Raw genomic sequence first — 57671 nt, 5'->3', positions numbered from 1 at the left:
CTGCTGCTTGCTCTGCAGTTCGGCGGCAAACTTGAACGAATGTGCCGGTACTACGCGGTCGTCGTGATCGGCGGTGGTGACCAGAGTTGCCGGATAGTTCATGCCGGCTTTCACATTGTGTACCGGAGAATAGCCTTTCAGGTATTCGAACATTTCCTCGCTCTGCTCGGCGGTACCGTAGTCGTAGGCCCAGCCCGCGCCGGCAGTAAAGGTGTGGTAACGCAGCATGTCCATCACGCCCACTGCTGGCAGTGCTACTTTCACCAGGTCCGGGCGCTGGGTCATGACAGCACCCACCAGCAGGCCGCCATTGGAGCCACCGCGAATGGCCAGATAATTGCTCGAGGTATATCCGTTTTCAATCAGGTATTCACCGGCTGCGATAAAGTCGTCGAACACATTCTGCTTCTGCAGTTTGGTGCCCGCATCGTGCCAGCGTTTGCCGTACTCACCGCCACCGCGCAGGTTTGGCACCGCGTAAACGCCGCCCAACTCCAGCCATACCGCATTGGCGATACTGAAGGACGGGGTCAGGCTGACATTGAAACCGCCATAGCCATAGAGAATCGTCGGATTTTTGCCATTCAGCTCCAGACCTTTTTTATAGGTAATCAGCATAGGCACTTTGGTGCCATCTTTGGACGTAAAAAACACCTGCCTGGACTCATATCCAGAAGGGTCAAACTGCGCGCCTGACTCGCGATACACATCAGACGCACCTTTATCCACGTCAAAGGCAAAAATAGTGGACGGGGTTTTGTAGTTGGTGAAGGAGTAATAGAGGGTTTTGTCCTCGCGCTTGCCACTGGGGGACGACACACTGCCCGGGCCGGGCAGGGAAATTTCACGCACGCGCTTGCCGTTGTAATCGTACTGGTACACCCGCGACAGAGCGTCGACCATGTACTCCGCGAAGAAGTAGCCACCACCTGTAGAGGCGGTCAGCACATTGTCGGTTTCCGCAATAAAGTCCTGCCAGTTTTCCGGCGCGGGATCAACGGCATCCACGGTGACGACTTTTTTATTGGGCGCGTTGCGGTTGGTCACCAGAAACAGCTTGCTACCCTGGTTATCGATCACATAGGTGTCGGATTCGAAGTCATCCACCACCTGTACCAAGGGTGCGTTCGCCTGGGTGAGGTCGCGGATAAACAGGTCGTTGCCGGAGGTGGATGTGGCACCGGAAATGACCAGGTAGTGATCGTCCTCGGTTACATAACCAGAAACATAACGGCGCTTCTCTTCCTCAGAACCACCGAAAACCAGAGCGTCTTTAGACTGGGCCTGCCCCAGCTTGTGGTAGTACAGCTTGTGCTGATCAGTTTTTGCCGACAGCTCGCTGCCTTCCGGCTTGTCGTAGCTGGAATAATAAAAGCCTTCATTGCCCTTCCAGGAAATACCGGAGAACTTCACGTCGACCAAGGGCTCTTCGAGCAGCTCTTTGCTTTCTGCGTCAATGATGTAAATCTTGCGCCAGTCACTGCCGCCTTCGGAAACCGAATAGGCGGCGATGGAGCCGTCTTTGGAAAATTTCAAGGTGGCGAGAGACGTGGTGCCATCTTCGCTGAAGGTATTCGGATCGAGGAACACTTCCGCTTCACCGTCCCCTTTCTTGCGCCACACCACGTACTGGTTCTGCAGTCCGTCGTTACGGTAGAAATAGGTGTAATCGCCTTCCTTAAACGGTGAACCTACTTTCTCGTAGTTCCACAGCTTTTCCAGGCGCTGTTTGAGGTTGTCGCGGTATGGGATCTGGTCCAGGTAGCTGAAAGTTACCTTGTTCTGGGCTTTGACCCAGGCTTCGGTTTCCTCACTGCGGTCGTCTTCCAGCCAGCGGTACGGGTCCACCACTTCGGTGCCAAAGTAGCTGTCGACCACGTCGTCTTTTCGGGTTTGCGGGTACACCAGGGCGGCCTTCTCGGCTGCCGGGCTCTGAGCTTCGGCCTGAGCGTCATTCATCGATTGGGTTGCCTTCTGTTCGGCCAGGTCCGGAGATTCGCCCGAGCAGGCGGCCAGCACGCCGGCCACTGCCAGTATGGATAGTTTTTTCATTATTGAGTGTCCCTCCGCGGTTTATCTGAAACCGACTAGGAAACCCAATTCAGCGGACTAGATCAAGAAATTGGCGCCCGCCCAATTTTGACGGAGCAATAACCCGAAAAAGTGGCAACCTGAAGAACAAAAAACCACCAACCCATCAACTTTCATCATCATAAACCGGCAAAGTTCACGCTAAACCAGCATCACCCAGCACACCCCGGCAATAATCAGCGATGCCAGCACACTCAGCACCGCCCCTTCCCGCACCATTTCCTGAATCCGCACCTTGCCCGTGCCGTAGGCAATGGCATTGGGGGCCGTGGCCACTGGCAGCATAAAGGCACAGCTGGCACACATGGCGGCGGGAATCATCAGCACCATGGGGTCGAACCCGGCACTGCTGGCCACAACGGCGAGAATCGGCATCAACAAGGTGGCGGTAGCGGTATTGCTGGTGATTTCCGTCAGGAAGGTAACCGACAGGCACAACAGGATCAGCATCAGCCACAGGGGCATGGTAGTGAGGAAATTGAGTCCCTGCCCCATCATGTCACTGAGACCGGATGCGGCAAATCCTTTGGCGATGGCGATACCACCGGCAAACAGCAGCAGCATCCCCCAGGGAATACTCTCCGCCGTTTTCCAGTCCAGCAGCCGCCCGCCCTTGCCATTCGGCACCAAAAACATCAGCACGACCGCACCCATCGCCACGGTACTGTCTCCCGCACCGGGTACATTCAATAAATCACTCCAGCCGCCGAATGGCTCGTTTCTGGTTACCCAGAACAGGATGGCGATACCGAATACCAGCAGGGTCCGAACTTCTTCCGCTCGCCAGACTCCCACCACAGGAGCCTCCAGTGACCGGGTCAGTTTGATACCCCGCGTCAGCCACAGCGCCATAATGGGCAGGGTAATCAGCGCGACCGGCAAACCAATCTTCATCCAGCTCAGAAAGCTGAATTCGCGACCGGTCACTTCCTCGTAAATCCCCATAAAAATAACATTGGGCGGCGTGCCGAGCGGACTCCCCACACCGCCCAGGCTGGCCGCGTAGGCAATCCCCAGGATCAGTGCGACGGTCAAGCGGTGGTTATCGGCCCGCGCGAGAATCGCCAGGGCAATGGGCAGCATCATCAGAGTAGTGGCGGTATTGGATATCCACATACTCAATATTCCCGCGGCCAACATAAACCCCAGCACCAACCGACGGCCGCTGGAAATGCCCACCAACTTCAGCATATACAGTGCGAGCCGTTCGTGAGCTCCGCTTTTTTCCAGGGCTTTCGACAACATAAACGCGCCCATTAACAGCAGGATCACATGGCTACCGAAAGACGACGCCACCAGTTTGTGATCCGCCACCCCAAACAGCGGCAGCAGTACGAACGGCACAATAGAAGTAGCGGGGATCGGCAGGGCTTCGGTAACCCACCAGATTACCGTCAGCATCGTGATGGCCGCCGTCACCGCCGGCAAGTACGGCATGCCCAACGCTTTCAACAGAAAATAGAATCCGGCCGCGAGTATTGGACCGAGCAGAATAAACAGTTGTCTGGTCATGAGAGTGTTTCGTTCTTGTTCGTTCGCTCAGTTTGATCGCACGAGCTCGCTCGCAACACCAGCCCCCGACTCTGCCAGTCGGGAATTAGCTCACCGCGTTCGTTGCGCGCGTTGATATTCCAGCACACCACGTTCACTGCAACACCGGCTTCGGCACGGGTGAAATTCAGAGTGACAAAATTATTGTTGCTGATGACCGAGCGCCGGTACCGACGGGTGGTGCCCGCTTTGAGGTACTCCACTTGTGCACGAATGCCGGGGGCCGGTCTGTCCGGGAAAGACCCCGGCTCTTCATTCGCTGCAGCCGCGGCACTGGGCAGGCAGGACAGCGGTGACGAAACCACCTCCACCACCTGCTTGCCATTCAACTCAAACCGGGCCAAACGGCTGAAGTGCACGTCTCCTGCCAGGATCAGAATATCCTGCGAGCAATCGTTCAACGCGCGCACCAGCGTCTCGTACTGCCCGGTGTCCGCCAGAGTGTGATCGCCCAACCCCCATTTCACCAGCAGCGAGCGCACTCCCCGAAACTGCCAGCGGGTCAGAATCGGCGCCGGCAGCACCAGCACCCCGGGGGTGCGCCGCGCTTTCAGCCAGTCCTGCAGCCGCTGCATGGTTGCGGGATCGGTAAACTGGCTATCGCGCCCACGGCCTCGCTGCAGCCGTGTATCCAGCACGAAAACACCCAGGTCGTCACCAACTTCAAATTCACTGGAAGTCTTTCCCTCGGGCAGCTGGTAGGCGTCGAACAGTTTGCGTGCGCACTCATTCCAGATACCACGGACTTTTCCCGACCACAATGTGGGCAGAAATCCGGGCGGATTGGGGTAATCGTTCCAGAACTCGTGATCACCGGCGAGAAAATAGTGATGGCCACTGCTCAACAGATTTCGCAGCGCTCCAGCCCAGGTTTCCCGGTATTCCCGGGTAAAAATCCGGTTCAGCAGGCGGCGGATTTTTTTGGGCGAGCGCAACAGTAACGGGGAAAAATTGGCGGTGCTGAAGCCCGGGGTAAAAATCAGCCCGCGATTGGAATAGGCCGTGTCCAGGTACACCTGATCGCCACCGAGAAAAGAAACATCCGGGCGGCAATGACTGGGCAATCTGTGGAAGGCTTCAGTCAGCGCGCCGTGATCCGTGTGGCGATAAAAGCAGGTGCCGTACCAGATGTTAAAGCCCTGATCGAGAGAATCCGGCTTGCCACGGCACCGAGCGTGCGCCAATACCGTAGCAGCACCCGTCGCGCGATCTTCTGATCGCCAGAGCGATAGCCGGTAGTGGCAACCGGGCGCGGTAGGTACAGACACCAGAGTAAAACTGAGTCCTTCGGCCTGGCGATCCAGCTGTAACGGAATATCCCGGCAAACAGGCTCAGAGGCCGGGGGCTCATCACCGGCCTCTGAAACCAGCGGTTCGCATCGCAACCACAAGCCATCGACAGCCTGCTCGCCATGCGCCCCCACCCAGACCCGGGTTCGCGCACCCTGCTCGTAACCGTGCGGAACCAGCATAAAGCTGTCATCGACAGGCCCCCCTTTCCCGGATCGTTTCCCCGCTCGCTCGGTGACTTCAGCAACGGGGGATCCACTTTCTGCTGCTTCCATTCCCTGACAATCCTGCCTTTTTAACTTGTACTTTTTATGGCGTATGGCAATGCATATTTAAAATCTATTCCGGCGCCTGATTCCGCGCAGGCCGAGTATGGTCGCAGAATCTCACCAGAGGTCAATATTACCTGCCCGTGCGATACACTGGACGCCCAAGGAAATCGACAGAGGACACGAGGTTGGAGATATTTCTGGCAGTTATTGTTTTTGCGATTCTGGTGTGGGTGCTTCCCATGGCGTGGCAACGGCTGCGCCGACAATACCTGCGCTCACGGCCCTTGAGCAAAAAACAGGAAGCCATTCTGCGTAGCCGACTGGCGCTGTATCCCGCTCTTCCACCAGAAAGGCAGCAGGAGCTTCAACAGAACACCAGCCTGTTTCTGCGGGACAAGGAGTTTGTCGGCTGCAACGGCCTGGAAGTGACAGAGGAGATGCGCGTGGTGATCGCCGCGCACGCCTGCCTGCTGCTACTGGCGCGCGACAACAATTGCTACCCGGACCTGCGCACCATCCTGATTTACCCGGACGCCTATGTGGCGCAGGAAACCCATCATCACGGGCATGTGCAGTCCAGCCATTTGAGCGCCCGCGCCGGCGAGGCCCATTTCCGCGGACCAGTGGTGCTCTCGTGGGATGATATTCAGCAAGGGTTGACGCACCCCGAGCAGGGACACAATGTGGCGATTCACGAGTTCGCACACAAGCTCGACGAAGAAGATGGTTATGTGGACGGGCGCCCACCTTTTGAGCGCAGTGAAGATGGCAAGGACTGGGCACCGGTCATGCGCGAGGCATTTGAAGCCCTGCGCCAGCGGCTGCATGCACTACACACCCGGGCCGAGTCCGCTGAGAGGGAGGAAAGCCAACCACCGTCGACCCAGAGTATTTCCGTGCTGGACACCTATGGTGCGCAGTCTCCGGCGGAGTTTTTTGCGGTGGCCACGGAGGCCTATTTTGTTATTCCAACGGCGATGGAAGCAGCTCACCCGCGGCTTTATCGGGAGATGCAAAAATTTTACCGAACAGATCCTGCCGCACTGCTGCGTGGAAATCGTCCGGGCGGTTGATGTCGCAGTTGATCGCCGGGTCACTCACCTCGACATCGACCACAGCATCGGCAAATATGCGCAGGACTTTTTCCATACCAGTATTGCGCAAGCGGGACAGAGCGGAGAGGTACTTGCGGCCGATGGCAATGGGATAACCGCGGGTACCGGCACACACCGGAACGTGGATGCGGTCCTCGCGAGACGCATTCAGAATAGCGACCAGCGTTTCCGGCTCGACGAAGGGCATGTCCCCCATACACACCAGTACCGCCTTAGGGTTGGCGCCGGTGCGCTGCAGATTTTCAACCGCAAACGCGAGGCTGGCGCCAATGCTCACCGGCCAGACCGGCGCGTGCAGTACCTGAAGCGGCATTTTTCGCAGGCCATTGGCGATCACCGGGTCGCGAGCGCGCAATACCACCTGAACATCGGCGTCCTCCAGAGAAGAAGAGGCTTCCAGCGCCGTTTCCAGGCTGCGCAACAACATGGGTTCTCCCTGAATGCTGGCAAGGCGCTTGTCGCCACCAAAGCGATGGGAGTATCCGGCGGCCAATACAACGATTGAATATTCCATTTCGTTTTTTCCCATCCTTTTTAATTCTGTTCAATTTTTATAGTTGTTCAGTAATCCTTCTTCCACTGCAATTCCACACTTCCGCCGCCGCTTTCCTCATTGTCGGACGAATTGATATCCAGCCGCAGGTTTTTGCGCAACTCGATCTGCATTTCCGCCTGCCATGGATTCAGCGGGTCGGTACTGCGCTGAAGCTCCAGGTAAATGCGGCTGGTAATGTATTTCCCCAGGCTCAGGGAGTACTGATCGCCCTCATCGGTGGCCTCGGTTTCAACATCGAGAGTATCCAGCCCCACCAGATCCCGGGTGCTGGCGAGCGGGTCAAATCCCGTATTGCCGGTCTGTAGCGTGCGCACCACGCCCACCAGACGCACCGCCTGCAACGGCGAAATATCCGTCAGCGACTTGCCGAACAGGAGCTGCGCGAAGATTTCATCCTGGGCTGCGGCCGGATCGGAACTGAACTCTATTTCCGGGTCATCGGTGGTGCCGGAAATCTCGGCGGTAATCTCCCCTTCCGCGTAGGTATGCACCCCCTTCACGTAGATGGCGGCAACATTATTCTCAAACTGCACCTCTCCTTCCTGAAGGTCAAACTTCTTGCCAAGCAGGTCGAACTTGCCACGCACAATACTCAGCGTGCCAGATGCCTGAGGATCCGCCGCGGTACCGGCGATATCCACCTCGCCCTTGAGCTCGGAGTCGAGCCCCAGGCCGCGCACATAGGATTGCTGATCCAACACCACTTTCAGCGCCAGCTGGATATTTTCCATCAGTGCCGGTCCCTGCTCGCTTTCGCCACCGTAGACCTCCACTTCCACGACGTCGATTTCCGGCACACTGCTGCCGATAAAGTGCTCCACCTGTACCGCCAGTGGTCGCAAATTCAATGTGCCGGCCAACAACGCATCCTCCGTGGTGCCGGTCAGACGCAGCTCGCCGCGGAATGCACCCTTGGCGCCGGGCATATTCAATAGATGGGCGTCTTTGGCGGTGAGCGAGAAATCCAGTGAGGGTGGCTCTGGAGCGTTAAAGCGGACCGCCCCCTGCAAGTCCACACGGCCTCGATCACCATCCCGCGCACTCGCTTCCACAACACGCCAGGCCTCGGGGCTCAGCTCCGCCACAAACACCATACCGCGCAAGCGGGTATTACTCGGGCGGTGTTCGTAATAGCCGTCACGCAGATTGATATTGCCGCGGGCATTGGGCGACGCCGTGGTGCCGTCGGCCGTCAGATTGAAATCCAGACGGCCGCGCATGGTGTGAATTTCCGGATCGAAAAAGGCGCCGAGCGCAGCCAGGTCCGCCTGGCCGTTGGCTTGCAGGTCAACGGGAAGCGGCGGCGATTCACCCGCGGGCTTTTCCCGGAACAGCTGCTCCAGTATCGGCGCTATCGCCAGGGTTGCTTCGGCATCGGCAGCCTCACGGCTGCCATGACGCGCATCCAGATTGATATCCAGGTTGCCCGACTGCGTCTGCCAGGCGAGCGACAGGGACAGTGGCGATTGCACCAGTGCATCGTCCCGCAGCGCCGGCGCGCGCCCACCAACTTTCAGCTCGCCGGCGAGTTCCGGATCTTGCGGGGTGCCCTTCGCCGTCATCCACAGGGACAGTTCACCGCTATCGGCAATGTCCGCACGTATCCACTCTTCGAAGTCCATCAGCACCGCCTGTGCCCGCACTTCCAGGTCCAGGGCCTGCTCGCTCAGGCTGCCATCGGCGGTGAGCTGGTTGCGCCCCGCCCACAACAGTTTCACTTGCGATAGCACCACCTGCGCCTTGCCGTAGCTGACATCGCCCTGGATATGCCAGGGCTCACCGCGGTATTCACCAAGCCCCAGAATATTGGCGGTGGCCTCGGGGGATGCAAATGGGCCGGAAAACTGCCCGTCGATGCTCAGCTCACCACGCAGTGATGGCGGCAATTCCACCCCCGCCAACTCGGCCATACCCAGGGGAATATTGCGCGCAGCCACACTGCCGTTGACGCGCTGCGCCTTTGGCTCCACAACGCCGTTAAGTTCAAGCCACGCGTACCCGCGCTGGCGCGCCTGTTCGGAATCTGCTGCCAATACAGAGGGATCGCTGATGCGCTCGCGGGATTGCTGTAACGGATAGTCCTGCCCCGGATCCGTGCGCAGATCCGGCATCAGCGACTGCCCGCCGTTTTCTGAAACGGGGGCACCGCCACCGCTGTAGAGATCCAGGCGCAGGCGGTCGAAGGTCAGCGCTTCTGCGTTGCCGGCGGCGCCGCCGCGCAGGCGATAACGGTATTCCCGATACTGTCCGTCCGACGACAGGCGCGCAGACATTTTCGGGTTGTCGAATGGCCCGGTGACCGACACTACGGCATCCAGATCCACCTCTGTCCCCGGATCCACCGGCAGGCCAAACTGCTCCGCGGGCTGCAACCCCCGCGCGGCCATATCCAGCTGGAACTGCAGCGCTTTCCTTTCCAGGTTGACCTCACCGCTGCCGCTTACTCGCAGCCCTTCCCCCTCCAGCAGCAGGTCGCTGATGGCAAACTTCTTCAGGTCACCGGTCGCATGCCCCTGCAGAGACGTTTCAAACTCCTGGTACTGCACCGCACTGGCCAGCTCCACCGTCAATTGCGGGTTCTTCCACGGGCCTGCCGCAGTCACCTGCAGGCGCTCGATGGTGCCATCCAATTCCGCAGGAATTTCCACGTCGCGGGTTTCTTTTAACGAGGACAGAATCCGGCGAATCTCGGCGACGGGCAACTGCTCGATGACACCTTTCACGTCCAGGGATTCACCGCCGATATCCACACTGCCACTGGCATCCAGTGCCATGTCCGAAAATGTCAGCTGTGCAGACCGGATTTGAATGACGTCTTCAACAGTTTCCACCTGACCGGTGAAGTGCACCGGTTGTTTCTGGTAGCTGGAGCGCAGTTCGAGGGTGCCATCGGCACTGGGGAGTTTAAGTGGACCTTTCACCGAAAGATCCGCCGACAGCCACCCGCCCTGTAAATAGTCCTGCCACGGCTGGGAAATTGCCACAGGCAGGCGATTCAATCGCACCTGTAAATCCATGGCCTCACTGTCGATCACACCACTTATGCGGTGCCGGGTGTCGTCCACTGTCAGGTTGAGCGCATCAGTGGTAACGGACCAGGGAGACAGCATCACATCGGCGCGGCCCACGAGGCCAAAACGGTGATGCAACAGCGGCAGGGAAAACTGCTCGACGGTCACGTTCAGCTGGTTTTCGCCGGCGAGTGTCAGCAGGAGGCGGCCATCGGCATCGAGCGACTGCCCTTCGGGCAATTGCAAAGTGCGCCCCAGAAAACCACCGGGGTTCTCATCGGCGGATAACGACAGCGCGTACACCTTGTCGCTCTGCATCTTGCCATCCAGTTGCACCTGCATTTTGTGGCCCTGTATCTCCGCCACGTCCAAAGCCAGCGCGGACTCGCGGTCGGGCCAGCGATAGCTGCCCTGACCATTCAAAGACACCACCGGGAAATCTTTCAGCGCACCGTCAATCACCGTCAGGTTGTCTACCGCCAGACGCTCTACCCAGATTGCCGGCATGGTGGGGTCATCCACTTCTTCCGCGGTATCTTCCACTTCCTCTTCGCTGACATGGGCCTGCAGGTAATCCCCGAGCAGCGTGTTATCAAATAGCAATGAGCGAGCGCTCACCTCGGGAAGGTGAATCCGGTTGTGCCATAACTGCTGCATATCGAGGTGCAAGGTAAGCTGATGCGCCTCGACCATAGGCTGCTCTTTGTAGCGCACCTGCAGCAGCTCGAAATACCAGTGGCCCAGCTCGCGGCTGCGCAGCCCTTCGGCATTGATTTCCAGGTCCGGTAGATAGTACCGGGCGATGGCCAGGCCACCTCGGGTGAGCGCCTCGCGGCCAGTATCAGAACCCACCAGGAATATCGCCATCAGCAGGGGAAACACCAGCGTTGCCACAAACAGGGTCAGTCGCGGTGCGCGCGGCATGCGCAAGGCGGAGCGTGTTTTTTTGCTCGAAACGTCCGCCATGATCAGAATGCCTGCCCGAGACTGACGTAAATCTGGTAGGCGCTATCGTCGAGGCCTTCCCGGCGATCCAGCGGGAAGGCGATATCAAACCGCAATGGCGCGAACGAGGTCATATAACGGACGCCAAAACCCGCGCCCCAGTAGAGATCATCGAAGCTGGGTTGCGGATCGGCGTAGGCGTTGCCGCCGTCGACAAAAAACACGCCGCCCCAGGTTTCGGTAAAGCGAAAACGCCCCTCCAGTGAAATTTCACTGAGGCTGCGACCACCAATAGGATCGGAGAGTTCGGGCGGTTCGCCCGCAGCGGTTGATGGAATCAGCCGCCGAGGTCCCAGCGCCTGGTAGCTGTATCCGCGCACCGAGCCACCACCACCGGCATAAAAACGTTCGTCTGCAGGAATTTCCAGATTGTCGGCCCCGGAAATCACACCGGCTTTGATGCGCAGCGCGGCAGTTGGCTTGAAGCGGGTTTCTTCAAAGGTGTGATAGCCGGTCATCACCAGGGTGTTTTTGGTAAATTGGGTACCGCTGCCGCGGAGGTCAAAATACGGTTTTATTTCCAGTGCGACAGTCGCGCCACTGTGCGCATCCAGCAGGTTGTCGGTGGTGTCAATTTTGAGCCCGAGAGGAAACGACAGCAGATTATAGTTTTCGCTCTCTTCGCCCTCTTCCTGCACCTCACTGAACTTGAGCGCACTCCCCACGCTGAACGTGCGGTGCTTGGTATGCCGACGGGAGATGGTGCCCCCCACGGTGATGGATTCGGCCTGGTAGGAGTCCCGGTCTTCATTCTCCGCCTCGGCGGTTGCCGCGAAGTCCTGATCATCGCGAAAAAAACGCGGCACCTGTAGCTCAGCCTTGAGTGACTGGGCGACTTCATAGGCCCGTGTTTCCACTTCAATTTTCTCGCCGCGGCCGAGAATGTTGCGGTGCTCCCAGCCAGCAGACACACCGCCGCCATCGTCGGAGGAGTAGCCCACCCCCAGGCGAATGGTGCGGTGTTTGCGCTCGATCACCATGAAGGTAACGTCGACAATGCCGCCATGGGGCTCAGAAACTTCCGCGTTCACACCGGCAACCAGGTTAGTGCGCAACATGCGCAATTTGGCCGCGTCCATTTTCTTGCGTGAGAAGCAATCGCCCTCCTCCAGCTTCAGGCGTTTGCGCAGAAAATCTTCGTCAATGGTGGTGACACCTTCCACGAAAATCTGCCCGATATGCACTTCCGGGCTCTGCGCCACGCGATATTCGAGCCGCGCCGCATGCTCGCTGTGGACCACAGTGGCCTGGTAGGTCACATCCACATTCAACAGGCAGGCGCTCTCTGCCAGATAGGTTTCAATCCGGTTGACGCCCTCGGTCACCTTCTCCGCTTCCAGCGGGTCACCGACACTCAGACCAACACCGGGAAACCCCGGCTTGAGGTGCGACGGCATTCGAATTTCGAGACTGTTGATACGGTAGACAGGCCCGGGGACTACCCGGTAAAGGATTTCACCATCGGTGACCGACTGGCGTACGCGACCGTCGTAGTAGCCCCGGGAGCGCAACAGCTTCTCCAGGGTGCCGCGCTCGTAGCGGGCCACATCCAGAGGGTCTTCGTAGGATTTGAGCACGCTGCTGGATTTGCGCTGCTCGTTCAACTGATCTTTGAGCCACTCCTGCAGCTCGCGGTTTTCAGAAACGCGCACTTTGAACTTGGGCAGGTTGTCAAAAAACGGCAGGGCACTCCCCTGCTGTGGCGCCAGCAGAAACAACACAGCCAGCAACACCAGAGTCGCAAAGGAAAAAACTGAAGCTCGAGGAGCTATACAAGAAACGCGCAAGACAAGGTTCCGTTTGCCAACTACCACCACTGCGACGCCGAACACCAATGAAAGTTGCTCTAAGCGGCGCAACTTTACCGGTCTTTACATCCGTGTGCGCCGGCTCGGATCAAGCCAGCCAGTTCCAATTCAATTCAGCGCGCCGGGGCCGACCCGGTACGCTCCATCAAGGGATTGCAGTTGCGGATGATGACCCGGCCTTCCAGTAAATTGCCTTTGGAGTACTCGCTGAAAATACACTCGTTGGTTTCCGGATCGTAGTTTTCCACCCACAGGTTGTCGTCTTTCCAGGTAGAGCCAAGGTGCCTCTGCCCTTCCGGCACATTGATACGCATCACACCACCGAAGCGTTTGACGAAGACCTGTTCAAAGTGAAAGTAATAGGCGAGCCAGCCGGCGAGAAAGATGATCGCTCCGACAATGGCCCCTTTACCCAGGCTACCAAAGCGGCTGCCGGCAAACAGGGCAAGAACAACCAGGGCGATAATGGCGACCCAATAGAGGTAGGTAATCATGCTTGTCTTCCGTGAAATTATTGGTTTCTGCGGCTTGCGTGCTTCTTATCTTATGGCGCTTTCTGCATGGCACTTCTCGTAGCACCACTGATGAAGCGAGTAAGGCCACTGGCCCAGCTGCCAGCATCAGGCACCAATAGCTTAGCGCAAGACCAGCGTAGTTTCGCAGGCAGGCTTGATCTGGATCAAGGTCGCCAGATGGCGCCACTTTACACTGGACACAGTTAAAGACAAACCGCAGGGCAACACCAGAGCCCAACGCCAATTGAGCCAGGAGGCAATCATGGACGCAATGATCGACCTTTTCACCAGTTTTTCCGGCCTGCTGAGCCTTGGGATTATCGCGTTTGTGTGCCTGATGGGCGGGTATTTCACCCGCATGGCGCTGCGCAAAATGAACGAAGAGCAGTCGCGAATTGAGCAGTCAGAAGTACATCAGCACCTGAAGGCTGCCTGATAGCGTTTTTTCCCCGGCCGGGTACCGATCTCCACCCGGCCCCAGGCTTCAGCCCGCCTGATTTTTTTGCAGACCTGGTCACCAAAACGGGTCAGCAGACCATCTACCCCAACTGTTCGCCGGGTCAGGTATCTCCTGCCCCGGCATTTTTTTGTCTTTTAGTTGGGACTGAGCCGAAAACTACTCTCCGGCCAGTGCTTCAAGATTTTCAAACAGCTGCAACGCTTCAGGGTTCGCCAGCGCTTCCTGATTTTTCACCGGCTTGCCGTGTACCACATTGCGCACCGCCAGTTCCACGATCTTGCCACTGATGGTACGCGGTATGTCCGCCACCTGGATCACTTTCGCCGGCACATGGCGCGGTGTGGTATTGGCGCGGATGGTGGTGCGGATCTTCTGGATCAGGTCGTCGTCCAGGTCCACGCCTTCGCGCAGTACCACGAACAGCACCACGCGCACGTCGTCCCGCCACTCCTGACCAATGCAGATGCTATCCAGCACCTCCTCGACCTTCTCCACCTGCCGATAAATCTCGGCGGTACCAATACGCACACCGCCGGGATTGAGCACAGCATCGGAGCGGCCGTAAATGATCACACCGCCGTGTTCGGTTATTTCCGCGTAGTCGCCGTGTGCCCAGACGCCGGGCCAGTTATCGAAATACGCATCGTGGTATTTACTGCCGTCTGGGTCGTTCCAGAAACCGATCGGCATGCAGGGAAAAGAGCTGGCGCACACCAGTTCGCCCTTGTTTTCGAGTACCGGCTTGCCGTCTTCGTTCCAGACTTCCACTTCCATTCCGAGGCCGCGACACTGCAGCTCCCCCGGATACACCGGCAGCGCCGGATTACCCAGCGCGAAACAGGAAACGATATCGGTGCCACCGGAAATAGAAGACAGGCAGACGTCGGCCTTGATATCCCGGTACACGTAGCGGAACCCTTCGTGTGCGAGCGGCGAGCCGGTGGAGAGTACTGCGCGTAAACCCTTGAGCTTGTGACTCTCACGGGGCTTGCAACCTGCCTTCTCCAGCGCGGCGATATATTTGGCACTGGTGCCAAACACGCTGATATTTTCTTCATCCGCCATATCCCAAAGGCACTGGGCCGCCGGGTAGAACGGGGAACCGTCGTAAAGAACCAGGGTGGCACCACAGGCGAGGCCGCTCACCAGCCAGTTCCACATCATCCAACCACAGGTGGTGAAGTAGAAAAGGGTATCCTCGCGGGAAATATCCGTGTGTAACCGGTGCTCTTTAATGTGCTGTAGCAAGGTGCCGCCCACGCCATGCACAATGCACTTGGGCACACCCGTGGTGCCGGAGGAGTACATGATGTAAAGCGGGTGGTTGAATTCGGTTTGCTCAAACGTCAGCGCACGCGCCGGAGCGGACTCGGTAAACGCATCCAGAGTGGTCGCGCGCTCGAGGCCGGCAATGGCGTCGGCGGTCTGCGCCGCATCGCGGGCTACCGGCACCACCACCAGATGCTCGATCGATCCGATCTGTTCGATGATCTGCGCCAGCCGCGGCAGAGAATCGATGGTCTTACCGTTGTAAAAGTATCCTTCGCAGGCAAACAGTACCTTCGGCTCAACCTGGCCGAAGCGGTCCAGAACGCCATTGATACCAAAATCTGGCGAGCAGGATGTCCAGATTGCACCCAGGCTGGTTGTGGCCAGCATGGCCACCACGGTGTCGATGATATTCGGCATGAATCCAGCGACCCGGTCACCCTTGCCCACCCCCACACTGACCAGCGCAGATGCCAGCCGCTCGGCTTTCTCGAACAATTCTGCATACGTCAGTTGCCGGCGGCCGCCGTTTTCGAGGCGCTCAATCAGCGCGACGCGATCGTCGCGGAAACGCAGCAGGTTTTCGGCAAAGTTCAGTCTCGCATCGGGGAACCATTCCGCGCCGGGCATGGTGTCGTCGCCCAGTATCCGCTCGCCGCGCTCACTGGCGACAACCTCACCGAAATCCCACAAATCACCCCAGAAAGACGCGCGGTTATCCACAGACCACTGGTGCAGCGCACTGTAATCCGGCAGTGACTGGCCGTGGTTGTCGTTCACACGGCGACGAAACTGGTCCATCTGGGTCTTTGCTATGGCTTCTGGGGTGGGCTGCCAAAGGGGCGCTACGGGATTGCTCATCTCGACCAAACTCTCTCAATTTTGCTGCGGGTTCGATTTCGCTTCGGGAACCTGCGGGAAACGGCGTTCCGCAAGTATGGCGTCTGTTATTGGCATCAGCGGTGGGGCTGGCGGGCATCCCGCCCTCTTATCAATGCCGCGCTGTGACCGTTTCTTATTATTCGCGGTCTCGCCTCAGGAACAATCATGCCTTGGTCTAACACTTAACTCTAATTTAAACTTATTCATAACTGTTAATATTTGTTTAACATTTAAAATCCAGCGGCCAGGGCGAATCCACTTGAGCACCACCATCAAGCAACTGCGGGCATTCGTGACGGTCGCCCGCACCCGCAGCCTGGCCGAAGCCAGTGCGCAGCTACACATATCCCAGCCGGCGATCTCCATTGCCATTCGCAGCCTGGAGGAATCCCTAGGCGGCGACCTGTTCAGTCGGGACGGCAGGCAACTGGTGCTCACACCCGAGGGCACACAATTTGTCGAGCGCGCCCAACAGCTGTTGCACAACTGGGACAGCACGCTGGATGCGGTACAACAACGCTTTCAACTGCAGCAGGGGCAACTATCCATTGCCGCCATCCCGGCGTTTGCCCTGAACCAGTTGCCGACCCTGCTGGAAAAATTCCATCGGCGACATCCGGATATCAATATCGTGCTGGAAGACATCGTAATGGAACGCGTGGTGAGTGCGGTACAGGACGGCCGGGCCGAACTCGGCATCAGCTTCCGCCCGGACGAACTGGGCAACCTCGACTTTACCCCCATCGCTGACGATCGCTTTATCGCGGTACTACCGCCGGCGCACCGCTACGGCAAAAAGAAAAGTCTGCGCTGGCAGGATCTTGCACGGGAGTCGTTTATCGCCATGAACCGTGGCTCTGCGGTGCGCCGATGGACGGACGGCGCCTTCGCACAGGCCGCTTCCGAGGTGCACTCTCCACATAAACCCCGCCTCCTGTGCGAGGCCAGCCAGCTCAGCACCATAGGTCGGCTGGTTCAATCCGGCCTCGGTGTGAGCGCCGTACCCAGTTTGTGCGAGGAACAGATGCGCAGCTATGGACTGTTGTGCAAACGCCTGACCACACCGGAGGTGGTACATCAGGTCGGCATCCTGACTCGCAGCAGTGGTGGCCTTTCCAGCGCAGCGTCTGCATTCAAGGCAATCGCGGCTGGGCATTAGCACGCCACTACTGAATATGCTGCGAGATGCCTAGACCGCCCGGTGTTCTGTCCACAAGCGCATCAATTTGCGCAGGTTTTGCAAAAGATCCCAGGCGGTGATGGCGATAACAATCCCAACCCCCACCTGCCAGCCGGTCTGGGACGGCTGCCAGATTTCACCGTCACCCCAGGTGAGCGAAAACGGCGGATAAATTCCGATGAGGTTAGCAAGTAACACGAGCCAGTAGGTGTTGAGTCCTAAATCGATCAGCAGCCGCGACTGCGTCCAGTAGGGTGAAAGCAACTTGGTCAGCGACATCAGTACGCTGGCCCCGAGGGCGATATTCAACCATGGCAGCAGGGCGTCAAATCCCGCGGAAAGAGCCAGTGAAGAACTGCCACCGGCCGGCAATAACCATAAATCATTCAACCAGGCCATCGCTAACAGGGTGACCACGAACTCCACCGCCGAGTCAAAACGCTGGATACGCCGGCCACTCTCAGCAATACGCGGCAGTGAGCGTGGATTCCAGTTGGCAAACACTTTGCAGCGCCCCAGGCTCTCGCCGGCGAGATAGAACACCAGGGTAATCCAGGCAAAGGAGTACACACCGCTCTCATACATCCCGACCAGCCAACGGATGGCCGCGCCAACAAAACTGGGGTTTGTGTCGGAGGCCAGTGAAGCAATCACACCAACCGCACTCACTACCGCAATTACCATCAGCGTCCACTTTAATACCTGCAGGTACACCGGAAACAATGGCTCGCTGACCAGAGTCCGCCGGGGTTGGTAGCCTGCGGCCACCGCCATGGGATGCCCTTTCTCTTTCAGCAGCGCCAGAATCTCTTCTTCCGTTGGCGGACGGCTGAGGGATTCTTCCAGCTCGTCACACTGATCCTGAAGCCCCGAATAGAGCTCATTTCCCACATCTTCACGCAACCGCGCCGGTAAATAGGTGCGTACGTTATCCACATAGCGCTGCAACCAGTCCATGCTGTTTTCCTCTGTTCGCTTTCCCATCGCGTGGCGCTCGGTGTTAACGCGCCACCCGCTATATCTCAGTACCACCGACTATCCACCGAGCTGGCCGATCACATCGTTCAGCCCCTGCCATTCCGCGCGCATCTCCGCCAGGGCAATTTCGCCTCCGGCATCGATCTGGTAAAACCGCCGCTTGCGCCCCTCCTGTTGTTGCCAGTGACTGGACAACAGCCCCTGATCCTCCAGGCGGCGCAATAATGGGTAGAGGGTCCCCTCATCAATATCCAACCCCTTTGCCCCCAGGCTTTTGCGCAGGGAATAGCCGTAATGCGGCTCGCGCAGTGCCAGTAGTACTGCCAGGGTGAGCGCACCCCGCCGCACTTCCATCACCAACCTGTCGAGCTTTTCCGGCGCCTGTCCCATCCACCACCTCATACTGTGTACCACACAGTAAATACTGTGCACCACACAGTAACAAGATGCAAGAAGTAACTTTGCCGGGACGGCGATCTGGCGGGGCTACCGACGTGACCCGGAGCAGTCATGGGCTCAGGAAGACAGGCGAGGCGGGTGCCGTGAGCTCAGGAGAAAATAAGCGGAAATGGGAAGAAACAGAGACAGCACCAAGCAGCGAATAAGGAAAAACCAACAGGCAGAAACAACAAAACCGGCCAGAGGCCGGTTTTGTTACAATCAGACGGAGTTTACTGGGCGGTAGCGCGCAGCATCCAGGCCGTTTTCTCGTGCACTCGCATGCGATCACCCACCAGAGCCGCAGTGGATTCGTCATCCGCATCCTGAGCGGCCTTCAATACTTCACGACAGGTTTTCACCACCTGCTCGTGGCCCTGAGTCAGGATTCGCACCATCTCTTCCGCGGCGGGGACATCCTCAACTTCCTTGATGGAGCTGAGCTTCGCGAAGGATTTATAAGTACCCGGGGCAACCACGTCCAGCGTGCGAATACGCTCAGCGATATCGTCGACTGCGGTGGCCAACTCGGTGTAATGCTCTTCGAACATCAGGTGCAGTTCGCGGAACAGACGACCGGTAACATTCCAGTGGAAGTTGTGGGTCTGCAGGTACAGGGTGTAAGAATCCGCCAGCAGACGTTTCAGCCCCTCGGCGACCTGTTCGCGGTCTTTTTCACCAATACCGATATCAATATTGCTCATTAGCAACCTCTTTTTTGGCTCAGGTTTATTCCATTAATCGGGGCCTGGTATGCGCCGCACCCGCATTGAGGCATCTGGCGCTCCCCGGATATTTCATGCAGATGAACAATCCCCCAAAGGAATGCCCACCTGATTCATATCAAGTCACTACCAATACTATGGTCAAAGATTCCATTTCAAACCCCGGAAGCGATTGATCGTAAATATACGGTCGATAGCCTGAACCAATCGGAAGAATTCCCGTCTGTTACCAGCCGCACTCCCGGTCCTTGTTCTGCTCTTCCAGGTAAGTCATCAGCGGCTGGAAATAATCCACAATAGCGGCGGCATCCAGTTCGCGCTGGCCCGTGAGCGCTTCCATTGCATCCGGCCAGGGTTTGCTGGCACCCATGGCGAGCATGTTGCGCAGTTTTTCGCCCGCCGCATTATTTTTGAAAATGGAGCAGCGGTGCAGCGGCCCGGTCTCTCCCGCCGCTTCGCACAGCGCGCGGTGAAACTGGAACTGCTGGATACGCGCAAGGAAGTAGCGGGCGTAGGGGGTATTCCCTGGAATATGGTACTTGGCTCCCGGGTCAAAGTTCGCTTCACTGCGCTGCACCGGCGCCTGGATGCCCTGGTAGTCTTCGCGCAATTTCCACCACGCCTTGTTGTAATCACCGGGCTGCACTTCGCCGTTAAACACCTGCCAGCGCCATTTATCCACCAGCAAGCCAAATGGCAGGAAGGCAATCTTGTCCAGCGCCTGCTGCATCAGGTAGCCAATGTCTTTGTCGGTTCCGGGAATTTCATCCATCAGCCCGATCTCTTTCAGATACTTCGGGGTGATGGAAAGCGCAATGGTATCGCCGACCGCTTCGTGAAAACCGTCGTTTGCGCCTTCCATGTACAGGAATGGCTGCTCGTTATAAATGCGCTGATAGAAGTTGTGCCCCAGCTCATGGTGCACGGTAATCAGGTCTTCCCCGGTTTTGTTGATGCACATCTTGATGCGGATATCGTCTTTACCATCCAGGTTCCAGGCACTGGCGTGGCACACCACGTCGCGATCGCGGGGCTGCACAAACTGGGAGCGCTCCCAGAAGGTTTCCGGCAGCGGCTTGAAGCCGAGGGAGGTGAAGAATTTCTCCCCCACTTTCACCATGTCCTTCTCACTCATACCAGAATCGACCACCAGCTGGGTGAGATCGTAGGGGGCTTCCATGTCATCGTCTTTTACGATGTCGTAAACATTCCCCCACTCCTGCGCCCACATATTGCCCAGCAAGTGCGCGGGAATTTTACCCTGCGCCGGTACCACGTCATCGCCGTAGTGTTCATTCAGACGCGCACGTACATGGCAGTGGAGCGCTTCATACAAAGGCTTTACCTTGCTCCACTGATTGTCCATATCGGCAGAGAAGGCATCGGCGGGCATATCGTACTTGGAGCGCCACATCACGCTCAGGTTGTCGTATCCCAACTCCTTGGCACCGGCATTGCCGATCTCCACCTGACGCTCGTACAGCGGCTTCATCGGCGGAGACACTTTGCGCCAACCTACCCAAAGATCCTTGAGCAGCTTGGGATCGCGGCTGTTGGCCATCATCTGGCCCATTTCCGTGAGGGTGTAACACTTACCCTTTTTGTCGTCGCCGGTTTTCTGTTCCGGGCAGTATTTTCCCGCGCCGTACATACCCTGCATCTTCGAGCCGATCTGGGCCAGCTCCGCGGTCAGTTTAGGGTCATTGGGTGCCGGGAATACCAGTCCCTGCTTCAGCATGGTGAGCATGCGGCGGGTTTCAGGATCCAGCGTTACCGCGTCAAATTTAGCCGCCTCCTGGGCAAGCTCCACGGCGAGCGCTGTATAGCGCTCCACCGCCAGTGCCTCGGTGAACTGAGAGTCCACATTGATGTAGGTGGAGGCGAGCCAGCTCGCGTGGCTCACCTCTTCCGCCATAGTGGCAAGCCGCTCCTGGGCAGTGTCCAGGAAGTCCTTGGCCGCCTCGGCATCCAGTGCGTCACTGGCACTATCAGCCTGGGCCACGGTGCCCGCGTCGGTGGTATCTGCACCGTAAGAGACTTCCGCACTGGACGACGGCACCGGCGTTTGTGAAGCGGGCTTGTCATTTCCGCTGTCACACCCGGCTGCAGCCACAGCGGCAACGGCGATCACCAAGGCTAGTTTTTTCATCGGCATCCTCTGGTCAATTGTTCGAATTATCAGCTGGGACGGGCCCGGGAACGGGCGAAGAGAAAATCATTTGCTGTCGCCGTTTATAGCACAGGGGACTCCGGTGCCGGGACGAGGCTACCGGCTGGAGCACCATATCGGCACAATATTCCCTGTTTCACCAAGAAATCGGATATAAATTTCGCAATGGGCGCCAAACGACAAATTGGCAAACAAGAAAACAGGGGGAGGCTGAGAAGAAACGGAGGAAAAAGTGGACGACGAGCCACAAAAAAGCAGTAGGCAATAAACCATCGCCAGCGAAACGATTTTTAGCGAGGAATGGGCAGATGCCCGGGAAGAATGGAGGCAACCCAACCAGCACACCCTCGGCACATGATGTCACTGCTACCGTTGCTCCCTTCCGGGCCTGGCGGGGTTCACAGCTGATCATTGCGAGGAGACCGGAAGGGCCGCCACAACGCTTGAGCACTCAGGCTAGCACTGCCTGGTATCGATTACCAAGGCTGCCTGCGCTCGAAGAGGGCGCGATTATAGAGACTCAACGCGCCAGGTTCCAGCCCCAATTTGCCGACGACTGCCTGAGTCAGGCCGGAACAGAAAATCTCCATTGCGGAAAGAACAAATTGCCACGGCAAAAAGCTATACTGTGCCGCGCCCGAATCCGGGCCCTCTGCCCACTCATCAGCCACTGTCTAGCCGGAAAACCTATGCACCTGTTTGTCGACAGCCTCACCAACGTGGACTTCAGTTACCTCCACAGCAGCCGCGGCATCGTTGGCGAGACTTGGCTGGCAAACGCGGCCCTCGACGGCGCCCTGGATCACCAGGGTATGGTGTGCGATTTTGGCATCGTCAAAAAGACACTGCGCAACTGGCTGGATACCGAGCTGGACCACCGCCTGCTCGTGCCCACCCTGTCGCCACAGTTAGCGCTGGAGCAGAACGATAGCGGTGTTCGCCTGGACTGGACACTCGACAGCGGTGAAACCATTTCCGTGAGCGGCCCCGCACAGGCGTTTGCCCTGGTATCGGTGGAATCTATCACCCCTGAAGCGGTAGCGGCATGGTGTGTCGGCGAGCTGGACGGGATCTTTCCCACCAGCGTCGACCAGCTCGACCTGAATTTCACCTGTGAGCCCATCGACACCCCCTTCTACCACTACAGCCACGGTCTGAAAAAACACGACGGCAACTGCCAGCGCATTGCCCATGGCCATCGCTCACGCATCCGCATCGATGTAGACGGCAAGCGCAGCCCCCAGCTGGAATCCCAATGGGCCCAGCGCTGGGCGGATATCTACCTGGGCACACGCGAAGACCTGGTGAAAGAATCCGAACAGCTTCTGCACTTTGCCTACCGCGCGCGCCAGGGTGAATTCACGCTCAGCATTCCCGCTGAGCACTGCGAAGTTCTCGACTGCGACACCACCGTGGAGCAACTGGCCCAGTACATGGCGGACCAGCTCGCCGGCGAACACCCGGGCCAAGAAGTCCGCGTGCGCGCATTTGAAGGTATCGGCAAGGGCGCCGTGGCCTCGGCAAAGCGCTAGATTGCCGTGAACCTGATCCTTCTCGAGCCCGGTGATTTTGTTGAGGCCGACAACCATACCGGCACCGGCAAACCGGCCATCGCAATCCTGCGCGCGCGACGTTTTCAACATATCGCTGAAGTACACCGCGCCGCGCTTGGCGACACCCTGAAAGTTGGACTGCTGGACGGGCAGATCGGCGCGGGCAAAGTGATCGAGCACAGCGACCAGCACATTTCGCTTGAAGTATCACTGCACCGCGCACCACCACCACCTCTGCCACTCACGCTGATTCTGGCTCTGCCCCGCCCCAAGATGCTCAAGCGCACCGTCCAGCACGCGACTGCGCTGGGGGTCAAAAAACTGTATCTGATCAATGCCTACCGGGTGGAGAAATCCTACTGGCAAAGTCCGTGGCTCGCTGAAGAAAAACTCCGCGAACAGTGTGTACTGGGCCTGGAGCAGGCTGTAGATACCGCCATGCCCGAGGTGCTGCTGCGCAAGCGCTTCAAGCCATTTGTGGAAGACGAGCTACCAGACATTGCCGCAGGCTCTCGCAAACTGGTCGCGCACCCGGTGACGGATACCGCCTGCCCGGTGGATATCCCGGAGCAGACCACGTTGGCTGTGGGGCCAGAAGGTGGGTTTATTCCTTACGAAGTCGAAAAACTCCAGGAAGCCGGATTCGAATCCGTACACCTGGGGCCAAGAATTCTGCGCGTGGAAACTGCTTTGCCGGTACTGCTGGCTCGATTATTCCCCGGCCGCTAACGACGCCTGCTCGAACAACCAAAACCTCAAAATCCAAGCCTCAAAAACAAAAAAGCCGCGCTAAAAAGCGCGGCTGCAAAGGCAGTCAAGACACTGCCGGGTCTCACAGAGCGGGGCATGGGGTTGCCCCGAAGAGAACTGAGAAACTTCTATTCAGTTCTTTGCGCTGCCTCAGGCAGCTACGTCGGAATCAATGGCAGATTTCTGCAGAGCCAGTTTCGGATCCACATATTCATAGCCCAGTACATCGGCCACTGCTTTGTAGGTCACCATACCGGCGTGCACATTCAACCCTTCCATCAGGTTCGCATCGTCCAGCAGGGCCTGCTTCGCGCCTTTGTTGGCCAGCGCTACCGCGAATGGCAGAGTCGCGTTGTTCAGGGCCATGGTGGAGGTGCGGGCAACACCACCGGGCATATTGGCAACACAGTAGTGCACTACGCCATCTACTACATACGTGGGATCCTGGTGGGTCGTTGCCTTGGAGGTCTCGAAGCAACCGCCCTGATCAATAGCCACGTCTGCAACCACCGCGCCTTTCTTCATACGGCTGATGATGTCGCGAGTCAGCAGCTTCGGTGCGGCCGCGCCTGGAATCAGAACCGCCCCTACAACAAGATCAGCTTCCAGCGCATGGGATTCAATCGCGTCATTGGTGGAGTACTCGGTGCGCACCGCGCCGCCGAAAATATCGTCCAGCTGACGCAGGCGCGGCAGCGAGCGATCCAGAATGGTCACATCAGCGCCCATACCCAGCGCCATCTTGGCTGCGTTAGTACCAACCACACCACCACCGATAATCAGCACTTTGGCTGGCGCAACACCGGGCACGCCGCCCAGCAGCACACCCAAGCCACCCTGGGCTTTCTCCAGATGGTGTGCGCCACACTGTACGGACATACGGCCGGCCACTTCTGACATGGGCGCCAGCAGCGGCAGACCACCAAAGCGGTCAGTCACGGTTTCATAAGCGATACAGGTCGCACCGGATTTCACCAGCAGTTCGGTCTGCTTGGGATCGGGTGCCAGGTGAAGATAGGTGTACAGCAGCTGGCCCGGGCGCAACATCTCGCACTCGTGGGGCTGCGGCTCCTTCACCTTCACAATCATGTCGGCAGTGGCAAAGATCTCTTCCGCAGTATCAATGATCTTGGCGCCGGCCTGCTCATACATTTCGTCGGTAAAGCCAATAGCTGAACCGCCGTCCTTCTGCACAACTACCGCGTGGCCGTGGCCCACCAGCTCGCGAACACTCGCCGGAGTCAGACCGATACGGTACTCGTGGTTTTTGATCTCTTTTGGTACACCGATCAACATAACGACTTCTCCTCAATACTCTGTAGTGAGTGCAGCTTGGTGCACCCCTTCTTTTGTTGGATTTCTGCAGTATAGGGCTCGATTTCGAGTGGATTTCTAGACATTTTTTAATATTATTAGGTGAATCCACTATCAAACTGGCGAGAAAGCTATTTTTTAGCCAGACGAGACCAAAAATTGCGCCACAGCCAAGTCAAGCCGCAGAAAATCCGGGCAAATTGGCAGGAATAGAGAAGCCGAGATGAAAAGACGTGCCAGTGAACTCAGCACCATTGACCGCAATATTCTGCGGGTATTACAGAAAAACGGACGCACCAGCTACGCAGAACTGGCCCGTCAGGTAGGCTTGACCGCAACCCCCTGTGTGGAACGGGTCAAGAAGATGGAGAGCGACGGGGTCATCCAGGGCTACACCACCCTAATCGACCCCGAGTTTCTGGACGCGGCGCTGGTGGTGTTTGTGCAAATCCGCCTGAACCGCTCAGCGCAGGACGCGTTTGAGGATTTCCGCACTGCCGTCTCCGCCCTGCCGGAAGTACAGGAGTGTTATCTGGTGTCGGGGAATTTCGACTATTTAATCAAGGCACGGGTGGCGGATATGAGCGCCTACAGGAGGTTTTACGGAGAGACCCTGCTCACCCTGCCAGAAGTACAGGAATGCACCAGCTATGTGGTGATGGAGCAGGTAAAAGAGACGCTGGAAGTACCGGTGCACTACAACCGCTAAAGCACCTGTCGCGTAACGCTGTGGCCCATCAGCGACATACGATTTCGAAAAGGGCCGCCAATACGACCCTCTTTGCTCAGCATTTTTGTGGAGTACGACAGATTCACGCCAACTCGCTTGCAGCTCGCACTCTGTTCCTAAGCGCCAACTAGCATTGATAGGCAAAGGATTCCTAACTCAACTGCGTGGAAATGATGTGCTATTCCAACTTACTGGCGCCCCGTTGGCCGAAATTCGCCCTGGCGGCAATTTTTCTGGCCAGCGGTTGTGGTGACAAAGAAGCCGCCAAGCCAACCGCCCCGCCGAAAAAAGTAGAAGTAGTCGAAGCCCAGCGCATGAGCTTTCGACCGAGTTTTGAAGTGCCGGCGGTCATTGAGGCGGTCGAAACAGCGCAGATTTTCCCCCTGGTCGCGTCAAGGATCCTTTATCAAAACATCGCACCCGGCAAATACTTCAAACAGGGGCAGGAGCTGGTACAGCTAGACCCCTACCCGTTCGAATCCGCCGTCGCCACCGCCGAATCCGGTATCGCGGAAGCCATGTCGAATTACGAGCAGGCCAAAGCGAACTTTGTTCGCGCGCAAGGCTTGCGGCCACAGGGGTACATTTCTGCCAAAGATTTCGATACCGCAAAATCCACCATGCAGGCGGCGGAAGCACAACTCAACAAGGCTCAGACCAGCCTGTACCAGGCGCAACAAGACCTCTCCCATACCTCCATCGTCGCGCCCTTTTCCGGGCGCGTGGGACACCCCAATTACGCGGTAGGGGACTTTGTCATACTCCCCACCACGGTACCGATCACCCAGCTGGTCAAGATAGATCCGGTTTATGTCCTCGCCCATATCGGCCAGAAAGCCTACAACGAGTTTTACGCCGCCCTGGAAAAACTGAAACAACAGGAACGCGCCGTCCCGAATATGGAACTGTACATCGTCTTACCCGGCGACACCGTGTATCCCTTCAAGGGCGAGTTTTTTTCCTGGGACGCCACAGCCGCTGCCACCCGCGGCACTGTCGCGGCGCGCATTCTGTTCCACAATCCTGACGGCCTGCTTCTCCCCGAAGAAAATGTCACGTTACACGGAAAGCTACTGGAAGAAGTACAGCGCATTGTGATCCCCCAGAAAGCGGTATCCCAGGATCAACAAGGGCACTTTGTCTATCTGTTGGATAAAGAAAACAAGGTCAAGCGCGCCAACATCAAGGTCGGCATGCGGATCGGCCCAAACTGGGCGGTGCCCTCCGGTTTGAACGTCGGTGATCGGGTACTCGTCGAAGGCCTACAGAAAGTCAGCCCGGGCGATCTGGTGGAAGTCACCCCGGTTAAGATTGAACAGTTTTTGGATCCGGCACCACCCAATTTACGCCCAGCGCCCCACTCGCTTAGTACCCAGTTACAGCAGGAGCGAAAAGCCTTTCAGGAATACCAGCGATCGACGATGGAACCCCGGCACCGAAACCAGCCGGGCGACGTCTATACCCCTTATGACACCGGCAAGTAACTTGGTATTTCGCCCGTGAGTGAAAATACACATCTGTTTATTCGCCGTCCCCGCTTCGCCTTCGTGATCGCGATATTGATCACGTTCATGGGTGTACTTGCGGCAATCGTCATGCCGGTAGATCAGTATCCCGACATCGCCGCCCCCAAAATATCGGTAGTTGCCACCTATCCTGGCGCCGACGCCGAGACTGTAAAAAATGCAGTTGCCATCCCCATCGAGGAGCAAGTCAACGGCGCCGAAGGGATGGTCTACATGACCTCCAACTCCGGCAGCGACGGCACCTACACCCTGTTCATGACCTTCGACATGGACACCGATGACGACATGGCACAGGTGGATGTCCAAAACCGGGTAGCGCTGGCAGAGCCATCACTGCCACCCGAGGTATTGAAGCGCGGTATCAAGGTACGTAAACGCTCTTCCGATATGCTGATGGTGGTCAACCTGTTCTCACCAGACGACCGCTTTGACGGCGTCTTTCTCTCCAACTTTGCCTCGCTGAATCTGCTCAACGAGCTGGCCCGGGTGCCCGGGGTTGGCGAAGCAAAAATCATCGGCCCGCTAGATTACGGCATGCGCATATGGCTCGACCCGGTGAAAATGGCCAGCCTGGAAATTTCGGTGCCCGAAGTACTGGGCGCGATTCAGGAGCAAAATATTCAGGCCGCCGTAGGCCAGCTCGGTTCCCCCCCCTCCCCCGAGTCCACGCAATTTCAATATGTGCTTACCACCAAAGGCCGGCTTACCTCTGAGGAGGAATTTGGGGATATCGTATTACGCGCGGATGAAAAAGGCGGCGTCATTCGCGTCAAGGACATAGCGCGGGTGGAGCTTGGCGCGCAGATTTATAAGGGGTACGGCGAATACAACAATGGCCCCGGTGTACTTCTGGCGATTTACAAATTGTCCGATTCCAACGCGCTGGAGGTGGCCGAAAACGTCAAGGCCAAGGTGGACGAACTTTCTCAGTATTTTCCCGAAGGGGTCGAAGCAGTTATCGGCCACGACACCACGGAATTTATTGCCGTCTCTCTCGAAGAGACCGTGTTCACCCTGATCGCAACAGTCATTCTGGTCATCATCGTAACCTACCTGTTTCTCGGGAACGTACGTGCAGCACTGGTGCCAACCCTGGCGGTCCCGGTCTCCATCGTAGGCACCCTGGCGGTGCTATATGCCATGGGCATGACCATCAATACCGTCACTCTCTTTGGCCTGATCCTTGCGATCGGCGTAGTGGTGGACGATGCAATTATCGTCGTCGAGGACGTCGAGCGGATCATGCACGAAGAGGGGCTGGACAAGCGCGCTGCCACCGCCAAGGCCATGAAGGAAGTCTCCGGCCCAATTATCGCCACCTCCATGGTCCTTGTGGCCGTGTTTGGCCCCACCATGCTGCTTCCGGGAATGACCGGGCGCATGTTTGGCCAGTTCGGCACCACCATTACGGTTGCCGTGCTGATCTCCATGGTCAACGCGCTGACCTTGAGCCCCGCCCTGTGCTCAACCGTACTGAAGGACGGTCATAGCAAACCCAATCCGGTCATCCGTGGATTCAACTGGGGATTTGAAAAGGTTGCCAGCGGCTATCTCAAAATCGTCGACTGGCTCGCCAGACATCTATTGATCAGCCTAGCCATTATTGCGGGATTGTTCGCGTGCCTGTTCCTACTATTCCAATCGGTTCCCAAAAGCTTTATCCCCGACGAAGACAAGGGATACTTTATGGTGGATGTGCAGCTGCCCGAGGCCGCGGCACTGGAGCGAACCGTAAGTGTGATCGATCAGATCAACGAAGTACTGATGGCAGACCCGGCCGTCGACAAGGTACTGTCGGTCAATGGCTTCAGCCTGCTTAACGTCATGCTGCAATCAAACGCCGGCATGGTGATCGCCAAGCTAAAACCGTGGGACGAACGCAAATCACCCGAGCTGTCACAGCAGGCCTTGCAACAGAAGTACCAGGCGCAATTTGCCGAGCTTCCCGAAGCGCAGGTATTAGTGTTTGGTGCCCCCGCCATTCCCGGGCTCGGGACCATGGCAGGGTTCTCGTTTATGCTGGAGGATACTCAGGGGGTTGGCGCGCAAGAACTGTTTCAGGTGGTGCAAAACTTCTCTGCTGCAGCGACCGAGCAGCCTGAAATCGCCCGTGCCTTCTCGATTTTCAAGGCGGGCTCTCCACAGATTCGGCTCGACATCGACCGGGTAAAAGCAAAAACCCTGGGGATCAGGGTCAGCGACATATTCCTGACGCTGCAAACCCAACTCGGCGCCATCTACGTCAACGACTTCAACCTGTACAACAAAACCTTCAAAGTGATGGTGCAGGCCGAATCCAGGTTCCGACAACAAGAGCGGGATCTGGAGAAAATCTATATCACCAACAAAAAAGGCGAGCCAGTACCACTCACTGCAATACTGAGTACCGAGCCCATTCTCGGGGCGGTGACACTCAAGCGTTATAACACCTATGATGCGGCGAAAATCAGCGGTGGCCCGAATACCGCAGGAGGCTTCAGCTCCGGTGACGCCATGGATGCCCTCGAACGCGTGGCTATCGAGACTCTGCCCCAGGGCTTTAAGTTCGATTGGTCCGATTCCAGCTTTGAGGAGCGTAAATCCGGCAATGCCTCTACGATCGCCCTGGCGCTCTCACTGGTGTTTACGTTCCTATTCCTCGCCGCCCTCTACGAATCGTTTATGACACCGTTCGCCATCATTCTCTCAGTGCCTATCGCGATCGTCGGCGCAATCGCGGCACTCATCATTGCTGGAGAACCACTCAGCCTGTACGGCCAGATTGGGTTGGTACTGCTGGTGGCCCTCGCCGCCAAAACCGCGATCCTCATCGTCGAGTTCGGCAAGTCCCAGCGGGAAGTCGAGGGACTCGAACTGCACGAAGCCACCATGACTGCCGCAAAATTGCGCTTCCGCCCGGTGATTATGACAACCCTCTCTTTCGTCGTGGGCTCCATCCCCCTGGTAATTGCCTCGGGCGCCGGCGCCGCCAGCCGGGTATCCCTAGGAACGGCCATTATGGGTGGCACCATCATGGCCTGTATCGCGGGCACACTGCTGGTGCCAATCTTCTTCAAAATCGTCCAGGGGGGGCGAGAAAGGATTCGCAAGGGGAAAACGGTATCGCCTGATACGCCGCCTTCAGAGACAGGCCGGCGCAGCGACGGCAAAGCGGCCGAATAGAGCCAGCGATCAATTCGCAGGCTCTATGGTGAAAGGCTGAGGAATGCCCTCAGTATTTGATGCCCAGTTTGCGGTACAGGAAGCCGATCACCCAGGCCGGACCGATCAGCAAAAACTGGAGGTCCTTGAAGAAAGAAGGCTTCTTGCCCTCAATATGGTGTCCCACAAACTGGAGCACCCACATCACCACAAACAGCCCCACGGACCACCAGAGCACGCTCAAACCAGCTCGTTCCATCGCGCTGCAAGCGCCGAGACAGAGTAGAGACAGTGCCAGCATACCCAGCGCCAGCGGGAACGACATCACCATATAGAAAAGAATGGTCGGGATCAGCGCAACAATCGCCCAGTTCAGCCAGGGCAAGGAAGCCATCCACTCAGGCTGGGGAATGGACCAGAAAAGCCCCACTACCGTCAGGTAAATCAAAGGAACCGCCACCCAGTGGATAGCCTTGTTGGTGGAATTCTGGTGGCTCTCGCCGTATTCGCTGAACCACTGATCTGCTGTACGCATGGTTTTCCCTCGCCTTGGTTGTTATTGGATTGGCTTTTGGGGATGGTACAGTAGAACTCAAATAGACCAAGCGGTCACATAATCAATACCCAAACTGCTTACTGAAGCCGCAGCTCCTATCGAGTTGGCCGAACAGAAGGAATAACCCTCCTCCCTTCAAACAAGGACCGATTCTGTTGAAACTCCCGCGCGAGCTTTGCAGTTTCGTCCTTACTATTTTCAACTCTCAAAACTTCCTCGGGTGTGAGTTTGACACATATATCCAGTTCAACAGGTCCTCCAGTAAAAAAAGTAAGGTACCAGCTTTCATCATCCGCAATGAGGAAATACGAGTATTTTTGCGCGAATATAAGTTCCATTCAGTTCACAGGAAGTTGTTCTACGCCAGAATTGTTCTTCTAAGCTAGCGCACTCATGTAGTTCAGCCGTACAAATAAATTAACTCTTCAATTAACTTTTTATCCGAATCCGAATATTCCGTCGTTTTGCCTTTCATGCTTTCCAATACGCCCCGAACGGGTAACCTGGGTCGTGACGTATCATTAATAATCTTTATTAATTTATTTTCGTTCGAGCCATCTGGAAGGTACTTCACAATCAGCCCCACCAGTGCGTCTCGCACCTGATCTTCGGTCATCACAAGTTATTTATTAGGACGTAAATCGACTTTATCTGCGGTAATTCCTATCGCTTCAGCAAACCTTACCCACTAAAAATTAATTATCATTCAATATCTGACGTATAGCTAAAGCCGTCGCTTGAGAATCATCCACCTCCAACAACCGAAGATACATCTTCATTAAATCTTTGCATTTCTCATCCCATCTCGTGGATTCTAGATAATTCACGACGGACAAGATAACATCTGAATCGGTGAATCGATCAAAATCGACCCCTTGCAACAACCCTTTTTTCCTAAAGTGTTGAATCTCGGACAGGTTTGCCAACAAGTGCGTCAAGTCATCATAATCAGCAGACAGCGAGTCAATAAACGCATTGAAACACTGGCTAAAAATCTGAGCGCCCCCGTGATCTGACGCTACAAACTTATTAACATCCCCTGACAGTCTAACCCCATAGCAGTGTTTCCCATCCATAGGGTTATGGAAATAATAATCACCTACCCCCCTAAGAAATTTTTTAGTCTCTTTTTTACCCAGGGACACCTTGAACAAATTATTAGAAATCATTGAACCGCATTTTGAAACTCAAAAATACCGAACTGCACTACTGAACTATAGTTATCGGTGACCGCCCCAGAAAAGCAACAAACATAAAACCGTCAGGATTTTAGTGTTAACCAAAAAGACTAGAAATATTCAATATTTCTTGAGCCCTGAGAAAACCAGGTTACACGCAAAAATTTCCCACTTACATACCCCTGATCACGAGCATAATCAACAACTTCTGAAGGGCTCCAACCAGCGCCACCAGAGAAAGCAAAACCTTCGTCACGCAGCCTCTCAATCAAACTATATTTATCACCATCATCTTTCGGCGAAAAAATATAACTACCTGGTTCCGGACAAAGAGAAAACCCAATTTTGAGCAACTTCCTAGAAGATTGAGAATCCTCAGGTATTACAACTACGTTTGTATCGATTCGAGTTACAAATCCAGAAATATCGCTCATGGTTTATCTACCAAAAAGATGACTGCGGAAAAGCAACTTCTCTTCCGCACATTTTCCAGTTGGCTGGCCACCGATTTTACATCGTCAAATACCTCTTACCCGCCTGCCATTCTTCAGCGACCTCCATCGCTACCGAAGACGCTAATCGTAAACATGATTCTTTATTGGGGAACAGCATTGCTACGCGCGCTCGACGTATTAACTCGAGGTTTAGCCGCTCCGGTGAATTGCTTGTACGCAATCTACGCTGGAGTACTTCCGGCAACAGGAACACCTTCTGGCCTTCTGGCCTTCTGGAACATTTTCTTCCACCCATTTGGCTAGCTTTGGTGCAGTCTTGTCAGACGCTCTACAAATGTGCTCAACAAGCGCTTCGCTTCGTACTCGGTCGGCGCATTGAAGACTGCCTTCAACTCAACGGTTATGCTTTGCTTCATTTCCTGTCTGGGCACGCGGACCTGGGAATTTTGCTGGGGATGAAACTGGCAGCACTGCCACGGCATTCCGCCGAACACCACCTTGCGTGCCGAACGCAATCTTTCATGCGCCTCGCTTACTATCAGCGTACCCCCTCGCAAACCTCCTGGTTGTTATTGGGTTGGCTTTTAGGGATGGTACAGCAGAACCAAAATAGACTAACCGGCCACAACGATCAGGTGGTTATATATGATATGTTCCTAGAATGGTGGCCATATACCTGCCCGGTTGAAATTCGCCCGCAACAAACACTGTTAAGATACTAGCGTCGCATCCTTCACATTTTGACCTTTGAAATTGAAGTGGCAAACCACCCCATTTGAAAAAAAGTTTCCCGGCCACTGACTTTTTTGTAACTCTGCCAATAGATTTGACCAAATCCTCAACGCTAACGCCCTCAATTTTTCTAAGGGACTCCCCATACGCGAGTCGCAAAATATATTGGCCATCGCACACTGGGCACTCACAAGCAACTTCACTCTGAATGAAGCCACTTTCATCTCCATCATACACATCCAGACTATTTCTCAGGTGATTTTCAATCATATTACCTACTATTTTGGTGCAATTATGCCCGCGTCCAATAAATCATCAATAGTCGCCGGAAGCTCGTACTGAGTGCCCATACCTGGCTGCCCAAACCAAGGAATCGCTGGGCTAGATTCAACATCAAACTCCTCAACTACAACATACTGTTTGTACGGTTTCTCCAGAGTACTGTCTGGTAGAGCTCTAGAAGGGAATGACTCTCCAACAGGTGATACAAAAGTTCCCTTGTCGTGAAAACCTAGATCATCAGTCCATCCACCATATCGATCGATTTGATCGCCGGGTTTCAACGGTTGCTTGCGTACATTTACAGCGCCACGATTCGGCGGCCAAGCCTTAGGACCAAGCAACTCCTGTAGTTTTTCCCATTCCTGGTTTTTCCACAATTGATACCCCTCCGCAGCCTGCGAACTATTGGCAAACACCCCTTTCGAGCGCTGCTGAAACACATTCCACTGATTCTCTTTACAACTTAGGCCATAAGGATCCGTCCAAGTCACCGGATTTGGTGCATAAGAATAGATGTTAATACCACCCTGTAACCCTATAGGATCTTGGTTGGCAAACGACCCAAGGGCCGGATCATAGAACCTAAACCGGTTGTAATGCAGCCCACTCTCTTCATCAAAATACTGTCCCTGAAACCGAATCGGCTGGGCGATTTCTTCGCGGTGGGCGATGGCCAGGTTGCCGTAGGTTTTGTAGCTGACACTCCAGACCACGTCACCCTCAGCATTAGTCAGAGTGTCCGGTGTGCCGAGATGGTCCAGGTGGTACTGGTATACCTCTCCATCCTCGCTTAACGCGACCGGTTTGAAGGTTTCTGGCTCGAAGTAATAGATGCGGGATTTCAGATCCTGGCTGGTTTCAGAGTCTCGAGTAGCTTCCTGAAGTAGTACATCGCCATTCCACAGGAATTCGGTGGTAGTGCCCTGCCCCTGCTTGCGCACGCGACGGCCGAGAGGGTCGTACTGGTATTGGGTTTCCGATTGAAGTTGTGGCTCGCCGACATCATCCACCTTGTATTGCGCTATTGCGACAAGCTGGTGCTTGCTGTTGTAGCGATAGCGGGTCTGGAGTTTTTGGCTTTTGCCACGCAGTGCGGCGGTACGGTTACCGTGAATGTCGTATTCGTAGTGGGTGTCGCCGCGGAATTGCAGGCGGTTGCCGTTTACCTGGGTGCTACTGGCCTGCTGTTGTGCTTCCTCCGCGCTGCCTGCCGCGGCGAGAATGTTGTGTGCGGGGTCGTGGACGAAATGTTCCGGGGACGGGCCGTCTACCTGAGTCAGTCGATCCAGTGCGTCGTAGTGGTAACTGCGGTTGCCGCGAAGGCTGTCGTTGATCTGGGTTAGCTGGCCACTGCGGTTGTAGCCGTAGCTGCGCTCCAGCAGCGGGTTTTCTACTGGCTTATCTGTATCCGTTGCAAACTTACCTACACGCAGGCTTTGCAGGCGGCCCTGCGGGTCGTAGCTGCTATTGGTGGTGAGGCCGTTACCGTGTTCGCGGGCGATTTCTCTGCCGAGTGCATCGCGATTGATGGAGGCCAGTAGTGTTGCTGCCTCTGTGCCGGCAAACCGGGCGTGCAGGCTCTGGAACTGACCCACTTCGTTATAGCCGTAGGTCAGTTCTTCTCCACTGGGCAAGCGGGTGGCGATACGGTTTCCAGCACTGTCGTAACTGTGCAGGATTTCTGCATTGTCCTGCCAATCACCGATCAGGCGGCCGCCGGCATCGTAGTCCCAGCGCAGTTTGCGGTGGGCGTTCTCCGCTTCGGTCATCTGGCCGGCGCGGTTGTAGCGATAGCTTGTGGTGCCGTCCGGGGTTATTTCCTGCAACAGGCGACCGAAGGTATCCCTCTCGTACAGAGTATCTACCCCCTTGCCGCTTGCCAGGTCCGTAACTGCGCGGCTGGCGATCAGGTGACCGGCTTTATTATAGGCGTAGCGGGTTACGCGCCCGTCGAATCCGACTTCTTCGGTCAGCCGCTCGCGCAGGTCGTATTTCAGCTGATACTGTTCGCCCTTCTCGTTGATCAGGCCCACCAGGTTGCGCTCGCCGTCGTAGCGGTATTCCAGCTGACTGCCGTCCGGATTGGTGCGCTTTTTTACCTGGCTCAGGCCATCGTAGTGATATTGCGTACTACGACCTTCCGGGTCGGTTATTTCAGAGACCAACCCTTGAGGGTTGTATTGATATTCCGTGCGGCCGCCATCTGGTGCGATGATCGCACTGATACGATCCTGAGCGTCATATTCATAGCGGGTTTGGATATCGGGCCCGTGCTGTACTTCGACCAGACGCTGGGCAATATCGTAGCGATAGTGCTGGGAGCGACCGGCAGCATCGTGCACTGCGGTCAGTTTGCCTTGGGGGTTCCACAAGTAGCGTGTGGTTTGCTCGAGCGGGTTGGTGATACTGCCAATGAGACCGATCGGATTGTAGGTATAGCGGGTGATTTGACCCAGTGGATCAATACTGGCGGTAACCTGACCCTTTTCGTTGTACTCGCGCTGCCAGAGCCGACCAGCCGCATCCGTGATTTTCGCGGGCTGCCCTGCCGGATTGTATTCAATTTTCTGCACGCCGCCGCTGGCATCGGTTTTGGCGATCAGCCGGCCCAGCGCGTCATACTCGAGTTTTTCCCCGCGCTCGACACCCTCTTCTGCCGGCAGTTGCACGGACGTGGTCTGCCCCAGCTCGTTGTAGGAATACAGGGTTTCCGCACCTTCGGCATCCCGGTAATAGATGGGCAATGCCCGGTCGTTAAACCGGTAACGCTCAGTACCGCCGCGGGTATCGGTTACCGCGACGCCTTTGCCATCGTCATCCCAGACAAAGGTGTAGTCGTAGGTTGCCCGGCCATCAATGGGGTCGCCCCATTGGCGCACGCAGCGCGCGCCGGGCCCTGTGTCATCCCATCGGAATTGGAAACTGTAGCCGGATTTCAGCGTGCGCTTTTTGATTAGATGGCCGGTGTATTCATAATGTTCGCTATGGCCATTGGCATCGGTTGCGCGAACCAGATCTCCTTCCGGGCTGTATTCATAGCTCGCCAGGGTGGCAATCTGGCCGTCCCGGGTCTCTTTTTTCAGCTCGCCAATGCGGCCATCCACCGGAGAAATATGCAGCGCTTCGCCAAGGCTGCTTTCAATACAGATCAGCTGGCCGCGGACATAGTGGAAGCGGTGGAAGTTGTCGTAACCGTCGCGAATTTCCGAAAGCAGCGGGGTTGTATCGCCCTTCTCCTGAATCCTGAAATGTTTCTGAATCCCCTGCGGTGCGCCATACGGTGTTATGGCCCAGTGGTCGTCAGCGTACTTTGTCAGCGTCAGTTGCTCGACCACATTGTGGCTTTGGCCGCTACAACCGGGCAGCGGGAGCGATATGACCCGGCCTTCCGCATCGTACAGGTCAACCACACCCGCCTTTTCTTTTACGACAAGTTGCTCGTTGAGGGTATGAGACCAGCCGACCCCCATACCGGAGTCTTTGTGGTTACTGCTGCGATAGGTGCGCGCGACGGTCAGGGGAAGCGGGCCATCCAGTACCGAATCCACAAGAGTGAGGCGTTCTTCGCCGGTTTTCAGGTTGATCGGCTCGCCGCTCTCACAGGCTTTGCCGTTACACTGGGTGGTCTTGCCGGCACCATTTGCACCGGTTGCATCATTCGATGCATCTTTTTCATCGGTAACAGTGGCTTTTTTTCCTTCCGACTGATCAGCGCTCTGTTTGTTGGCGCCCCCATCTTTGCCCTTTGCCGATTTTGCCGGCGCGGGCTCTGGCGCCGATGACTGAGTTACTGTCACGTCTTCAGAGTCCAGTGCGGTCAGTGGCGCCGTTTCGGATTTGGCACCGCGGGATTTTTTCAAGCGCAAACGCTGTTTCTGATGTTTGGCAAAATCCAGGATCAAATCACCCACTTCTCTGAAGCGGAACATCAACCGGGCATTTTTCGCCATGGCGGCAGCGCCGCCAACACCGCCGGTAAAGGCGGCGAGCACGACGGTAAGAATAATTTCGAACACGCCCGCCCCGGCAAACTCGGCGATTTCGAGCCGGTGCTGGGCACTGACGTAATCTTTGGCAAACCGGCCAATATCCGCGCGCAGCCCATCGTCGTCGTACACAAGATGCGCGATCTGGAATGCCTGTTCCAGTTGCTCGGCGGTGATAGTACTGGGGTCAAAACCCAGCACATCGACGATTTCCTTTTTTACCCGGCCCAGATGCTCAGTGGCCGACTGCTCGAAACTGATATCGTTGACAGCGTAATCGTAGGCGGCGTTCGCCATCTGGGTTTGCAACCGGGTCGGACTGACGAGCATCGCCACTTCAGTGACATCTTTGGCCCAGACACCGAGATTCCAGACGGCCTGCCCCAACCCCTTACCGAGATGCTCGGCTTCCGCGGTTAATTTCCCGAGTTTCGAACGTTTTTCGTATTCAACCTGGATGCGCGCCGCCTCGGCACGTTCTTCCGCGACGATTTTTTGCAGCACCATACGAATTTTATGGCGCAGCGCGGACTGGTGATCATCCAGCGTGGATTCGGCGAGTGGAGCCTCTTCAATCAACAGGCGATGCTGGCGAACCGCCGCGTATACCGCCCGATGTTCCTGAGTGAAATAGAACGGAGCTCCGGGGAATTGATCGGTAATCAGCGAGTCCTGATTGCCAACGACAGCAACTTCCGGTGAAAGTGGAGCACTTTGAGCGAGAAACCGATCATAAATCTGATCCAGCGCGGAAGCAGGAAAAGTGACGAGAAGGTCTGCGAAATAATCGTTATCAAAATACGTAGGTGCCGTGGACCAGCCCTCGCTAATCAGATAGCGGATGCCGCGCTGGTTCTCAACGTAAATTTGCATGAAAAGTCCCTTTCGATACACAGAGCGGTGGAAATACTGTCTGCGTCAATCCGTAAGGGAGGAATTCTAAAAGAAGAGCACAGCCCGGCAAAGCCGGGCACTGCGATGAATTGCGATAAATAGCGGTTTTTGAGAGATATTTTTCAGGAAACGGCACTGACTGTTACGGCCGTACCAAGTGAGACTCCTGTTTTGCCATCAATTCAAATTTTACCGTCTTCCCAGTCAGCGTCGCACGCAGGCATCCAGTTGCATCCGGTACAGCTCTGCCATGTCGTCATCGATGCAGCAGAAAATGACATGACGCGGGCCGTCATCTCTGTCCAGGTGGTTTTGCACCTGGTCTACGGCAATTTCTACGGCCAGTTCGGGAGGGTAATCGTAAACACCACAACTGATGGCGGGGAAGGCAATGGAATGGATATTTTCGCGACGGGCCATCGCAAGACACTGGCGGTAGCAGGCAGACAGCAATTCAGGTTCACCGAGATTTCCGCCTCGCCACACCGGTCCAACGGTGTGGTAGATACGCTTGACCGGTAGACGATATCCCGGTGTTGCGCGTACATCGCCCACCGGGCAGCCGCCGATCTGTCGGCAGGCCTCCAGCAAGTCCGGGCCCGCCGCCCGATGGATGGCGCCATCGACGCCACCGCCGCCGTGGAGCCTCTGGTTGGCTGCATTCACGATTACATCTACGTGCAACCGAGTGATATCACCGAGGTGTACTTCAATCACTCCCTATACTCCAACCACAGGCACCACCGGTCAGAAGCGCAACCCTGCGCATATGCCTTGATCGTTTACTGCGTTTGCCCAAGCAACTGACGGTGGCGCGTTGATATTTCGTCAGGGCAATGCGTCAAAGCACTTACTAAAACAATAGCAGTTGCGGAGAGTACGAAGCCCGGCAACAGCTCGTATATATCAAACAGGCCACCTGAGAGCTGCTTCCAAATCACAACGGTTATACCCCCGACCAACACGCCGGCGATGGCAGCCGCGCCGGTCATTCGCGACCAGTAGAGGCTGATGAGTATCGTCGGCCCGAATGCAGCACCGAGCCCAGCCCACGCATAAGCCACCACATCGAGTACTTTCGAACCCGGATCCATGGCGATACCCACTGCAATCAATGACAGCGCGACCACCGCCCAGCGGCCCACTTTCACAATACTTTGCGAATCGGCTTTGTCGCCAAACCACACGTGATAGATATCTTCCGCCAGCGCGGCGGACGACACCAGTAACTGGGAATCTGCGGTGCTCATGATGGCGGACAGAATTGCCGCCAGCAGAATGCCCGCCACCAGCGGGTGAAACAGGGACTCCACCAGTGCCATGAAAATCCGCTCACCGTCCGGCAGTGTCTGCGTCAGTTCTAGATGCCCGAACAGGCCGACGCACATGGCGCCGAGAAAACCCGCCAGCGACCACACCGCCGCAACCGTCGCCGCCGCCGGCATGTCGTCCGGGCTACGCAGTGCTTTGAAGCGCGCCAGAATATGTGGCTGCCCGAAATACCCAAGTCCCCAGGCCAGGGAACTCAAAATCGCCGCAACACCCAGTGCAGTACCCGTGCTGTCGGTCATCCAATGCATCAGCTCCGGGTGCTGTTCACGCATGGTGGAAACGGCACTGCCCAGCCCCCCCTCATCCGAGATCACCATAATCGGCACGATCACCAGTGCCAGGCTCATCAATAACCCCTGAAATACGTCTGTCCAGCTTACCGCGAGAAAGCCGCCAAACAGGGTGTACGAAATCACTGCGATGGCGCCAATGACCACTGCCCACTGGTAATCCCAGCCAAATACCGTTTCAAATAATTTCCCACCGGCAATCAGACCGGAAGCCACGTAAAACAGAAAAAACAGCAAGATGAAAAAGGCGCAAATCGTGCGCAGCCAGGGAGTGTGCAAGTTGAAGCGGCGATGCAGGTAAGCCGGTACCGTGAGAGAGTCGTCCAGCGCGTAGGTGTATATCCGCAAGCGCCGCGCCATGGTGGTCCAGCTCAGTACGATACCGCTGAACAGACCGATGGCGATCCACCCGGAGGAGAGGCCACTGGCATAGGCCGCACCGGGTAGCCCGAGCAACAGCCAGCCACTCATATCCGACGCCCCGGCGCTGAGCGCCGCTACCGCCGGCGGCAGTGAGCGGCCGCCGAGAAAGTAATCGCTGGCGCTCTTGGTGCGGTGATAGGCGTACACACCAATGGCAACAATCAGGGCCAGATAAGCGATAAATGTTAAGGCGACAAGCCACTGTCCAGACATGTGGGGTTCCCCGTCAGTGTTGGCAGATCAGGCCACGATTCGCAGAAGAATAGGCTGAATCCGTCGTTATTGGTCTTTATTGCGCGTAAATCTACCCATTTGCTGGCGTTTGCTCAATCGGCAAACTAAACCAAGGGTGTACATTGCATGAAAGCATACCGCTGAAAACGCATTGAAAAAGCCATGGATCGGCCTTTTCATAGCAAGCAGTAAGGGAATATCAAAAGCACTATGGGTATTTGTCTGGACGAGCTGCGTTTGTTCGTCGTTCGCCCCACACTCAAACAGTTGCGCGCCTGGTCGCCGGGAATGGAAGCACTTCTCCTGGGAACAGCCGCACAGGAATCCGAACTGGGATTTCACCTGAAGCTGGGCCGCCGCCACGGCATGGGGATCTTTCAGATCCTGCCCAGTACCCATCGACAGATTTGGGATAAATACCTGATCAACTTCCCCGCGCTCGCGTCTAAAGTGCGCGGCCTCGCCAGCCAGCGGGACTTCCTGCAACACCCCCACGCGGAACTCGCCACCAATCTACGCTACGCCACCGCTATCGCCTGGCTGATCTACCGCGCCGCCGGTGTCGACAGCGTGGAGACTGAAAACCTGCCGAAAATGGCAAAGCTGTGGAAGAAACATTTCCACCACGGCCCCAGCGCCAGCTTGCGGGACTTTGTCACCAGTTACAGCAAACTGATCAACCCGGATCAGAGCACAGCTTCTGCCGGGAGGCCGGCCGCCGGAACGCCGGCCGCCGGAGCGCCGGCCGCCCATAACAACACAGCCGCGGCAAATGCCACGGCTGTAAAAAGCGATACGCTACTGATCGAAGATGACGAGATGACTCCCGTTAGAGGTTCCTCGCCTCGATATACAGCGGCTGGGCCGGTTCAATCGACTCCTCGTGGGCATCTTCGGGAATCCAGGAATCCACAGACTGCTCGATAGAGCGCGCATTCACATCAGGGGCGGGTTCAGAGCGGTCCAGCTCCAGGCTCTCAAAATCGTACAGGTCACGATCCGCCAGTTGCGACGGCGACACCCTGGTCAGCGCGGCAAAGATATTGTCGCTACGGCCCGGGAATTTCTTATCCCAGTCATTCAACATGCCCTTGATCATCTGCCGCTGCAGGTTTTCCTGACTGCCGCACAGATTGCACGGAATGATCGGGAAATTCTTGTACTCGGCAAAATCCACCAGATCCGTCTCGCGGCAGTAGGCCAGCGGACGAATCACAATATTGCGCCCATCGTCCGCACGCAGCTTCGGCGGCATCGCCTTCAGGCGGCCGCCGTAAAACATATTCAGAAACAGCGTCTCGACGATATCGTCTTTATGGTGCCCAAGCGCCACCTTGGTCGCACCAATTTCCTCGGCAAAGCCGTACAGGGTTCCACGACGCAGGCGCGAGCATAACCCACAGGTGGTCTTACCCTCCGGTATCACCTCTTTCACCACACTGTAAGTGTCTTTATTCACGATGTGGTACGGCACCCCAACGGACTGCAAATACTCCGGCAAAATGTGCTCCGGGAACCCGGGCTGCTTCTGGTCCATATTCACTGCAACCAGCTCAAAGCGCACCGGTGCCGTCTTCTGCAGGTTCATCAGGATTTCCAGCATCGCGTAGGAATCCTTACCCCCAGACAGGCACACCATCACCTTGTCGCCCTCCTCAATCATATTGAAGTCGGCGATCGCCTTGCCCACATTGCGGCGCAGGCGTTTTTGCAGCTTGTTGAATTCCAGCCGCCCGCGGCGGTTTTCCAGATCAGACATGGGTAAATCTCAAATAGGGCCCGGCAAAAATCAGGGCGCGATTGTACGCTTTCCGATCAGGAAGTGCACAGGCTATCGGACCGGACGTCCTTATTGCCTTTCAGTATCGCTTCCAGGCAGGGCCACACGTGCTCCAGTAGTACCGGCTGCGCCTTGGCCGTCGGGTGTATCCCGTCCGTCTGCATCGCCCCCTCCTCCAGCGCCACCGGCTCCAGAAAGAACGGAATCAAAGGCACCTGCTCCGCTGCCGCCACCTTCGGGTACACCGCCGCAAACGCCTCGGTGTATGCCTTGCCGTAATTGGGCGGCATCTGCATTCCCAGCAACAGCACCTCCGCGCCACCCTCCCGGGCCAACTTCACCATCCGCAGCAGATTCTGCTGCAACATCCGCGGCGGGTAGCCCCGCAGGCCGTCGTTGCCCCCCAGCTCCACCACCAGCCAGTCGGGTGAGTGTTCACTCAGCAGCCTCGGCAAACGCGTCAGGCCGCCCGCCGAGGTCTCCCCACTCACACTCGCATTCACCACATCCACCGCCAGGCTCTGGTCTGCCAGGCGGTCGCGCAGCAACTGCACCCAGCCCTCGCGCTCATCCAGTCCGTAGGCCGCACTGATACTGTCTCCCAGTACCAGCAGTGTCTGCCTGTCATCGGCCGAAACTACCTCACCTTGCCGCCCATCCGCCTGCAGGGAACCTGCGTACAAAGACGTGACCAGTGCGACGAGAAGCAGGCAACGCGGGACGAAGCCGGCCGCAAAAGTCCGGAAAAAAATCGCCGCCATGTCATACTCTCCACTACTAAATCTAAAGCGCATTTTGCCGAATTTTCAGGGACTTGCCATGTCAGTGATGCTAAAAGCCGAACATCTTCACCACCGCGTCAGCACCAGTGAAGGCCCACTCACTCTACTCAACGACATTTCCCTGCAACTCCCCCGCGGCCAGAGCCTGGCAATTACCGGCGCCTCCGGGTCCGGCAAATCCACCCTGCTCGGCCTGCTCGCCGGCCTCGACCGCCCCACCGAGGGAAAAATCTGGCTGGGTGGTGAAGATATCACCGCCATGGACGAAGAACAGCGCGCGGCACTCCGCGCACGCTCTGTGGGCTTTGTATTCCAGACCTTCCAGCTGCTGCCCGGCCTCACCGCTCAAGAAAACGTCATGCTGCCCAGCGAACTACGCGGCGAACGCAACGCCGGCAAGCGCGCCGAAGAGTTCCTCGAGCGAGTAGGTCTCGGCCACCGCTTACACCACTACCCGCGCCAGCTCTCCGGTGGCGAGCAGCAGCGGGTCGCCATCGCGCGGGCGTTCTGTAGCATTGCCAACAACGGTTCGACCACAGACAGTGGCATTCTGTTCGCCGACGAACCCACCGGCAGCCTGGACGCCAATAATGGCGACAAGGTGATCGACCTGCTGTTCAACCTCAACGCCGAGACCGGCACTACCCTCGTGCTGGTCACCCACGAACAGCGTCTCGCCGAACGTTGCGGTGCCCACCTGCGTATGGCCGCTGGCGAAATCACCGCCGCAGATATTCCGGACGGCTACTTCGGTGACCAGCCCGAGGTATCCGTCTGATGCTGCCACTGCGACTACTGAGCCGCGACTGGCGCGGCGGCGAACTCGCCCTGATTGCCACTGCGCTGGTGCTCGCGGTGAGCTGTGTCACCGCCATCGCCCACTTCTCCGATCGCCTCACCCGCGCCATGCATATTCAGTCCCAGAGCTTTCTGGCGGCGGAGCGCGTACTGAAAAGCAGCAAGGAAGTGCCCAGCGAGTGGCTGCAAAAGGCCGATGCGCTGGGGCTGCAACGGGCCAAAACCGTCACTTTTGCCTCCATGCTCTCCGCCGGTGACGAATTCCAGTTTGCCTCGGTCAAAGCCGTCAGTGGCGGTTACCCACTGGTGGGCCACCTGGAGATGCGCGCGCAGGAAAACTCTCCCTCAAAAACCGCTCAGCAGGGCCCGCAACCGGGCCACGTGTGGCTGGAGGCGCGACTACTGCCATTGATGCAGCGGGATATTGGCGAACAGCTGCAACTGGGGGACAGCAGTTTCACCATCAGCGGGATCATTGACCACGAACCGGACCGCGGTGCCAACCTGTTCTCCATGGGCGCGCGAGTGATGATGCACACCGACGACCTCGCCGCCACCAACATTCTGCAACCCGGTAGCCGGGTGAATTATCGCTACCTGCTCGCCGGCGACGATGCCGCACTGGACGACTACCTCAAGTGGCTGCGCCCGAAACTGACCCAGCACGAACACATCACCGACCTGAAAGAAGGCCAGCCGCGGGTTGCCAAAACACTCGATCGTGCTGAAAGCTTCCTCTATCTGGCCGCCAGCCTCGCCGTACTGCTCGCCAGCGTCGCCGTCGGCCTCGCCGCCCGCCGCTACGGCCTGCGCCATGCCAACTATGTGGCGGTGATGAAAAGTCTTGGCGCCGGTAAAAACAAAATCCTCGGTATCTATATCGGCCAGATGACAGCTCTCGCGATCATCGCCACCCTGATCGGCCTCGCCATCGGCTCCTTCGTACAGTCCCAGGCGGTCAATCTGCTGGCAGGCTTCTTCCCGGTCACGCCGCCAGCGAGCGGCTGGCAACCGCTCATGGTAGGCATCGCCACCGGCCTCGCCTGTGTAATTGGCTTTGCCCTGCCACCCATATTCCGCCTCGCCCAGACCGACCCGATGCAGACCCTGCGCCAGGACTGGAGCAACCCGGACAAGCGGGAATGGTTCGGCCTGATCCCCGGCCCTCTATCCATGCTGCTACTGATCTGGTGGCTATCCGGTAGCATTGCCACCACCATCGCCCTGCTCGCCGGCCTCGGCCTGTTGGTCGCCGGCGCAGCCGTGGTCAACCGGCTATTAGTACGTGGCCGGCTCGCCGCGCTCGGCGGCAGCTGGCGCATTGCCCTCGGCAGCCTGCAACGCCGCGCCGGCTTCAACACCCTGCTGATCGCCGCCTTCGGCACCGGCCTGCTGGCCATGCTGTCGATGTACTACGCGCGCACCGCACTGATTGAAGAATGGCAGATGCAACTGCCGGAGAACGCCCCCAACCACTTCCTCGTCAACATCGCCCCCTACGAGCTGGACGGCGTAAAACAGGCCATTGAAGGTAACAACCTTCAGGGTACCGAGTTCTACCCCATGGTGCGCGGCCGCCTCATCGCTGTAAACGGCACCCCGGTCACCGAACGCGAAAATAAAGACGGCGCCATCCGCCGCGAGCTGAACCTAAGCTGGACTGACACCCTCCCCGCCGACAACAAAATCGTCGCCGGCAAATGGTGGAGCGACGAGCAGAAAGAGGGTGTATCCGTAGAAGTCGAAGTCGCCGCGCGCCTGGACCTGAAACTTGGCGACGTATTGCGCTTCTCCATCGGTGGCCTGGAAACCGAATCCACTGTCACCAGCCTGCGTACCCTCGACTGGAACAGCATGCGCCCCAACTTCTTCATGCTGTTTTCCCCGGGTAGCCTCGACAACTTCCCGGCCACCTACATCCAGAGCTTCTATTTACCACCGGAAGACAAACTGTTCGTCAACGAACTGGTGAAAAACTTCCCCAGCGTCAGCATCATCGAACTGGATAAAATCCTGGAAAACATCCGCGACACTATCGGTCAGGTCGCCATCGCCATCGAATCAGTACTCGCGCTCATGCTCATTGCCGGCGTACTGGTGCTGATTGCCGGTGTGCGCGCCAGCATCGCCGAGCGCTTGCAGGAAGCCGCCGTCATCCGCACACTGGGCGGCCGCCGGCAATTGCTGATTCGCAGCCTGATGATCGAATTTGGATTGCTGGGGATTGCCGCCGGACTGCTTGCGGCTTTCGGAACCGAAGCGACACTGGCGGTACTTTCACAACGGGTATTTGAATTGCCATTCAATTTCCACCCCGCGCTTTGGCTGCTGGGGCCTGCGGTTGGTGCCGCGCTTGTCGGCACTGCCGGTACTCTGGCTTGCCGTAGTGCCGTTAGTCAGCCGCCGCTCAAAGTTCTGCGGGAATTGGCTTGATACGACTTCGTAGCGCTGGATTCTGGCCTTCGCCAGAATGACGGTAGGAAAAAACTTACGAAGCAAGAAAGTACAACGCGAAGGCAGAGCACCGGGGATGGGGTTTCAGGAGCGTCGGCGACAGGACGTCGCCGCCGCAGCGCCCAGGGATGGGTTCACAGCGGTCCTGAAACCCCATCCCCGGTGCTTTGCCGCCACCACACAAGACCAAAGCACCCAAATGATGGATCTAGAGTTCGATAAAAACCACATCTGGCACCCCTATTCCTCCCTGATCAACCCGCCGCCGGTCTATCCCGTCGAACGCGCAGAAGGCGTGCGGATATATCTGGAAGACGGCCGCGGATTGATCGACGGTATGGGTTCCTGGTGGAGTACCCTGCACGGCTACAACGTGCCCGAGCTGAACGCCGCCATGCAGGCTCAGATGAAAAAAATGAGCCACGTCATGTTCGGCGGCCTCACCCACGAGCCCGCCATCAAACTGTGCAAAAAACTTGTCGCCTTAACCCCCGAGCCGCTGCAAAAAGTCTTCCTCGCCGATTCCGGCTCCGTGTCCGTAGAAGTCGCCATCAAAATGGCGCTGCAATACTGGCACTCACAGGGAAAGCCAAAAAAAAACAAACTACTGGCACTGCGCAACGGCTACCACGGCGACACCTTTGGCGCCATGGCCACCTGCGACCCCGTAAACGGCATGCACCATCTGTTTGCCAGCCAGCTCACTCAGCACCTGTTTGCACCCGCGCCGAAGCCCAAGTTCGACGAACCCTGCACCGACCAAGACATTGCCGAACTACAACAGCTGATCGAGCAGAATCATCCACAGCTGGCCGCCGTGATCCTCGAACCCATCGTCCAGGGCGCCGGTGGCATGCGCTTCTACTCCCCGGAATATTTGCGCAAAGTCCGCACCCTCTGCGACGAATTCGACCTGCTACTGATTGCCGACGAAATCGCCACGGGCTTCGGCCGCAGCGGGAAAATGTTCGCCTGTGAACACGCAGGCATCTCTCCGGATATTCTCTCACTCGGCAAAGCCCTGACCGGTGGCACCATGACAATGGCAGCAACCCTGTGCACCGACAAAGTCGCCAACGGTATCTGTAGCGGCGAAGCCGGTGTGTTCATGCACGGCCCCACCTTTATGGGTAATCCCATGGCCTGTGCCGTCGCCAATGCCAGCATCGACCTGCTGCTCCAGCGGGACTGGAAACAACAAGTAACCGCGATTGAACAACAACTAAACGATGAACTCGCTCCGCTGAAGAAAGCCAGTGGTGTGGCCGACGTGCGCGTGCTGGGCGCGATTGGTGTAGTAGAGATGAAACAACCTGTAGATAACAAAACGTTGCAAGCAAGCCTGATTGATCATGGCGTCTGGCTGCGCCCCTTCGGCAAGCTGGCTTACACCATGCCGCCCTATGTGATCGACTCATCAGATTTGAGCATTCTTACCAATGCCATGAATAAAACACTCGGGGCACTCTGAGAAAGCGGCACATCCGTACCAAGATTTACCCACCGCAAAATATTGTCATTCATCACACTTCCAAAAAGCTGGCGGAAAAAACTTTCCGCCGGTATGTCCTTGCACGTCCTTCTTCTGCGAAACCAATATTCGCCGGGCAGCGTAGTTTGCCCGCACACAAAAAACAGACGAAGGAAATCCTATGAAGAAGCGATTGATCAGAGCCAATAAGCCGCTCGGCGCTGCCATTGCCGCAACACTCGCCGGTTCCGCCTTACTCTCATCCGGAGCTATTGCCGCCAACTACGGCGAAGCCCTGCAAAAATCTATTTATTTCTACGAAGCCCAGCAATCAGGTCCAATTCCCGGTTGGAACCGCAACGAGTGGCGCGGCGATTCCGGCATGCAGGATGGTTCTGACAACAACGTCGACCTCACTGGCGGCTGGTACGACGCCGGAGACCACGTCAAGTTTGGCTTCCCAATGGCGGCCACCGCCACCATGCTTGCCTGGGGTGCCATCGAAAACCGTGAAGCCTACGCGCAAACCGGCCAGCTCGAGCACCTGAAAAACAATCTCAAGTTTGTTGCCGACTATTTTGTCAAAGCCCACACCGCCCCGAATGAACTCTACGGACAGGTCGGCGAAGGCGCTGTGGATCACGCCTGGTGGGGCTCCGCCGAAGTCATGCAGATGGCGCGCCCGTCTTACAAAATCGACGCCAGCTGCCCCGGTTCCGACCTCGCCGGTGAAACCGCCGCGGCCCTCGCCTCCATCGCCATGGTATTCGAGAGCACCGAGCCGCAGTACGCCGCAAACCTGTTGCAGCACGCGGAAGAGCTGTACAGCTTTGCCGACAACTACCGCGGCAAGTACAGCGATTGCATCACCGACGCCACCGCGTTTTACAACTCCTGGAGCGGCTACAACGACGAACTGGTGTGGGGTGCCGCCTGGCTGTACCGCGCCACCGGTGATCAGGCTTATCTGGACAAAGCCAACAGCTACTACGACAACCTGTCTACCGAGCCGCAATCTCCGGTGCGTTCCTACAAATGGACCCACGCCTGGGACGACAAGGGTTACGGCAGCTATGTGCTGATGTCCATGCTCACCGACAACCCCCAGTACCGCGCCGATGCGGAACGCTGGCTGGACTACTGGACCACCGGCTACGAAGGCAACCGCGTCACCTACACCCCCGGTGGCCTGGCCCACCTGGATCGCTGGGGTGCTGCGCGCTACACCTCCAACACCTCGTTTATCGCGCTGATTTATTCCGACTACCTGAAGAGCGCCGATCCCGGTAACCCCAAAGCACAGACCTACTACGACTTCGCCGTCAGCCAGATGGAGTACATCCTCGGCGACAACCCCATGAACATGAGCTACCAGATCGGATACGGCTCTGTTTACCCGACTTCACCGCACCACCGCACCGCACACGGCTCCTGGAACGACAGCCTGTCCGACCCCATCGACAACCGCCACACCCTGGTGGGCGCACTGGTAGGCGGACCGGACACCAGCGATGGATTTGAAAATGACCGCGGTGATTACATCCTCAACGAAGTTGCCACCGACTATAACGCGGGCTTTACCGGCACTCTCGCACGCCTGTGGATGGACTTTGGCGGCAACCCGATTGCGGAAGAAAACTTCCCCGCGCCAGAACAGCGCGATACGGAATTCTTCATCGATGCCAAGTTGAATTCCACCGGCCCCCGCCACACGGAAATCAGCGCGCGCCCGCACAACCGCAGCGCCTGGCCCGCACGCATGACCGATAACCTGAGCATGCGCTACTGGGTGGATATCTCCGAGCTGGTGGATGCCGGCTATTCCGCCAGCGACCTGCAATTGAACACCGCCTACAACCAGGGCTCTGGCTTTAGTGGCCCGCACCCCTGGGGCGATCCCGCGGACAATATCTACTACGTGGAGGTTTCCTTCGAAGGCGTGGACATTTTCCCGGGCGGACAATCCCAGAGTAAAAAAGAATCCCAGTTCCGTATCGGTGTTGGTGAAGGCCTACCCTGGGACCAGAGCAACGACCCATCCTGGGACAACTACGGCAGCGGCCGTGAAGAAGCCCCGCTGATCGCCCTGTATGACGGCGACAATCTGGTGTGGGGCCAGGAGCCCGGCGAAGGTTGTGGTGGCAGTTCCGGTGTGAACTGTGTTCCGGTAGCGGATGATGTAAACGTAGAAACCGGTTTTGAATCCCAGGTGATGGTCACCCTGTCTGGCAGTGATCGCGATGGCAGCGTCACCGATTACACCGTAGCCGCAGGCCCGGGCAATGGCAGCCTCAGCGGCAGCGGTGCCGAACTGCTGTACACACCGGATGCGGGCTTCTTCGGTAGCGATAGCTTCACCTATACCGTCACCGATGATGCAGGCGCAGTTTCTTCCCCAGCAACCGTTACCATCGACGTGGAATCCCCGCCGGTTCCTGCAGTCAGCATCACCTCACCATCCAATGGCAGCACCTTTGAAGAAGGTGAAGACATTACCGTGCAGTACACCCTGCAGTACGCAGACGGTGTAAACCTGTATCTGGATGGAGTTCTGACCGACAGCGCCAACGGGGCGACCGACCTGGTGATCGTCTCACCGTCTCTGGGTAACCACCAGATCGAAGTACGTGCCGTAGACGATGGCGAAGAACTCAGTGCAACCGACAGCGTTTCCATTCTGGTGGAAGAAGAATCCACGGGTGGCGGCACTGGAGAGGGCATTCAGTGCGCTGTGGATGAAGCAGACACCTGGAATAGCGGCTTTGTCATCAATGACATTGTCGTCGTCAACAATGGCGACAGCGCAGTAGACAGCTGGGAAGTAACGCTGTCGTTTGCCAACCCCATCAGCATTGTGAACGGCTGGAATGGTGAAGTCAGCCTGTCCGCGGACGGCCGCAGTGTGACCGTCAGCAACGCTGCCTGGAATGGCAACCTGCAACCCGGCGCTTCCGCCAGTGCCGGCTTCCAGGGTGGCCACAATGGCGACTTCGCGCTGCCAACCTGTAGCGCCAACTGACCCTTAAGCCCTACCCGAAAGCACACCCGGCAGACGATACCAATCTGCCGGGTGTTTTTACGATTCCAAAATTAAAAAAATTCCGAGGAAATCATGAAAAGCCTGTCTGCACTCTCGCTTTCCTGCGCACTAGCCGCATCAATTTCATCGCCATTATCATCTGCCGATGCACTCCCCGATGACGACTGGCTGCACGTAGAAGGCAACCAGATCGTCAACCAACAGGGCGACCCCGTGTGGCTCACCGGCGCCAACTGGTTTGGTTTCAATACCAGCGAGCGGGTATTTCACGGCCTGTGGGCGATCAATCTGGAAGAAGCCATAGCGGATGTCGCCAGCCGCGGTATCAATATTCTGCGCGTCCCGATTTCAACCGAACTGATTTACGAATGGCAGAGCGGTATGGCCGCCGTGCCCAGTATCAACGACTTTGCCAACCCGGAAATTGCCGGGCAGACCTCGCTGGAAATTTTCGACACCACCGTCTCGCTGGCGAAAAAGTACGGTGTGAAAATCATGGTGGACGTGCACAGTGCCAAAGCCGACAACTCCGGCCACTTCGCCCCCATGTGGTACAACGACGAACTCACTTCAGAAATTTTTTATGAAACCTGGGAGTGGATGGCCGACCGCTACAAAAACGACGATACCGTAATTGCCTTCGATATCGAGAACGAACCGCACGGTAAACCCTGGGCGGATTCTCCGTTTGCCAAATGGGACAGCTCCACCGATGAGAGCAACTGGAAATACGCCTGCGAAACCGCGTCCAAACGCATTCTTGCCATCAACCCCGAAGTGCTGGTGCTGTGTGAGGGGATCGAGTCTTACCCAAAAGACGGCGTAACCTGGAACAGTGATTCCAGTAAAGACTTCCACAACTACTGGTGGGGCGGCAACCTGCGCGGCGTGGTCGACCACCCAATTGATCTCGGCGCCAATCAGGATCAGCTGGTGTATTCCCCGCATATTTATGGCCCGTCTGTTTACCTGCAGCCCTGGTTCGAGCCAGACTTCACGTACGAGTCCCTGATCGAGGATGCCTGGCGGGACAACTGGTTCTACCTGTATGAAGAGGGCATTTCCCCGCTGCTGTTCGGTGAATGGGGCGGCCATATGGATGGCGGCCAGAACGAAAAGTGGATGACCTACGCTCGCGACCTGATTGTGGAGCACAAGCTGCACCACACCTTCTGGTGCCTGAACCCCAATTCCGGGGACACCGGCGGCCTGTGGGGCTACGACTGGAAAACCTGGGATGAAGAGAAATACGCACTGCTGAAACCGGCACTGTGGCAGGACACCGACGGCAAGTTTGTCGGCCTCGATCACCAGGTGCCTCTCGGCAGCAGCGCCACCGGCATTACCGTAAGCGAGTTCTACGGCACCGACAGTCCGGTTCTGGACATCGTTACTCCATCTACAGGCAGCGAATACCTGCCGGAGGAAAGCATCACCGTTGCCTTCAATCAGCGCAAAAGCAGCGGCGCCAATATCTATATCGATGGCGGCCTGATTGCCAGCACAGACAGCAGCCCAACCACCATCACCGCACCCGCAGAAACCGGTAGTTATCAGCTCCAACTGGTGGCACTGGACAGCGACAGTATCGAGCTCCCGGCCACCGACTCTGTCAGCATCCGTGTGGTCGATGAAGTCATCCCCGATCCAGAACCGGAATCGGAAATCGACTGTGCACCGGGCGACGCCGACACCTGGGCGGACGGCTTTGTGATCAATACCATCACCGTCACCAACAATGGTGAGAGTGCGGTGAGCGGGTGGGAAGTTGCACTGAATTTCAGTGCCGGCAACAGCTTCGACAGCGGTTGGGGCGGTACCTTTACCGCATCCAGCGATGGCCAACAAGTGACCGTGAGCAACCTGGCGTGGAACGGCAATCTGCAACCGGGCGCGAGCGCCAGCTTTGGGCTGCAGGGTACACACACCGGTAGCTATGTAGCGCCCACCTGTACGGCCAACTGATCACGTCTAAACATGCACCTACGAAAAAGGCACTCAGGGAAATCCCTGAGTGCCTTTTTTCATTTCCGTTAAAACATTTTTAAAAATTACTGAATCAGTACTTCACACTGCAGCCATAAGCGCGGGAAGAAGCAACGGCAACCGCCTCTCCGTTCAGTGCCGCATCAAACGCAGCGGCCACATAATTGCTGGACTTCGGAATCACCGCCGGATTGGCGGAGTCGTTGTCGTCGATCGCTCCGGCGTAAACCACCTGCCCTTCCGGGTTGATGATGAACATGTGCGGTGTAGTTTTGGCACCGTAGGCGCGGCCCATGCTGCCATCGGAATCCAGCAGGAAAGGAGTGCTGGCAGCCAGTTTGTGGCTCTCGGCGACTTCCAGTGCCTGCGCCGGTTCCAGGTAGCCCTGTTTGCCTTTGGCGGAAGAGATGACCGTCAGCCAGTTGATGTCCTGATCAGTGTATTTCTTCTGCAGTGCCTGCATGTTGCCACTGCCGTAATGTTTCTTCACGTAGGGGCAGTCCTTGTTGAACCACTCCAGCACCAGCCACTGCCCTTTGTAGTCCTCCAGGCTGCGCGTCTCACCTTTTGCATCCACTTCACTGAAGGCCGGTGCCTGTTCACCGGGAACCGCGACAGCCATTGCCAATGTCGGCAGCGCAAACAGCGCGACACTGCTTATAAACTGACGAAAAGACCGTTTACCACTTACACGTTGTGTATTCACGATGACGTATCCTCTTGGTTGAAATTGGGTGAAAAAACTCACTTTTTGTTGAACAGGTCTTCGATCATGTCCGCTTTCAAAATCTGCGGCAGCAATACTGGCTCGCTTTCTCCCGGTGCATACCAGGCGTAAACCGGCACCGAGTTTCTTCCCAGCTCGCCCAGTGCCCGGGTAATTTCCGGGTCCTGATCGGTCCAGTCTGCACGTACCAGATAGACCGCATTTTCCTGGAACAGCGCCTCGACTTCTTCCGACTCCAGCACCAACTTTTTGTTCACCTGGCAGGTGATGCACCACGCGGCGGTGTAGTCGATAAACACGGCCTGCTTGCGCGCCAATGCTTCGCGGATGGCATTGCGATCGTAGGGCTTCCAGCCGGTTTCCTGTGTAGCTTTGGCGCTCTGTGCTCCACTGCCATTCTGTTGCAGGGTGTTGGCGGCACCAAAACTCATCACCAGTGCGGCCAATATCAACCCCCAGGCGATCCAGCGGCTGCCGCGGAACTGGTGGCGCCCCAGCCAGAAGGCGAAAACCACTGCCAGCATCAACATGGCGCTGATCAGCCAGCCGCTCTCGCCCACCAGACGGCCCAGCACCCACATCAACCAGATCACTGTGGCATACAGCGGAAACGCGAGAAACTGCCGCAGGGTCTCCATCCAGGGCCCCGGTGCCGGCAGGCGGTTGAGCAATGCGGGAAAGGCGCACAGCAATACAAATGGCAGCGCCAGCCCCACCCCGAGCCCGAGGAAAATGGCCATGGCGCCGTAGGCCGGCAGCAGCGTGGCGGCGCCGAGCGCGGCGCCCATAAAGGGACCAGTACAGGGCGCGGCGACGAACACCGCCAGCACTCCGGTGACAAAGGCACCGCCGCGGCTGTTGCCCGCCAGATTCATCAGGTGGTGACCGAATTCATACAGGCCGCTGAACGACAGCGCCATCACCCAGAACAACAGTATCAGCCCCAGCACCACCGGCGCCGACTGCAGCTGGAAACCCCAGCCAATGGCCGCACCACCGGCCCGCAGGACAAGTAAAAGAGCACCCAACGCGGCAAAGGTCACCAGCACACCAGCGGCGTAACGCAATCCTTCTTTCAGGCGCCCGGATGCCTCGGCTTCCGGGCCCATCAGGCCGAACAGCTTGATCGACAACACCGGGAATACACAGGGCATCAGGTTCAGAATGGCACCACCGGCAATGGCCGCAAGCACCAGCAGCCACAGGGGCTGTGTGTCCCCGGCAGGCACAGAAGAAGATACCGGCCCAGTGGCCGCAGTGGCCTGGATTTCCAGATCATCCACTTGCCATGCACGCTCGCCATCACTGACGACAAATCCGGTTGTCGGCGTTACCGGCGCACCGGGCACCCGCTGGAAGATGTAGCGGATGGTGTTTCCCGACTGCTCGACCTGGGGCATCTGGGCGGTAAGCAAGCCGCCATCCAGGGGAAATACGTCCGGGGCGGGCCGGTCGCCCGCGCCGTCGCCCGCCTCCAGTACCAGCTGTAGTGCATCCCCTTCCGCGGCGGCGGACACATTGTTGACGGTCCACGGGAAGTTTCCGGCATCGGCAGATTCGGGCACCTGCGCAGCAAACCGATCTCGCAGCGCTCTGTCTCCAGGCGGCCACTGTGCGGCATCTGCCACCGGGCGTGACAGGGTCATATTGCCGTAGCCAGGGATACAGTCCACTTTGCACACCAGCCACTCGAGGTTGACCACCAGCTCCATGCGCTCTGCTTCAGGCGTCACGTCAAACAGGTAGGCAACATCGCCCTCATAGCCGAGATTGGTAAGGTGTTCGATGGGCAGGCGCACGGGGAATGGCCACTGGATCTCGTCCAGCGTGCCGCTGGCACCGGCAAAGTCAAACCGCGGCGCGGCGCCCGAGTCCCCGGCATTGCGCCAGTACACGTGCCAACCCGGGTCCACCTCGAAATAAAAGCCAATGGTTTCTTCACCGGAGCCGAAGGTATCCGGTGCCAGCCAGCGCACCTTGACGTGATCACCGCTGGCGGTCTCCTGGGCAACAGATAACCCGCTGAAGCCCAAAGCGATCAGCAGCACCCGAAAACAAGTCTGGAAAACAGCGCGTCTCAGAAACGAAAGCGACAAAAGGCACCCCACCTTACAATCCATCGGACACCGGCGTACCGGCGTTATTTTTATACGTGTCCGTTATTCAAATAGATTGCCCTTGAGGGCGCAAGGGGGGCAGCGACAGGAATCGGTGAAGTGCGCACTGATGCGTTAAAGCGCTGCGTCGAAATGGTGCATCCACCGGCTTAACGCGCTAAAACAAAAGGGCCCGTACTGCGGGCCCTGTGGATATGTGATCAAGTGCCTTTGACACCCTTTTCAATCCGATCGCCAATGTCCTTATCCACATTGCGCCAGTATTCGAAGGCGCGCTTCAGGATTTCGTCGGAAACGCCGGCGGACAGGTGCCCCACCACGTTGGACACCAAACGCTCCCGCGCGCCTTCGTCCATGACCTCGCGCACCAGGGTGCCCGCCTGGACAAAGTCATCGTCTTCCTTGTGCGGGGTATAGGCGGCGTGCATAAATTCACCGCTGGCTTCCCATTTTTCCGCATAGGTGTGGTTGGCACTGGGGCCGCCCTTGGAATTGGGGGCGTATACGGGATCCGTTACATTATCCACGCGCAGGGCACCGTCCTTGCTGTAGCTGTGCACCGGGCACTTGGGGCGGTTTACCGGAATCTGCTTGTAGTTCACACCCATGCGCGCGCGGTGGGCATCGGCATAGGAAAACACCCGCCCCTGCAGCATCTTGTCCGGGCTGAGGCCAATACCCGGCACCAGGTTGTTCGGCTCGAATGCGGCCTGCTCGATCTCGGTGTGAAAATCGGTAGGGTTGCGATCCAGCACCAGCTTGCCTACTTCGTGCAGTGGGTAGTCCCCGTGCGGCCATACCTTGGTGAGGTCAAACGGATTAAAGCGGTAATTTTCTGCGTCTTCGTAGGGCATGATCTGAACATTCAGAGTCCAGCTGGGGTGATCACCTTTGGCTATCGAATCGAAAAGATCCCGCCGGTGCGCATCGGAGTCCTGCCCGGCAATACGATCCGCCTCGTCCTGGGTCAGACTCTCCACACCCTGATCCGATTTGAAGTGATATTTCACCCAGAAACGCTCGCCCTTGGCATTCACCCACATATAGGTGTGGCTGGAATAACCATTCATATGGCGATAGGTTTTGGGGATTCCGCGATCGCCCATCAGCCAGGTCACCTGGTGCGCAGACTCTGGCGACAGCGTCCAGAAATCCCACTGCATATCGTGATCGCGCAAGCCGGAATCCGCGCGGCGCTTCTGGGAGCGGATAAAGTGCTGGAATTTCATCGGGTCGCGAATAAAAAACACCGGCGTGTTATTACCCACCAGATCGTAATTGCCTTCCGATGTGTAGAATTTGAGGGCAAAGCCCCGAGGATCCCGCCAGGTGTCCGGGCTGCCCTTCTCGCCCGCTACTGTGGAAAAACGGATCAGGGTGTCGGTTTTGGTGCCGGGCTGGAAGACCGCGGCCTTAGTGTAAGCGCTCACATCCTTGGTAACACTGAAGTGCCCGAAAGCGCCTGAACCTTTGGCGTGGGGCTGCCGCTCGGGAATATGCTCACGGTTAAAATTGGCCATCTGCTCAATCAGATAGTGATCTTGCAGGATGATGGGGCCATCCGGGCCCACGGTAAGAGAAAATTCATCACTGGCGACCGGGATACCGGCATCAGTCGTGGTGCGTTGCGAGTCGTCCTTTTTCACCGAACTCTCCTCTGTTTATGTCGGATCCACCGCCCGGAGGTCCGGGCCTGATTTGGGTTGAAACAGGAAAAACCATAGTGCACAAATGCCCACGATGAATGTATCCACGCGCCAGTGACTGGTAAAATTCACGCATCTCACGCCCGGAGCCTCCATGAAGACTTCCTCCCCTACTGAT

42 protein-coding genes and 1 other RNA gene (2 of these 43 cut by a window edge) are annotated in these 57671 nt (G+C 57.1%); 15 read left to right on the top strand and 28 right to left on the bottom strand.

The features are described from left to right. The 3 genes from Q1A74_RS17185 to Q1A74_RS17175 all read right to left on the bottom strand — a co-directional run. Window positions 1-2052 carry the 5' portion of a prolyl oligopeptidase family serine peptidase gene (locus Q1A74_RS17185; RefSeq protein ID WP_299599246.1) on the bottom strand. The gene continues 144 nt to the left of window position 1, outside the view, so the window shows 2052 of its 2196 coding nt (coding positions 1-2052); the start codon lies at window positions 2050-2052; its stop codon lies off the left edge, out of view. Between the two features lie 180 nt (window positions 2053-2232). After that, window positions 2233-3603: an SLC13 family permease gene (locus Q1A74_RS17180; protein ID WP_299599244.1), complete on the bottom strand. Its 1371-nt coding sequence runs from the start codon at window positions 3601-3603 to the stop codon at window positions 2233-2235. Further along, complete coding sequence (locus tag Q1A74_RS17175) at window positions 3600-5207, bottom strand: hypothetical protein (protein WP_299599242.1); 1608 nt, start codon at window positions 5205-5207, stop codon at window positions 3600-3602. The genes Q1A74_RS17180 and Q1A74_RS17175 overlap by 4 nt, the downstream gene beginning before the upstream one ends. Window positions 5208-5443: 236 nt before the next feature. Here Q1A74_RS17175 and Q1A74_RS17170 point away from each other — a divergent pair, with 236 nt between their 5' ends. Continuing rightward, window positions 5444-6277, top strand: a complete 834-nt coding sequence (locus Q1A74_RS17170; protein ID WP_299599240.1) for a zinc-dependent peptidase — start codon at window positions 5444-5446, stop codon at window positions 6275-6277. Here Q1A74_RS17170 and Q1A74_RS17165 read toward each other — a convergent pair. From Q1A74_RS17165 to Q1A74_RS17150, 4 genes are all read right to left on the bottom strand, one after another. Beyond that, on the bottom strand, window positions 6168-6833 hold the full coding sequence (locus Q1A74_RS17165) for a nucleotidyltransferase family protein (protein ID WP_299599237.1): 666 nt from the start codon (window positions 6831-6833) through the stop codon (window positions 6168-6170). The genes Q1A74_RS17170 and Q1A74_RS17165 overlap by 110 nt on opposite strands. Window positions 6834-6880: 47 nt before the next feature. After that, window positions 6881-10852 carry a translocation/assembly module TamB domain-containing protein gene (locus Q1A74_RS17160; protein WP_299599234.1) on the bottom strand — a complete coding sequence of 1324 codons (3972 nt, stop codon included), beginning with the start codon at window positions 10850-10852 and terminating at the stop codon, window positions 6881-6883. 2 nt (window positions 10853-10854) lie between these two features. Then, window positions 10855-12612, bottom strand: coding sequence for an autotransporter assembly complex family protein (locus tag Q1A74_RS17155; protein ID WP_299599231.1), 1758 nt, complete (start codon window positions 12610-12612; stop codon window positions 10855-10857). A gap of 200 nt (window positions 12613-12812) precedes the next feature. Further along, window positions 12813-13193 carry a hypothetical protein gene (locus tag Q1A74_RS17150; RefSeq protein WP_299599228.1) on the bottom strand — a complete coding sequence of 127 codons (381 nt, stop codon included), beginning with the start codon at window positions 13191-13193 and terminating at the stop codon, window positions 12813-12815. A 283-nt stretch (window positions 13194-13476) separates the two neighbouring features. Here Q1A74_RS17150 and Q1A74_RS17145 point away from each other — a divergent pair, with 283 nt between their 5' ends. Continuing rightward, entirely contained in the window at window positions 13477-13650 is a 174-nt protein-coding gene (locus tag Q1A74_RS17145) for a DUF3149 domain-containing protein (protein WP_299599225.1), read from the top strand. A gap of 180 nt (window positions 13651-13830) precedes the next feature. Here the strand turns inward: Q1A74_RS17145 and Q1A74_RS17140 are convergent, their stop codons facing one another. Continuing rightward, complete coding sequence (locus tag Q1A74_RS17140) at window positions 13831-15804, bottom strand: acetoacetate--CoA ligase (protein ID WP_299599222.1); 1974 nt, start codon at window positions 15802-15804, stop codon at window positions 13831-13833. A 280-nt stretch (window positions 15805-16084) separates the two neighbouring features. Between Q1A74_RS17140 and Q1A74_RS17135 the strand changes: the two genes are divergently transcribed. After that, window positions 16085-16984: a LysR family transcriptional regulator gene (locus tag Q1A74_RS17135; RefSeq protein ID WP_299599219.1), complete on the top strand. Its 900-nt coding sequence runs from the start codon at window positions 16085-16087 to the stop codon at window positions 16982-16984. A gap of 30 nt (window positions 16985-17014) precedes the next feature. Here the strand turns inward: Q1A74_RS17135 and Q1A74_RS17130 are convergent, their stop codons facing one another. From Q1A74_RS17130 to ffs, 5 genes are all read right to left on the bottom strand, one after another. After that, complete coding sequence (locus Q1A74_RS17130) at window positions 17015-17962, bottom strand: hypothetical protein (protein WP_299599216.1); 948 nt, start codon at window positions 17960-17962, stop codon at window positions 17015-17017. 78 nt (window positions 17963-18040) lie between these two features. Further along, window positions 18041-18385: a PadR family transcriptional regulator gene (locus Q1A74_RS17125; protein WP_299599213.1), complete on the bottom strand. Its 345-nt coding sequence runs from the start codon at window positions 18383-18385 to the stop codon at window positions 18041-18043. A gap of 269 nt (window positions 18386-18654) precedes the next feature. Further along, complete coding sequence (locus Q1A74_RS17120) at window positions 18655-19125, bottom strand: Dps family protein (RefSeq protein WP_299599210.1); 471 nt, start codon at window positions 19123-19125, stop codon at window positions 18655-18657. A gap of 247 nt (window positions 19126-19372) precedes the next feature. Further along, window positions 19373-21295, bottom strand: a complete 1923-nt coding sequence (locus Q1A74_RS17115; RefSeq protein WP_299599207.1) for a M2 family metallopeptidase — start codon at window positions 21293-21295, stop codon at window positions 19373-19375. Between the two features lie 352 nt (window positions 21296-21647). Next, window positions 21648-21744, bottom strand: an RNA gene (ffs, locus tag Q1A74_RS17110) — signal recognition particle sRNA small type. A gap of 261 nt (window positions 21745-22005) precedes the next feature. Here ffs and Q1A74_RS17105 point away from each other — a divergent pair. Further along, entirely contained in the window at window positions 22006-22848 is an 843-nt protein-coding gene (locus Q1A74_RS17105) for a 6-carboxytetrahydropterin synthase (protein WP_299599203.1), read from the top strand. Between the two features lie 6 nt (window positions 22849-22854). Continuing rightward, complete coding sequence (locus tag Q1A74_RS17100) at window positions 22855-23598, top strand: 16S rRNA (uracil(1498)-N(3))-methyltransferase (RefSeq protein ID WP_299599200.1); 744 nt, start codon at window positions 22855-22857, stop codon at window positions 23596-23598. A 171-nt stretch (window positions 23599-23769) separates the two neighbouring features. Here the strand turns inward: Q1A74_RS17100 and ald are convergent, their stop codons facing one another. Beyond that, the gene (gene ald / locus Q1A74_RS17095) at window positions 23770-24915 is read right to left on the bottom strand and encodes an alanine dehydrogenase (protein ID WP_299599197.1); all 1146 of its coding nucleotides are present in this window, start codon (window positions 24913-24915) and stop codon (window positions 23770-23772) included. A 241-nt stretch (window positions 24916-25156) separates the two neighbouring features. Here ald and Q1A74_RS17090 point away from each other — a divergent pair, with 241 nt between their 5' ends. From Q1A74_RS17090 to Q1A74_RS17080, 3 genes are all read left to right on the top strand, one after another. Next, window positions 25157-25642 carry an Lrp/AsnC ligand binding domain-containing protein gene (locus Q1A74_RS17090; RefSeq protein WP_299599194.1) on the top strand — a complete coding sequence of 162 codons (486 nt, stop codon included), beginning with the start codon at window positions 25157-25159 and terminating at the stop codon, window positions 25640-25642. 191 nt (window positions 25643-25833) lie between these two features. Next, entirely contained in the window at window positions 25834-27147 is a 1314-nt protein-coding gene (locus tag Q1A74_RS17085) for an efflux RND transporter periplasmic adaptor subunit (protein WP_299599191.1), read from the top strand. A gap of 15 nt (window positions 27148-27162) precedes the next feature. Continuing rightward, a complete protein-coding gene (locus tag Q1A74_RS17080) occupies window positions 27163-30351 on the top strand; it encodes an efflux RND transporter permease subunit (RefSeq protein ID WP_299599188.1) in 3189 nt (1062 codons plus the stop codon). A gap of 49 nt (window positions 30352-30400) precedes the next feature. On the opposite strand, the gene Q1A74_RS17075 is transcribed toward Q1A74_RS17080, so the two are convergent. The 9 genes from Q1A74_RS17075 to putP all read right to left on the bottom strand — a co-directional run bounded on the left by Q1A74_RS17075 (window position 30401) and on the right by putP (window position 40671). Then, a complete protein-coding gene (locus tag Q1A74_RS17075; RefSeq protein WP_299599185.1) occupies window positions 30401-30865 on the bottom strand; it encodes a DUF962 domain-containing protein in 465 nt (154 codons plus the stop codon). Between the two features lie 421 nt (window positions 30866-31286). After that, window positions 31287-31502, bottom strand: a complete 216-nt coding sequence (locus tag Q1A74_RS17070) for a hypothetical protein (protein WP_299599181.1) — start codon at window positions 31500-31502, stop codon at window positions 31287-31289. Window positions 31503-31581: 79 nt separating this feature from the next. Further along, window positions 31582-32055 (bottom strand): hypothetical protein, encoded by a 474-nt coding sequence (locus tag Q1A74_RS17065; protein WP_299599178.1) that lies wholly within the window; start codon window positions 32053-32055, stop codon window positions 31582-31584. A gap of 119 nt (window positions 32056-32174) precedes the next feature. After that, window positions 32175-32498, bottom strand: coding sequence for a hypothetical protein (locus tag Q1A74_RS17060; RefSeq protein ID WP_299599175.1), 324 nt, complete (start codon window positions 32496-32498; stop codon window positions 32175-32177). 76 nt (window positions 32499-32574) lie between these two features. Continuing rightward, a complete protein-coding gene (locus Q1A74_RS18450) occupies window positions 32575-32814 on the bottom strand; it encodes a transposase (RefSeq protein ID WP_367275425.1) in 240 nt (79 codons plus the stop codon). A gap of 4 nt (window positions 32815-32818) precedes the next feature. Next, on the bottom strand, window positions 32819-33076 hold the full coding sequence (locus tag Q1A74_RS18445; RefSeq protein WP_367275424.1) for a transposase: 258 nt from the start codon (window positions 33074-33076) through the stop codon (window positions 32819-32821). 453 nt (window positions 33077-33529) lie between these two features. Beyond that, window positions 33530-38392: an RHS repeat-associated core domain-containing protein gene (locus Q1A74_RS17055; protein ID WP_299599172.1), complete on the bottom strand. Its 4863-nt coding sequence runs from the start codon at window positions 38390-38392 to the stop codon at window positions 33530-33532. Between the two features lie 225 nt (window positions 38393-38617). Beyond that, entirely contained in the window at window positions 38618-39130 is a 513-nt protein-coding gene (locus tag Q1A74_RS17050; protein ID WP_299599170.1) for a macro domain-containing protein, read from the bottom strand. A gap of 65 nt (window positions 39131-39195) precedes the next feature. Further along, window positions 39196-40671, bottom strand: a complete 1476-nt coding sequence (gene putP, locus Q1A74_RS17045) for a sodium/proline symporter PutP (RefSeq protein ID WP_299599167.1) — start codon at window positions 40669-40671, stop codon at window positions 39196-39198. A 231-nt stretch (window positions 40672-40902) separates the two neighbouring features. Between putP and Q1A74_RS17040 the strand changes: the two genes are divergently transcribed. Next, window positions 40903-41619, top strand: coding sequence for a hypothetical protein (locus Q1A74_RS17040; RefSeq protein WP_299599164.1), 717 nt, complete (start codon window positions 40903-40905; stop codon window positions 41617-41619). On the opposite strand, the gene ttcA is transcribed toward Q1A74_RS17040, so the two are convergent. Continuing rightward, the gene (gene ttcA / locus Q1A74_RS17035; protein WP_299599161.1) at window positions 41522-42451 is read right to left on the bottom strand and encodes a tRNA 2-thiocytidine(32) synthetase TtcA; all 930 of its coding nucleotides are present in this window, start codon (window positions 42449-42451) and stop codon (window positions 41522-41524) included. The two genes, Q1A74_RS17040 and ttcA, sit on opposite strands and share 98 nt — an antisense overlap. Window positions 42452-42507: 56 nt before the next feature. Then, window positions 42508-43233, bottom strand: a complete 726-nt coding sequence (locus Q1A74_RS17030) for an arylesterase (protein WP_299599158.1) — start codon at window positions 43231-43233, stop codon at window positions 42508-42510. Window positions 43234-43291: 58 nt separating this feature from the next. On the opposite strand from Q1A74_RS17030, the gene Q1A74_RS17025 reads away from it, so the two are divergent. The 5 genes from Q1A74_RS17025 to Q1A74_RS17005 all read left to right on the top strand — a co-directional run bounded on the left by Q1A74_RS17025 (window position 43292) and on the right by Q1A74_RS17005 (window position 52982). After that, window positions 43292-44032: an ABC transporter ATP-binding protein gene (locus Q1A74_RS17025; protein ID WP_299599155.1), complete on the top strand. Its 741-nt coding sequence runs from the start codon at window positions 43292-43294 to the stop codon at window positions 44030-44032. Then, a complete protein-coding gene (locus Q1A74_RS17020; RefSeq protein ID WP_299599152.1) occupies window positions 44032-46485 on the top strand; it encodes an FtsX-like permease family protein in 2454 nt (817 codons plus the stop codon). The genes Q1A74_RS17025 and Q1A74_RS17020 overlap by 1 nt, the downstream gene beginning before the upstream one ends. Before the next feature lie 220 nt (window positions 46486-46705). Continuing rightward, a complete protein-coding gene (bioA, locus tag Q1A74_RS17015) occupies window positions 46706-47977 on the top strand; it encodes an adenosylmethionine--8-amino-7-oxononanoate transaminase (protein WP_299599149.1) in 1272 nt (423 codons plus the stop codon). A gap of 181 nt (window positions 47978-48158) precedes the next feature. Continuing rightward, entirely contained in the window at window positions 48159-50996 is a 2838-nt protein-coding gene (locus tag Q1A74_RS17010) for a glycoside hydrolase family 9 protein (RefSeq protein WP_299599147.1), read from the top strand. 93 nt (window positions 50997-51089) lie between these two features. Continuing rightward, entirely contained in the window at window positions 51090-52982 is a 1893-nt protein-coding gene (locus Q1A74_RS17005) for a cellulase family glycosylhydrolase (protein WP_299599144.1), read from the top strand. A 94-nt stretch (window positions 52983-53076) separates the two neighbouring features. On the opposite strand, the gene Q1A74_RS17000 is transcribed toward Q1A74_RS17005, so the two are convergent. The 3 genes from Q1A74_RS17000 to Q1A74_RS16990 all read right to left on the bottom strand — a co-directional run bounded on the left by Q1A74_RS17000 (window position 53077) and on the right by Q1A74_RS16990 (window position 57493). Further along, on the bottom strand, window positions 53077-53709 hold the full coding sequence (locus Q1A74_RS17000; protein WP_299599140.1) for a thioredoxin family protein: 633 nt from the start codon (window positions 53707-53709) through the stop codon (window positions 53077-53079). Between the two features lie 38 nt (window positions 53710-53747). Continuing rightward, window positions 53748-55778, bottom strand: coding sequence for a thioredoxin family protein (locus Q1A74_RS16995; RefSeq protein ID WP_299599137.1), 2031 nt, complete (start codon window positions 55776-55778; stop codon window positions 53748-53750). 269 nt (window positions 55779-56047) lie between these two features. Continuing rightward, a complete protein-coding gene (locus Q1A74_RS16990) occupies window positions 56048-57493 on the bottom strand; it encodes a catalase (RefSeq protein ID WP_299599134.1) in 1446 nt (481 codons plus the stop codon). Between the two features lie 154 nt (window positions 57494-57647). Here Q1A74_RS16990 and selD point away from each other — a divergent pair, with 154 nt between their 5' ends. After that, window positions 57648-57671 carry the beginning of a selenide, water dikinase SelD gene (selD, locus tag Q1A74_RS16985; RefSeq protein ID WP_299599132.1) on the top strand. Its footprint extends 1038 nt past the window's final position, so only the first 24 of its 1062 coding nucleotides appear in the window; its start codon is at window positions 57648-57650; its stop codon lies off the right edge, out of view.

It is taken from the genome of uncultured Microbulbifer sp., from assembly GCF_947504145.1.
GTDB lineage: Bacteria > Pseudomonadota > Gammaproteobacteria > Pseudomonadales > Cellvibrionaceae > Microbulbifer.
Note: the sequence above shows the minus strand (reverse complement) of the source record. Positions and strands in the feature narration are given on the sequence as shown.

Excerpts from the sequence above, each read along its gene's own strand:
- Q1A74_RS17130 (WP_299599216.1), bottom strand. The coding sequence starts at position 17,962 with ATGGACTGGTTGCAGCGCTATGTGGATAACGTACGCACCTATTTACCG.
- Q1A74_RS17120 (WP_299599210.1), bottom strand. The coding sequence starts at position 19,125 with ATGAGCAATATTGATATCGGTATTGGTGAAAAAGACCGCGAACAGGTC.
- Q1A74_RS17070 (WP_299599181.1), bottom strand. The coding sequence starts at position 31,502 with ATGACCGAAGATCAGGTGCGAGACGCACTGGTGGGGCTGATTGTGAAG.
- Q1A74_RS17125 (WP_299599213.1), bottom strand. The coding sequence starts at position 18,385 with ATGAGGTGGTGGATGGGACAGGCGCCGGAAAAGCTCGACAGGTTGGTG.
- Q1A74_RS17160 (WP_299599234.1), bottom strand. The coding sequence starts at position 10,852 with ATGGCGGACGTTTCGAGCAAAAAAACACGCTCCGCCTTGCGCATGCCG.
- Q1A74_RS17145 (WP_299599225.1), top strand. The coding sequence starts at position 13,477 with ATGGACGCAATGATCGACCTTTTCACCAGTTTTTCCGGCCTGCTGAGC.
- Q1A74_RS17040 (WP_299599164.1), top strand. The coding sequence starts at position 40,903 with ATGGGTATTTGTCTGGACGAGCTGCGTTTGTTCGTCGTTCGCCCCACA.
- ald (WP_299599197.1), bottom strand. The coding sequence starts at position 24,915 with ATGTTGATCGGTGTACCAAAAGAGATCAAAAACCACGAGTACCGTATC.
- Q1A74_RS17165 (WP_299599237.1), bottom strand. The coding sequence starts at position 6,833 with ATGGAATATTCAATCGTTGTATTGGCCGCCGGATACTCCCATCGCTTT.
- Q1A74_RS17150 (WP_299599228.1), bottom strand. The coding sequence starts at position 13,193 with ATGATTACCTACCTCTATTGGGTCGCCATTATCGCCCTGGTTGTTCTT.
- Q1A74_RS17025 (WP_299599155.1), top strand. The coding sequence starts at position 43,292 with ATGTCAGTGATGCTAAAAGCCGAACATCTTCACCACCGCGTCAGCACC.
- Q1A74_RS17180 (WP_299599244.1), bottom strand. The coding sequence starts at position 3,603 with ATGACCAGACAACTGTTTATTCTGCTCGGTCCAATACTCGCGGCCGGA.
- Q1A74_RS17020 (WP_299599152.1), top strand. The coding sequence starts at position 44,032 with ATGCTGCCACTGCGACTACTGAGCCGCGACTGGCGCGGCGGCGAACTC.
- Q1A74_RS17140 (WP_299599222.1), bottom strand. The coding sequence starts at position 15,804 with ATGAGCAATCCCGTAGCGCCCCTTTGGCAGCCCACCCCAGAAGCCATA.
- Q1A74_RS17030 (WP_299599158.1), bottom strand. The coding sequence starts at position 43,233 with ATGGCGGCGATTTTTTTCCGGACTTTTGCGGCCGGCTTCGTCCCGCGT.
- Q1A74_RS17010 (WP_299599147.1), top strand. The coding sequence starts at position 48,159 with ATGAAGAAGCGATTGATCAGAGCCAATAAGCCGCTCGGCGCTGCCATT.
- Q1A74_RS17060 (WP_299599175.1), bottom strand. The coding sequence starts at position 32,498 with ATGAGCGATATTTCTGGATTTGTAACTCGAATCGATACAAACGTAGTT.
- Q1A74_RS17115 (WP_299599207.1), bottom strand. The coding sequence starts at position 21,295 with ATGAAAAAACTAGCCTTGGTGATCGCCGTTGCCGCTGTGGCTGCAGCC.
- Q1A74_RS17075 (WP_299599185.1), bottom strand. The coding sequence starts at position 30,865 with ATGCGTACAGCAGATCAGTGGTTCAGCGAATACGGCGAGAGCCACCAG.
- bioA (WP_299599149.1), top strand. The coding sequence starts at position 46,706 with ATGATGGATCTAGAGTTCGATAAAAACCACATCTGGCACCCCTATTCC.
- Q1A74_RS17005 (WP_299599144.1), top strand. The coding sequence starts at position 51,090 with ATGAAAAGCCTGTCTGCACTCTCGCTTTCCTGCGCACTAGCCGCATCA.
- putP (WP_299599167.1), bottom strand. The coding sequence starts at position 40,671 with ATGTCTGGACAGTGGCTTGTCGCCTTAACATTTATCGCTTATCTGGCC.
- Q1A74_RS17085 (WP_299599191.1), top strand. The coding sequence starts at position 25,834 with ATGATGTGCTATTCCAACTTACTGGCGCCCCGTTGGCCGAAATTCGCC.
- Q1A74_RS17170 (WP_299599240.1), top strand. The coding sequence starts at position 5,444 with ATGGCGTGGCAACGGCTGCGCCGACAATACCTGCGCTCACGGCCCTTG.
- Q1A74_RS17065 (WP_299599178.1), bottom strand. The coding sequence starts at position 32,055 with ATGATTTCTAATAATTTGTTCAAGGTGTCCCTGGGTAAAAAAGAGACT.
- Q1A74_RS17105 (WP_299599203.1), top strand. The coding sequence starts at position 22,006 with ATGCACCTGTTTGTCGACAGCCTCACCAACGTGGACTTCAGTTACCTC.
- Q1A74_RS17055 (WP_299599172.1), bottom strand. The coding sequence starts at position 38,392 with ATGCAAATTTACGTTGAGAACCAGCGCGGCATCCGCTATCTGATTAGC.
- ttcA (WP_299599161.1), bottom strand. The coding sequence starts at position 42,451 with ATGTCTGATCTGGAAAACCGCCGCGGGCGGCTGGAATTCAACAAGCTG.
- Q1A74_RS18450 (WP_367275425.1), bottom strand. The coding sequence starts at position 32,814 with ATGGGTGGAAGAAAATGTTCCAGAAGGCCAGAAGGCCAGAAGGTGTTC.
- Q1A74_RS17175 (WP_299599242.1), bottom strand. The coding sequence starts at position 5,207 with ATGGAAGCAGCAGAAAGTGGATCCCCCGTTGCTGAAGTCACCGAGCGA.
- Q1A74_RS17090 (WP_299599194.1), top strand. The coding sequence starts at position 25,157 with ATGAAAAGACGTGCCAGTGAACTCAGCACCATTGACCGCAATATTCTG.